This window comes from Synechococcus sp. 'PEA 65AY6A-5F PE A', from assembly GCF_047462575.1.
Taxonomy (GTDB): domain Bacteria; phylum Cyanobacteriota; class Cyanobacteriia; order Thermostichales; family Thermostichaceae; genus Thermostichus.
The window spans coordinates 1-54,944 of sequence record NZ_JAOALE010000019.1 but is presented as its reverse complement, the minus strand read 5'-3'; the positions used below and the strand labels follow the sequence as shown (position 1 = coordinate 54,944).

Annotated in this window: 47 protein-coding genes and 1 tRNA gene; 19 read left to right on the top strand and 29 right to left on the bottom strand. The window is 62.2% G+C overall.

Going from position 1 to position 54,944, the window contains the following annotated elements:
* Nucleotides 1-352: 352 nt before the first annotated feature.
* From GG26_RS08055 to GG26_RS08045, 3 genes are all read left to right on the top strand, one after another.
* Nucleotides 353-568 carry a DUF2949 domain-containing protein gene (locus GG26_RS08055; protein WP_041438447.1) on the top strand — a complete coding sequence of 72 codons (216 nt, stop codon included), beginning with the start codon at nt 353-355 and terminating at the stop codon, nt 566-568.
* Entirely contained in the window at nt 549-1,643 is a 1,095-nt protein-coding gene (gene mazG, locus GG26_RS08050) for a nucleoside triphosphate pyrophosphohydrolase (RefSeq protein ID WP_414389853.1), read from the top strand. Before GG26_RS08055 ends, mazG begins: the two co-directional genes overlap by 20 nt.
* Nucleotides 1,644-1,801: 158 nt before the next feature.
* Entirely contained in the window at nt 1,802-2,971 is a 1,170-nt protein-coding gene (locus tag GG26_RS08045; protein WP_414389850.1) for an RNA-guided endonuclease InsQ/TnpB family protein, read from the top strand.
* A 41-nt stretch (nt 2,972-3,012) separates the two neighbouring features.
* Here GG26_RS08045 and GG26_RS08040 read toward each other — a convergent pair whose 3' ends face one another.
* The 4 genes from GG26_RS08040 to GG26_RS08025 all read right to left on the bottom strand — a co-directional run bounded on the left by GG26_RS08040 (nt 3,013) and on the right by GG26_RS08025 (nt 6,969).
* A complete protein-coding gene (locus GG26_RS08040) occupies nt 3,013-3,432 on the bottom strand; it encodes a hypothetical protein (protein WP_011430825.1) in 420 nt (139 codons plus the stop codon).
* 551 nt (nt 3,433-3,983) lie between these two features.
* Entirely contained in the window at nt 3,984-4,802 is an 819-nt protein-coding gene (locus GG26_RS08035) for a tetratricopeptide repeat protein (protein WP_011430823.1), read from the bottom strand.
* Nucleotides 4,803-4,862: 60 nt separating this feature from the next.
* A complete protein-coding gene (locus GG26_RS08030; RefSeq protein ID WP_011430822.1) occupies nt 4,863-5,840 on the bottom strand; it encodes a PspA/IM30 family protein in 978 nt (325 codons plus the stop codon).
* A 310-nt stretch (nt 5,841-6,150) separates the two neighbouring features.
* On the bottom strand, nt 6,151-6,969 hold the full coding sequence (locus tag GG26_RS08025) for a hypothetical protein (RefSeq protein WP_011430821.1): 819 nt from the start codon (nt 6,967-6,969) through the stop codon (nt 6,151-6,153).
* Nucleotides 6,970-7,072: 103 nt separating this feature from the next.
* Between GG26_RS08025 and GG26_RS08020 the strand changes: the two genes are divergently transcribed.
* Together GG26_RS08020 and GG26_RS08015 are read left to right on the top strand one after the other, a co-directional pair.
* Entirely contained in the window at nt 7,073-8,335 is a 1,263-nt protein-coding gene (locus tag GG26_RS08020) for a class I SAM-dependent methyltransferase (protein WP_011430820.1), read from the top strand.
* A gap of 134 nt (nt 8,336-8,469) precedes the next feature.
* Complete coding sequence (locus tag GG26_RS08015) at nt 8,470-9,960, top strand: Ig-like domain-containing protein (RefSeq protein WP_414389846.1); 1,491 nt, start codon at nt 8,470-8,472, stop codon at nt 9,958-9,960.
* Nucleotides 9,961-10,027: 67 nt separating this feature from the next.
* Here GG26_RS08015 and GG26_RS08010 read toward each other — a convergent pair whose 3' ends face one another.
* The 7 genes from GG26_RS08010 to GG26_RS07980 all read right to left on the bottom strand — a co-directional run bounded on the left by GG26_RS08010 (nt 10,028) and on the right by GG26_RS07980 (nt 13,732).
* The gene (locus tag GG26_RS08010) at nt 10,028-10,288 is read right to left on the bottom strand and encodes a SemiSWEET family sugar transporter (protein WP_041438445.1); all 261 of its coding nucleotides are present in this window, start codon (nt 10,286-10,288) and stop codon (nt 10,028-10,030) included.
* On the bottom strand, nt 10,285-11,460 hold the full coding sequence (locus GG26_RS08005) for a class I SAM-dependent methyltransferase (protein ID WP_414389843.1): 1,176 nt from the start codon (nt 11,458-11,460) through the stop codon (nt 10,285-10,287). The genes GG26_RS08010 and GG26_RS08005 overlap by 4 nt, the downstream gene beginning before the upstream one ends.
* Nucleotides 11,461-11,522: 62 nt before the next feature.
* Entirely contained in the window at nt 11,523-11,696 is a 174-nt protein-coding gene (locus GG26_RS08000; protein ID WP_011430814.1) for a hypothetical protein, read from the bottom strand.
* Between the two features lie 47 nt (nt 11,697-11,743).
* The gene (locus tag GG26_RS07995) at nt 11,744-12,289 is read right to left on the bottom strand and encodes an NAD(P)H-quinone oxidoreductase subunit J (RefSeq protein ID WP_011430813.1); all 546 of its coding nucleotides are present in this window, start codon (nt 12,287-12,289) and stop codon (nt 11,744-11,746) included.
* Nucleotide 12,290: 1 nt separating this feature from the next.
* Nucleotides 12,291-13,031 carry an NADH dehydrogenase subunit K gene (locus GG26_RS07990; RefSeq protein ID WP_414389839.1) on the bottom strand — a complete coding sequence of 247 codons (741 nt, stop codon included), beginning with the start codon at nt 13,029-13,031 and terminating at the stop codon, nt 12,291-12,293.
* Nucleotides 13,022-13,384, bottom strand: coding sequence for a photosynthetic/respiratory NAD(P)H-quinone oxidoreductase subunit C (ndhC, locus tag GG26_RS07985; protein ID WP_011430811.1), 363 nt, complete (start codon nt 13,382-13,384; stop codon nt 13,022-13,024). Before ndhC ends, GG26_RS07990 begins: the two co-directional genes overlap by 10 nt.
* 84 nt (nt 13,385-13,468) lie before the next feature.
* Nucleotides 13,469-13,732 (bottom strand): hypothetical protein, encoded by a 264-nt coding sequence (locus GG26_RS07980; protein WP_041438440.1) that lies wholly within the window; start codon nt 13,730-13,732, stop codon nt 13,469-13,471.
* 159 nt (nt 13,733-13,891) lie between these two features.
* Here GG26_RS07980 and GG26_RS07975 point away from each other — a divergent pair, with 159 nt between their 5' ends.
* The 3 genes from GG26_RS07975 to GG26_RS07965 all read left to right on the top strand — a co-directional run bounded on the left by GG26_RS07975 (nt 13,892) and on the right by GG26_RS07965 (nt 16,116).
* Entirely contained in the window at nt 13,892-14,548 is a 657-nt protein-coding gene (locus tag GG26_RS07975) for an XRE family transcriptional regulator (protein WP_011430809.1), read from the top strand.
* Nucleotides 14,549-14,699: 151 nt separating this feature from the next.
* On the top strand, nt 14,700-15,512 hold the full coding sequence (locus GG26_RS07970) for an OmpA family protein (protein ID WP_228375265.1): 813 nt from the start codon (nt 14,700-14,702) through the stop codon (nt 15,510-15,512).
* Between the two features lie 118 nt (nt 15,513-15,630).
* Nucleotides 15,631-16,116: an ATP-binding protein gene (locus tag GG26_RS07965; RefSeq protein ID WP_011430807.1), complete on the top strand. Its 486-nt coding sequence runs from the start codon at nt 15,631-15,633 to the stop codon at nt 16,114-16,116.
* On the opposite strand, the gene GG26_RS07960 is transcribed toward GG26_RS07965, so the two are convergent.
* Nucleotides 16,113-17,243 (bottom strand): geranylgeranyl reductase family protein, encoded by a 1,131-nt coding sequence (locus GG26_RS07960; protein ID WP_011430806.1) that lies wholly within the window; start codon nt 17,241-17,243, stop codon nt 16,113-16,115. The two genes, GG26_RS07965 and GG26_RS07960, sit on opposite strands and share 4 nt — an antisense overlap.
* Before the next feature lie 121 nt (nt 17,244-17,364).
* Nucleotides 17,365-18,717, bottom strand: a complete 1,353-nt coding sequence (murA, locus tag GG26_RS07955) for a UDP-N-acetylglucosamine 1-carboxyvinyltransferase (RefSeq protein ID WP_414389859.1) — start codon at nt 18,715-18,717, stop codon at nt 17,365-17,367.
* Between the two features lie 436 nt (nt 18,718-19,153).
* Between murA and GG26_RS07950 the strand changes: the two genes are divergently transcribed.
* From GG26_RS07950 to GG26_RS07935, 4 genes are all read left to right on the top strand, one after another.
* The gene (locus GG26_RS07950) at nt 19,154-19,807 is read left to right on the top strand and encodes a DUF3386 domain-containing protein (protein WP_011430804.1); all 654 of its coding nucleotides are present in this window, start codon (nt 19,154-19,156) and stop codon (nt 19,805-19,807) included.
* A 119-nt stretch (nt 19,808-19,926) separates the two neighbouring features.
* Nucleotides 19,927-21,189 carry an N-acetyltransferase family protein gene (locus GG26_RS07945; protein WP_414389833.1) on the top strand — a complete coding sequence of 421 codons (1,263 nt, stop codon included), beginning with the start codon at nt 19,927-19,929 and terminating at the stop codon, nt 21,187-21,189.
* A 27-nt stretch (nt 21,190-21,216) separates the two neighbouring features.
* On the top strand, nt 21,217-21,834 hold the full coding sequence (locus tag GG26_RS07940; RefSeq protein ID WP_414389830.1) for an Npun_F5749 family FMN-dependent PPOX-type flavoprotein: 618 nt from the start codon (nt 21,217-21,219) through the stop codon (nt 21,832-21,834).
* A gap of 231 nt (nt 21,835-22,065) precedes the next feature.
* Nucleotides 22,066-22,629: a hypothetical protein gene (locus GG26_RS07935; protein ID WP_099813029.1), complete on the top strand. Its 564-nt coding sequence runs from the start codon at nt 22,066-22,068 to the stop codon at nt 22,627-22,629.
* Nucleotides 22,630-22,843: 214 nt separating this feature from the next.
* On the opposite strand, the gene mraY is transcribed toward GG26_RS07935, so the two are convergent.
* From mraY to GG26_RS07910, 5 genes are all read right to left on the bottom strand, one after another.
* On the bottom strand, nt 22,844-23,866 hold the full coding sequence (mraY, locus tag GG26_RS07930) for a phospho-N-acetylmuramoyl-pentapeptide-transferase (RefSeq protein ID WP_414389857.1): 1,023 nt from the start codon (nt 23,864-23,866) through the stop codon (nt 22,844-22,846).
* Between the two features lie 171 nt (nt 23,867-24,037).
* The gene (locus GG26_RS07925) at nt 24,038-26,413 is read right to left on the bottom strand and encodes a phosphoketolase (RefSeq protein ID WP_011430799.1); all 2,376 of its coding nucleotides are present in this window, start codon (nt 26,411-26,413) and stop codon (nt 24,038-24,040) included.
* Between the two features lie 99 nt (nt 26,414-26,512).
* Nucleotides 26,513-27,628 carry a pentapeptide repeat-containing protein gene (locus tag GG26_RS07920; RefSeq protein WP_414389826.1) on the bottom strand — a complete coding sequence of 372 codons (1,116 nt, stop codon included), beginning with the start codon at nt 27,626-27,628 and terminating at the stop codon, nt 26,513-26,515.
* A gap of 22 nt (nt 27,629-27,650) precedes the next feature.
* Nucleotides 27,651-28,025, bottom strand: a complete 375-nt coding sequence (locus GG26_RS07915) for a DUF1257 domain-containing protein (protein ID WP_011430797.1) — start codon at nt 28,023-28,025, stop codon at nt 27,651-27,653.
* A gap of 119 nt (nt 28,026-28,144) precedes the next feature.
* A complete protein-coding gene (locus GG26_RS07910; protein ID WP_099887391.1) occupies nt 28,145-29,281 on the bottom strand; it encodes an AI-2E family transporter in 1,137 nt (378 codons plus the stop codon).
* Nucleotides 29,282-29,357: 76 nt separating this feature from the next.
* On the opposite strand from GG26_RS07910, the gene xseA reads away from it, so the two are divergent.
* From xseA to GG26_RS07890, 4 genes are all read left to right on the top strand, one after another.
* The gene (gene xseA / locus GG26_RS07905) at nt 29,358-30,644 is read left to right on the top strand and encodes an exodeoxyribonuclease VII large subunit (RefSeq protein WP_346426057.1); all 1,287 of its coding nucleotides are present in this window, start codon (nt 29,358-29,360) and stop codon (nt 30,642-30,644) included.
* The gene (xseB, locus tag GG26_RS07900) at nt 30,625-30,861 is read left to right on the top strand and encodes an exodeoxyribonuclease VII small subunit (RefSeq protein ID WP_011430793.1); all 237 of its coding nucleotides are present in this window, start codon (nt 30,625-30,627) and stop codon (nt 30,859-30,861) included. The genes xseA and xseB overlap by 20 nt, the downstream gene beginning before the upstream one ends.
* Before the next feature lie 101 nt (nt 30,862-30,962).
* The gene (gene folD, locus GG26_RS07895; RefSeq protein ID WP_011430792.1) at nt 30,963-31,832 is read left to right on the top strand and encodes a bifunctional methylenetetrahydrofolate dehydrogenase/methenyltetrahydrofolate cyclohydrolase FolD; all 870 of its coding nucleotides are present in this window, start codon (nt 30,963-30,965) and stop codon (nt 31,830-31,832) included.
* Between the two features lie 330 nt (nt 31,833-32,162).
* On the top strand, nt 32,163-34,763 hold the full coding sequence (locus GG26_RS07890) for a DUF3536 domain-containing protein (protein WP_414389820.1): 2,601 nt from the start codon (nt 32,163-32,165) through the stop codon (nt 34,761-34,763).
* Nucleotides 34,764-34,862: 99 nt separating this feature from the next.
* On the opposite strand, the gene GG26_RS07885 is transcribed toward GG26_RS07890, so the two are convergent.
* Nucleotides 34,863-34,936 (bottom strand) — tRNA-Pro (locus GG26_RS07885).
* Nucleotides 34,937-35,051: 115 nt separating this feature from the next.
* On the opposite strand from GG26_RS07885, the gene GG26_RS07880 reads away from it, so the two are divergent.
* Nucleotides 35,052-35,513, top strand: a complete 462-nt coding sequence (locus GG26_RS07880) for an HHL1-like protein (protein WP_414389817.1) — start codon at nt 35,052-35,054, stop codon at nt 35,511-35,513.
* Here GG26_RS07880 and GG26_RS07875 read toward each other — a convergent pair.
* The 7 genes from GG26_RS07875 to GG26_RS07845 form a co-directional block, all read right to left on the bottom strand.
* A complete protein-coding gene (locus GG26_RS07875) occupies nt 35,510-36,421 on the bottom strand; it encodes an alpha/beta fold hydrolase (protein ID WP_011430789.1) in 912 nt (303 codons plus the stop codon). The two genes, GG26_RS07880 and GG26_RS07875, sit on opposite strands and share 4 nt — an antisense overlap.
* 136 nt (nt 36,422-36,557) lie before the next feature.
* Nucleotides 36,558-38,189 (bottom strand): alpha-D-glucose phosphate-specific phosphoglucomutase, encoded by a 1,632-nt coding sequence (locus GG26_RS07870; RefSeq protein ID WP_099883769.1) that lies wholly within the window; start codon nt 38,187-38,189, stop codon nt 36,558-36,560.
* Between the two features lie 77 nt (nt 38,190-38,266).
* A complete protein-coding gene (locus GG26_RS07865; protein WP_414389812.1) occupies nt 38,267-43,000 on the bottom strand; it encodes an alpha-2-macroglobulin family protein in 4,734 nt (1,577 codons plus the stop codon).
* 51 nt (nt 43,001-43,051) lie between these two features.
* On the bottom strand, nt 43,052-44,278 hold the full coding sequence (locus GG26_RS07860; RefSeq protein WP_414389809.1) for a type II secretion system F family protein: 1,227 nt from the start codon (nt 44,276-44,278) through the stop codon (nt 43,052-43,054).
* A gap of 160 nt (nt 44,279-44,438) precedes the next feature.
* Complete coding sequence (locus GG26_RS07855) at nt 44,439-45,581, bottom strand: type IV pilus twitching motility protein PilT (RefSeq protein WP_099834829.1); 1,143 nt, start codon at nt 45,579-45,581, stop codon at nt 44,439-44,441.
* A gap of 160 nt (nt 45,582-45,741) precedes the next feature.
* Entirely contained in the window at nt 45,742-47,823 is a 2,082-nt protein-coding gene (locus GG26_RS07850; RefSeq protein WP_414389806.1) for a GspE/PulE family protein, read from the bottom strand.
* 156 nt (nt 47,824-47,979) lie between these two features.
* Nucleotides 47,980-49,617, bottom strand: coding sequence for an acetolactate synthase large subunit (locus GG26_RS07845; protein WP_011430783.1), 1,638 nt, complete (start codon nt 49,615-49,617; stop codon nt 47,980-47,982).
* A gap of 178 nt (nt 49,618-49,795) precedes the next feature.
* Here GG26_RS07845 and GG26_RS07840 point away from each other — a divergent pair, with 178 nt between their 5' ends.
* Nucleotides 49,796-50,848 (top strand): dipeptide epimerase, encoded by a 1,053-nt coding sequence (locus GG26_RS07840; RefSeq protein ID WP_414389804.1) that lies wholly within the window; start codon nt 49,796-49,798, stop codon nt 50,846-50,848.
* Nucleotides 50,848-51,909: a DUF1611 domain-containing protein gene (locus GG26_RS07835; RefSeq protein WP_414389801.1), complete on the top strand. Its 1,062-nt coding sequence runs from the start codon at nt 50,848-50,850 to the stop codon at nt 51,907-51,909. The genes GG26_RS07840 and GG26_RS07835 overlap by 1 nt, the downstream gene beginning before the upstream one ends.
* 2 nt (nt 51,910-51,911) lie before the next feature.
* Here the strand turns inward: GG26_RS07835 and lpxB are convergent, their stop codons facing one another.
* From lpxB to fabZ, 3 genes are all read right to left on the bottom strand, one after another.
* A complete protein-coding gene (gene lpxB, locus GG26_RS07830) occupies nt 51,912-53,102 on the bottom strand; it encodes a lipid-A-disaccharide synthase (protein WP_099813040.1) in 1,191 nt (396 codons plus the stop codon).
* Nucleotides 53,099-54,010, bottom strand: coding sequence for an acyl-ACP--UDP-N-acetylglucosamine O-acyltransferase (lpxA, locus tag GG26_RS07825; protein WP_414348434.1), 912 nt, complete (start codon nt 54,008-54,010; stop codon nt 53,099-53,101). Before lpxA ends, lpxB begins: the two co-directional genes overlap by 4 nt.
* A gap of 273 nt (nt 54,011-54,283) precedes the next feature.
* Nucleotides 54,284-54,784: a 3-hydroxyacyl-ACP dehydratase FabZ gene (gene fabZ, locus GG26_RS07820; protein WP_011430776.1), complete on the bottom strand. Its 501-nt coding sequence runs from the start codon at nt 54,782-54,784 to the stop codon at nt 54,284-54,286.
* Between the last annotated feature and the right edge of the window lie 160 nt (nt 54,785-54,944).

The window sequence follows — 54,944 nt, the reverse complement described above, 5'->3', positions numbered from 1 at the left end:
TTCTCTCCTTCCTCTTGAATACCTGTACCCTATTTTAAATTAAAAGGCTGTACTTTTCGTCGGGGAAAGAGAATCGGCTCATCAGGGCACTGTCAATCGGCAGCGAGCTTGCTATTATACATTGACCTCACTGAATCCATTTTTTGTGCTCTTGGATACAGAGATCCCATCTGTCCCGGTAACGGGAGGGATCGCCTGGCGGAGCTGCGCTCGGCAAACCTGGCTTACTGCCTCTTGGCTTAGTTGCCGGCCAGATCTTTGCGGAAGCTCTGTAAGAGTGTTAAGAATGATTACACTAGTCTGTCATCCTCTCAGTTTTCCCACTTGTCCTTCTCAGCGCTGTGAAACGACTATGCTAGATCCCATTCCCCCTCCTGTCCTTGAAGAATACCTGTTGGAAGCGGGCATCATTGACCGCTCGCAGCTGAGCTTGGCCAAAAAGCTGCAGCATCGCCAGCAGGGGCCGCTGCTGATGATCCTTTTGGAGCTGAGTTTCATCGATCTCGAGCAGCTCAGGCGCCTTCTGGATTTGGGCCGCACCTACGACCATGCTCCAAACGCTGGATAGCCTTGAGCCCGATTGGCAACAGCATCTGGCCCGCTGGTCTGCGGCTGGGCAGGGATCCCTGCTGCTGAAAAGTTGCGGGAAGAAGGATCCGGCGGAGCTGCGTCGTTTTTTACAGCAGGTCTGCGCCCCTGTCCAAGCGTTGACCTTGCTCACAGAAGACTTGCAGATAGTGGGCGGCCCCCTGACGCTGCAAAGCTGGGATCCGCAGGCCACAGGCTCTTTTGCCCATCTTTATCTGGAGCGCTCTGCGTCTGCACAGCACCTCAGCCGCTTGGCGGCAATTGTGGCTCAGTTGCGCGCCCCCGACGGCTGTCCTTGGGATCGCGCCCAAACGCCTGAGTCGCTCACTCCCTATATCCTCGAAGAAGCCTACGAGACGGTGGCGGCCATTCGGGCCGAGGATCCGGCAGCGATTGCCGAAGAGCTGGGGGATCTGTTGCTGCAGGTGGTGTTGCAATCCCAGATCTTTGCCGAGCGAAACCACTTCGACCTGGAAACTGTAGCCGCGCGGATTGCCGATAAGCTGATCCGCCGTCACCCCCATGTATTTGGGGAGGCTCCGCAGTCAGATAGTTCCAGCCTTTCTGAGTTGCACCGCTCCTGGGAAGACATCAAGCAGAAGGAACAGCCGCAGCAAACCCTCGGCCAGAAACTGCTCCACTACGCCGAAAGTTTGCCCCCCCTGATGGCCGCCCTGAAGATCTCCCAAAAGGTGGTGGGAGCAGGATTTGAGTGGCCGACGGTGGAGGGGATCTGGGCCAAGGTGCGCGAGGAAGAGGCCGAACTGTGCCGAGAGCTGGAACGGGATCCCCCTGACCCGGCGCGACAAGAAGCCGAGTTGGGGGATCTGCTGTTTGCTCTGGTCAATTTGGGCCGTTGGTATGGGCTGGATGCCGCACAGGCCTTGACCCAAACCAACCTGCGCTTTGCCCGCCGCTTTTTGCGCCTGGAAGAGCTGGCGCGGCAACCAGCAGAAGCGGCATTGCCTAGCAGCGGCCAAGCCTCCCCTCTCCAAAGACTCACCCTCGCGGAGTTAGAGGCCCTCTGGCAACAGGCAAAGCAGGAGCACCCCTAATCCCTTCATCTAGAAACCGCAGGAGACCCGCCCTGTACCCCCCTATATCCCCCCGCCCAGCCCCCCTATACCCCCTCCGTATACGGGGGGAGTGGGGGGCCGGGGGCCGGGCCGGTCAGGGCTGGGAGGAATGCGTTCCCATAAGGTACAGTAACAGTATGACCCAAACCCTGACTATCTCCTGCAAGCTCAAGGTGTCTGAGGCGCAGGCCGCCAAGTTGGATGCGACTCTGGACGCCTTTGCGCAGGCACTGAACTGGGTCAACCAAAGCACACCAGAGAAAGTCGTTAACGCAGTCAAACTCCATTCCCTTTGCTATTACGAGATACGCGCTCGCTTTGGGTTATCCAGTAATCTGGCGGGGCAGGTATGCAGGCGGGTGGCGGGGTCGCGCAAGGTTGCCAAGCAAAAGAACCGTCCAGTCAAGGCGTTCAAGGCGGGCTTCGTCACCTACGATGCCCGCATCTTCTCGTTCCGCGAAAAAGACTGGACGGTATCGCTAACTACGGTTGAGGGGCAGGAACGGTTTGAGCTGGCCATGGGTAACTACCAACGGGGCATGCTGGCCGGCACCCACCCAAAAGCGGCCACCCTGGTCAAACGGCAGGACGGTTCCTACTACATCCAGATTTGCGTCGAGCATGACCTGCCGGAGCCCCAGAACACCCCCAAGGCGATTGGAGTGGACTTGGGCAGAACAGATATTGCACACACCTCAGAGGGGGATAACTGGAGTGGACAGCAGTTGAGCCGGGTCAGAGACCACTACTCCCGGTTGAGAGCGGTTCTCCAACGCAAGGCCAGTAAGGGCACAAGGTCTAGTCGGCGGCGGTGCCGGCAGCTCTTGCAACGGTTGTCTGGCCGGGAGAGACGCTTCCAAACCTGGGTTAATCACTGCATCTCCAAAGCGATTGTGTCGAGGGTGCAGGCAACCCACAGCTTTATTGCCTTGGAAGACCTGACCGGGATCCGGGAGCGTGTCAACCAACAGCCGCGTAGCAAGACGGAGCGCCGGCGGTCGAATAGTTGGGCGTTCTACCAGTTGCGGCAGTTTGTGCAGTACAAGGCAGCAAGAGCAGGGATCCGGGTTGTGTTGGTGCCGCCTGCCTACAGCTCACAGACCTGCCACCAGTGCCTGTGGATTGGGCAACGGGAAAGGAAGCGCTTCCGTTGTGTCAACCCGGCTTGTGGTTGGGAAGGGGACGCAGACTACAACGGGGCAAATGTAATTGCGCTTTTGGGGGCTGCTGTAAACCAGCCCCCCTCAATCCCCCCGCCCCCCTGCCCCCCGTATACGGGGGGCAGGGGGGCGGTCGGAGCCGGGTAGTTTACTTATGTCTGAACCGGGAGACCTGCCCGCGGGATCCCTCAGCGATTGTTAGGCAAATTCTGGATGGGAACGACCAGCTCTTGCACAGGCAGAGCCAGCGGTTGGGCGGTGTCGCCGATCAAGGAGCTGGATGGCACAGGAGGAGAAGAGGCTGGAACCTCGCCGACGGGGCGCAGTTGCCAGCGGATGATCTGCTCGCCGCGGTAAAAGGTCACCAGCAACTGATCCCCTTGCGGTTGGATCTGCCAGGTGCCGTCGCCGCTGGTAACCGAAATCTGCCCGCCGGAAAAGGGCGCATCCAACGCCGGCCCCGACTGCGTCCAAATGCGTCCGCCACCGGTTTCCAGAACCAGTTGCACCGTGGCCCCTTGCCCCTGACCGCTCAAGATCTGGCCAGTGCCACTCCAAACTTGGGTCTCTGTCTGAGCCACGGCGGGCTGCCCAAGCTGTAGAGCCATGAGCAACAGCCCTGCCCAGCTCCCCTGAGCTCGTAGTGCCCTCCTCCAACCAGGAGAGAGGAAAGAATAGCGAGAGAAAAAGGCCATTGCACTCACGTCAGTACCACACGCCGCGATAGAACTGAAACACAGCAGAGCGGGAGGAAGCTCGAGGAAGCAATTTTTTACACTGTCCCTCTCACAGTCTATCGAAACCGTCGGGATCCCTTCGCGTTCTCTTGGGCTTGGGTTGAGCTGGCTGCCGGGATCCTCAGTTGTCCTGATCCCAATTTAGGCAATCCCCGCCCCCCCAGACAGGCTGCAACCTGAGCCTCTGGCTGCGGGGATCACTAGCAACCGCTTCGCCAATGCGCAGAGCCAAGTCCGAAACCATAACTCAAAGATGGCAATGTTGTTATTTCGATTTAGACTGAGGCACTGCGCCCGCCCCGTTTCCTCTTTTGAGGGAGTCGTGGGGGCTTTTCCTTTCTAGGATCGATGTCTCCTCTCAATTGAGATGAGATTAAGAATTGCTGCGATCCAGAGTTGCAGGGGAGTCTGCTGACAGCTCTTCAACGCAGAGAAAGGAAGCGCTCCAGGGCTGCCACCATCGCCGGTGGCCAACGACGGACGGTTTTCACCCACTCCAGGTCGGCATAGCGGGGATCCAGCCCTTGCACAGCCACCCATTGGCTTTCTGCTTCTCCCTGCCGGCCTTGCACCCAAAGAACAGCGCTGAGGGCAGCCCGCATATCCGGGAACTTCGGGTACTTGCGCACCAAAGCCCGCATCAGGCGCAAGGCAGCTTCCGTTTCTCCCACCTGATAAAGGCAGAGGGCGTAGTTGGCCTGGGCAAAGGCGTAGTCAGGAGCCAGCTCCGTGGCGCGACGGTAATCGGCCAGGGCCTGCTGCCACTCTCCCAGCGCTGCCTCGGCATTGCCCCGGTTGTTGTAGGCTGCCGCATCGTTGGGATCCAACTGCAACACCCGCTCGTAATCGGCAATGGCCTCCTGCCAGCGCCCTAGCCCCTCCAAAGCCGTCCCCCGATTTAGATAGGGATCTGGTGCGTTGGGAGCCAGGCGAATGGCCTCAGCATAGTCCTCCAAAGCCTCCTGCAAGCGGTTCTGGCTGACGCGGGCGTTGCCTCGGTTGCTCCACAGGGCCGGGTTGTCGGGCTGGCGCTGCAACAATTGGCTCCAAAAGGCCTCTGCCCGGGCAAAATCTCCCCGGTTGGTGGCAGCAAAGGCTTCCTCAAACAGCCGGTCAATCTCAGGATCGATCTTGGCACTCGCCGCCGCTGCCCCATTCGCTGACTCAGATCCAAGGGGGATCCCAAGCCAAAGCAGCACCAACAGCAGGGCAGCTAAAAGAGGGGATACTCTTGCCTTCATCGCCATTGCCAGTTGGCTCACTAGGTAGATGCTCCCCCATCTTAAGCCGCCGCCCCAGGCTTAGTTGTTCATCTCCCGTTCCAGCTTGGCCAGCGCGATCTGGCTTTCCAGGCGAGAAATGCCTTCGCGGAGGGTTGCCGCCTGCGCTTCAACTTCATCCAAAGATTTGCGAACCGCCTCTGCAGCACTCATGTGTTGGTTCCGCTGCACCAAAGCCTGGCGCGCCAGCTCGTCCTGGTCATGTTGGCTGGCCTTTTGGGCTCTGACAAACCAATCCTCGGCCTTTTGCAGCAGTTGATCGTACTGCCGTTCCAGTTGCTTGCGGCTGGCCAGCGTTGTGGCCAGGCTGCGCTGCAGTTGTTTGAGATCCCGCTCCATCTGGCGGATGCTCACCCTCTGCCGGCTGGGCTTTCTCCACAGCAGCTTGCTCAAGCCCACCATCACCACCGCGGTGGCAATGCCCACGCCCGCAGCCGCTGCCGGGTTTTCCCGCAGGAAGGAGCCGTCCAAAACGTTGGATCCCGCAAAGGCTGAGGTTTGCGCGGCTGTCTCCCGAAACTCCCAGGGCATCACCGGATTGCGTTGCTGCCAAAAACCTCGTCGCGCCGCCTGGGCCAATTCTTGAGCTTCCAAGTAGCGCTCCCGGTTGGCCCCGTACAAAAAGCGCTCATAAACCACCGCCTGCCCCTGGCGCAACATCTCCAAATTCACCAAACCCTCGGCGTTGTACACCTGGGCAATGTGCAGCCCTTCTGGCGTGACGTAGAGAGTATCCACCTGCACCAGGGATCCCGGCGGCAGCAGGCTTTGCAAAGCTTCCTGCGAGAGCCGCCCCCAGCGCCCTTGCGTCAGCTCTGGGGCATCCACATAGGCAAGACGAAAACGGGTTGGCCTGCCGTTCAAGTCTGCCCAAAAGGTGTCCCCATCCACCACCGACCGTACTCGCGCTGTCCCAGAAGATTGGGCCGCTGCAGGGAGGACAAACCAACTGCCCGAAAGGACAGCCGCCATCATCAGGAGAGAAGTTCTTGAGGCCATGGGGATCACTCCTATTGTGCAGAACAACAAAAGTTAAGAAATAATAAGAAATGGGGAAGCTGCGGGAACTTACCGAAAGCCTGGAGCGTCTTCACGAACCGGAAGCAAGAACGATAGCCGCCCCTTCTTCGAGGAGAGGCAGCCGGAGCAACACTTCGCTTGCGCCAGAGAGAGCAGATTCTCTGACGCAGGGATCGGTCCTGTGAAGAAGACGGCTTCCAGGATGACAATTTGGGTTAGAGTTTAGCTCACCTCTTGGGGCAACGTCACAGCCCTAGAGCGCAATCTTTGCCCAGTTAGGGGATTGGAATTACAGGCGCAAGCGGTAGGGCTCTTCCTCGGGAAAATCGGGCAGAGGAGGTGGGAGAATCTCGATCTCGCCGGTGGGCAGCGTCCGCAGCACCGTCCCCAATTGGGTCAGTTGTTCCAGAACAAACTGGCGGGTATCCCGGTCGCTGGTGGCATTGAACACGCTCAGCCAGACATCGAAGCGGGAACGGCGGCTGAGGGGGCTGCGGGCGATGTTGTCCCCCAGTTGGCGAAAGTCGTCGCCGGGCAGGCCCACCTGTTCCCGCCAGGCGGCAGCTTGGTAGTAGTCGCGGCGGCCCGCTTCCGCATCCCCCAAAAACATGAAGTTGATCAAGGCGCGATCCACGTAGAGCCGCCAGGCGTCGGGATTGTTTTGGGGGTTAAACTGCTGCAGGCCGCGATCCAAAATCTCGACAGCTTTTTCCGGCTGGCCGGCCCGATAGGCCAACACCAAGCTAGACAGCCGGTAGCCCAAGAAAAAGTTGGGATCCAGTCGCAGCATGTGGTCGAAGTACTCGTAGGCGAGGCCGTAGCCGGTTTGGGCACGAGCAGGGGCGTCGCCGTAGTACTGGATCAGCTCCAGCCACAGCCAGGAGGCGCCCAGGTTGCGGTAGCCCAGCCAGCCCAGGGTGGTGGCCAGGGCGATGTTGCGGTTTTTGCGGGCCTCGGCATTTTCCAGGGCCTCTAGGTTGATCCGCTCCAGCATCGGCACCTGCAGCCGCACCACCAGGATCCCGCACAGCAGCGCCCCGCCCACGGCGGCCAGGGTGCCTGCCAGGGAGAAACGGGAGCGGCGACGGGGCAAAGCAGCAGCAGTCATAGCCAGTTCTGAGCGGATCCCTCAACGGCTACACTCAATCATAAATTCATCCTGCCTTTGCATCGACTGCTCTCTCGCTCTCTGTTGAGCTTTTCCTCTGCGTATGACCAGATCCGCCCTCTCGGCTGCAGACCGGGCCCTCAGCCTCTACGAGGCTCTGCCCTACCCCAACGTGCCCCTCTCGCAGTCGGCCCGCAATGCCCTGGGGGAGATGTTCAAGATGAGCTATACCACCGCCCAGTACCTACGCACCCACGCCCTCGTCCCGTCCGAGGGCAAGGTGATGCTCAACGCCGGCTGTGGCTCCGGCTGGGAGACGCTGATGATGGCGGAGGCCAATCCGGGCGCCCAGATCGTGGCCTGTGATCTGTCGCCGGCTTCGGTCAAGCTCACCGAGGAACGCCTGCGGCACCACGGCTTCACCGATGTCCAGTGCTACGTCCTCAACGTGCTGGAGCTGGATCGCCTGGGGATCCAGTTCGATTTCATCAGCCTGAACGATGTTTTGTATTTGTTGGCGGATCCCACTGAGGGCTTGCGGGCGATGAAAAAAGTCCTCAAGCCCGAGGGCATCATTCGCGCCAATCTCCACAGCCGCCGCCAACGCCAGGTGTTTCTCCGCCTGCAGGCAGCTTTGCAAAAGGTGGGGCAATTCGACGTCCCGCCGGCGGTGGGGGCGCAACATGTGCGGGAGTTCATGGGATCCCTGCAGGAAGAGGTGGCCAAGGCGGTGCTGTGGAACCCGGCCAGCTATACCGAAGATGCCGCCATCATGAACAACTATCTGCTCTCCAACGACAAGGGATTCACGATCCCCGAGGTGTTTGGCATGTTGCAGCAGGCGGGGTTGGGCTTTTTAAGCCTGGTGGATATGCCCGACTGGTCGCTGGAGTCTCTCTTTAAGCAAGTGCCGGAGTTTGTGCGGCAACGGCTGGAAACCCTCAGCGTCATGGAGCGGCTGCACCTCTACGAGCTGATCCGGCCTGCCCATCGCCTCATCGACTTTTGGGCCGAGCACGCCGGCTCTTCCCTGGTGCTACCTTGGACGGATGCAGATTGGTTGGCGGGATCCGTGCAATTCAACCCCCTGCTGATGGACAACGCTCGCTTCCACCAGGAGTACAACAAGGCCCTGCAAGAGAACTGCACCTACGAAATGCAGTGGACAGGGGCCACCCACGGGCGGATCCGCATCCCTGCCGAGAAGGTGAAATGGCTGGCCCCGCTGCTGCAGGGGCCAACTCCGGTGGCAAAGCTGATTCAGCGGGTCGTCGAGTTGGGATCCCTGACGGAAGAACAGGCAACTGACGAGGTGCTGACCTTCCTGACGGCGTTGGAAGACTTTCTATTCGTCATGCTGCAGTAGAGCCGTTTTCCCGTTCCCGACCAATCCCAACTCCCCTCTCCCTCTGGGAGAGGGGTTGGAGGTGAGGGCAGTGGCGCGGAGTGCCTGGGAAGTGTCTTAATCTGGTTTGAGAGGTCGAAAACTGTACGACTCGGATGTCTGCCTGGCCGGCACGTCGCTTCTATGCAGCTCTGCAGCGAGGGCTGACCCAGCCCCTGGATCGCTGGGTGGCCGGGATCACCCTCTGCAACTTGGCGGTTGGGGTGATCTTACTTTTGCTGGGCAACCACACGGCCCCCTATGTGCGGGACTTTAACTGGCAACAGCAGCGGGTGGGATCCCAGGAACTGCAGATGGTGCTGACCTTCAACCGCCCTATGGATGCGGACAGCGTTGCGGCCAACCTGGAGATCCAGCCGCCTCTGCCGGGCCGGATGCGCAAGCTGGGCCGCCGCTTTTTTTGGACGCTGACAGAGCCGGCCCCCTACGGCCAGACCTACCGGGTGCGCCTGCAGGCAGCCGTGGATGAGCGGGGCCAGCCCATGGCGCGGCCTTTTGAGGGCGAGTTTCGCACGCCGGATCGGCAGTTGTTGGGGATCGGCACGGAAGCAGACCAACGGGGGCGGCTGTTGCTCTTTAACCTGGAGACGGGATCCACCACTTTGCTGACGCCGGCGGGGCTGAAGGTTACCCAGATGCAGCCCAGCGCCGATGGCCGCTTCGTCTACTACTTTGCCACCGCCAGCACCATCCAGCAGCAGGATCTCTACCGCCTGGATCTGGAGGATCTGTCTTCCCGGTTGCTGCTGGACCACCAGGGCTACCAAAACCTGCGCTTCCAGGTCTCGCCGACGGGGGAGCTGGTGGTAGCGGAGCGGATCCCCCTGCAACGGGATCCCCTGGCTCCCGTCCAGACGGAACTGTGGATCCAGAAAAGGAGCCGGGATCCCTTTGAGCGGCTGGATCTGGATACGGCTTTGGGGGGAGACTTTTTCATCAGCCCTGATGAGAGCAGCCTGCTCATCTCCCAGGGGCAGGGGGTGGGGATTGTGCCCTTGCAGCCGCGGGCGGCAGCGGAGAGCTTTTTGGCCCAGTTCGGCCAAACCTTGGCCATCCGTCCCGATGGGGCTTTCGGGGCTTTGCTGCGCTTCAATCCCGACTACACCCGCAGCCTCTTTATCGTCAGCAATACCGGCACCAGCGAGGAGATTTGGGTTACCGAGGGATCCGTAACCAAAGGAGCTTTTTCGCCGAGGGCACCCGTCTTTTACGGCTTGGTCAGCGAGGCCGAGTTTGTTGGTGAGGGCGCGTTGGCATCTCTGGCCTACACCGAGTCCCCCCGCTTGCTGGCAGTGGTGTTCGGCAGCGGCGGCGCGGCCCCGGCGGGCAAGACCGTAGAGGTGGGGCGGGCCGACTATCCCTTTGAGCTGGACTTCAGCCTTTCCCCTGACGGCCGCCTGTTGGCCTACACGCTTTTGGAGCCCTTGCAAGAGGAGATCCCGGATCCCTGGGCCCCCTTTAGCCGCACTGGGCAAGCGATCCGCAGCGGGCAAGTGTGGCTGGTGGACTTGCAAGATGGGCTGCCGATCCCCAACAGCCGTCGCCGCCTGCCGCTGAGCAGCAGCGCACTGGCCTGGATCCCTTAGTCAGGAGGAGTTCTAGGCAAGCAAGGCCTAAAACCCAGGCCAGATGCAGAGCAACTCCCCTCTCCCCCTAGCGAGCCGAGGTTCTCAGTTTGGTTAGGATAATCACTCCCACCAGCGCCAGGGTTACCGTGTTGGCAAGCAGGATGACCGCATCTTGGCGCAACAGGCCGTACAGATCCCACATCAGGATCCCTGCCCCAAACAGCAGCAGGTAGCTCCAAGAAAAATCGTCCGCCTTTTGGCTATGCCAAGTTTTCCAGGCTTGCGGGAAGAAACTGGCAGTGGTCAGAGCAGCAGCCGATAGGCCCACCCAAAACGTGAGGTTCATAAGTGTAGCTCCGGCTCGACAAAGCCCTGCAGCGGCTGGGCCGCTTCCGCCTCGCTCAAGCCCTTGGCCTGCAGCAACACCCCAAAGCTCCCCAACCCCAGCGGATCCAGCAGAGCGTGAAGGGCATGTCGCCGTTGCAACACCTGGCCCAGATCCCCCCCCTCGTCGCCAACTTGGCCGAGGGCGGCCAGCCTTTCCGCCAATCCCAGGTTCACCAAAAAGCAGCTCTGCTGGGTGAAGCCCAGGCACTTGAGCCCCAGAGACTCCCCCACCTGCTGCAAGGTGGTAAAGTCCACGTGGGCAGTGAGATCTTGGGATCCCACCCAGACATAGGGATCCGCGTAGGTGCCGTGTTGGCGGTAGGCCAGGAGCGTGCCCTGGAAGCGCTGGGGGCTGTAGTAGCGCTGGGCGGTGTGGCCGTAGTCAAGGGTGAGCACGTAGCCCCGCCGCAGCTTGCGGGCCAGAAGCTGGAGCCACTCTAGGGCCTTGAGGTTGACCTCCGTTTGGTAGCCGGAGGGATAGGTGGCAATCGGGATCCCCAGGCGGGCAAAGTACGCTTCCAGCGCGGGCGTAGAGAGATCCCCTAACACTTCTCGGAAGCCCTCCCCCTCCGCCCAATCCACGTAGATTTCTCGCAAGGCCCCCGCCTGCACCTGCACCCGATGGACTGGGAAGGCGTCCACCAGCTCGTTGGAAAAAAAACAGCCGGTTACCGAACCATCTGGGATCTCGTCCCACTCTAGCCAGCGCACCTTCTCGCCATAGCCGGCCAAGCGCTCCCGCTGTAGCCGCCGCAAAAAAGCAGAGCGCTCGAGGATCCCGTACTCCAGGGCTTGCCAGAAGTCGGGCCAATTGGAGCACACATAGGCCAGCCAATCTTCGGCCAGGCGCCCGCTGCCCGCCCCCATCTCAATCACCGCAAAATGGGGAGGGGATCCCAAAATGTGCCAGAACTGGAAGATCTGCTCAGCCAACAGTTGGGCAAAATCCGCCGCCAAGTGAGGAGAGGTGCGATAGTCCCAGCCGAGGGGGAGATGCTCCCGCTCGTAGTAACCCAGACCTGGCTCGTAGAGGGCCCACTCCATGAACTGGGCAAAGGTCACGGGTCCTCGGGCGCGAATGCGGCTGCCGATCAGCTCTGGCAACCTCCGGTCGGCCTGCGAGGGCGACAAGGGCAAATCCGGATTGCCCAAGCCTAAGTCTTGCCTAGAAGGGCTTACCAATGGGGATAGACTCACTTGTTCAAGGGACGACGCCAATTTTGGCGAAACTGGCGGTTGGTCAAGAGCAGCAGTGGCCAGAGGGCCGACACCGCCCACTTTCCAGAGCCTGAGTAGATGCGATCCGCCTTGCGGGCTGAGTACCAAACTCCCCCTGCGTAGATTGCCAAGAGCAAAAAAGGCCACATTTCTCTCACGTCCTGCGAACGCTGCTCAGCCGGTTAAGGGATCCCCCCTAGTAAGCGTCCTGCAACTCATAGAAGTCAGGCGTGATATAGTCCTTGCGCAGCGGCCACCCAATCCAGTCTTCCGGCATCAAGATCCGCTTCAAGTTGGGGTGTCCCTCAAAGATGATGCCGTACATGTCATAGGTCTCCCGCTCCTGCCAGTCCGCCGACTTCCAGATCCAGTACACCGAGGGCACCCGCGGATCTTGGCGGGGCAGCTTCACCTGAACCCGCACCTCCTGCGGCCGATCTGCCCCGTCCGCCAGTTTGATCAGGTGATAGAGGCTGACCAGGGGTTGCCCTGCCCCCAGGTCGTAGCCGCACTGGCACTCCAGGTAATTGAAGCCGTAGGCATAGAGGGCAGTACACACAGGCAAGAGAAAATCCCGCTCCACCTCCAGCAGCTCCACCCCGGCGGCATCTCTGCCCAGGTACTGATGGTCAAAGCCGTTATCGGCGAGGAACTGGGAAACCGGCCCCCGTTCCAGCGTCGCCAACGGCTCTGTCGGCTCGGCTGTCGAGGACGGCTTTTGCTGGGCTTTGTCCTCTGTCATCTCACATCCCTCCCCGCAAAGCTTTGAGCTGCTGTTCCGCCTGCTTGAAGTCGGCAGTCTGCAAGGCCGGAGGCACCGGCAGGCCAATAGCCGCCGCCAGTTCCGGTGGAGGAGCTTGGCGGGTCTCGCTCTCCAGATACTTGCCGGTGATGATCTCCGGCACCGGCTTGAGGTTGTGCTTGACCGTGTAGTAGCGGTGGGTTTGTTGCAGGCGGCCCCGCTCCCGCATGTCTTCGGCGGCGATCTTCTTGCGCAGCTTGACAATAGCATCCATGATCGCCTCCGGACGCGGCGGGCAGCCGGGAATGTACACGTCCACAGGGATCAGCTTGTCCACCCCTCGCACCGCCGTGTAGGAATCGGAGCTGAACATGCCGCCGCTGATGGTGCAAGCTCCCATGGCAATGACGTACTTGGGCTCGGGCATCTGTTGGTAGAGCTTAACCAGCGCCGGCGCCATCTTCATGGTTACCGTTCCCGCTGTGATGATCAAATCAGCCGTGCGCGGCGAAGAACGGGGCAACAGGCCAAAGCGGTCGAAATCGAAGCGGGAGCCCAGCATGGCTGCAAACTCGATGAAGCAGCAGGCAGTGCCGTAGAGGAGCGGCCAGAGGCTGGACATCTTCGCCCAGTTGTACAGGTCGTTAACCGTAGTGAGAACGACGTTGTTCGAGAGGTCTGTGGTAACTTGCGGGGCAGACGCCGGAAACAAGACTTCCGGCTCCTGAGAGGTCATGACCATTCCAGCGCTCCTTTTCTCCAAGCGTACACAAGGCCCACCACAAGGATGGCGATGAAAATCAGGGCCTCCACAAAGGCCAGCAGTCCCAAGCGATGAAAGGCCACCGCCCAGGGATAGAGGAACACGGTCTCCACGTCGAAGATCACGAAGACCAGGGCGAACATGTAGTAGCGGATGTTGAACTGGATCCAGGCCTGGCCAAACGGCTCCATCCCCGACTCATAGGTGCTGCGGCGCAGGGATCCCCGCCGCTTTGGGGCCAAGAGCGCAGAAGCTCCCAGAGCCAAGACCGGCAGCAGAGCGCAGACGATCAGAAAGACCAGCAAATACTCGTAGCCGGATAAGACAAACACGACGCCAGACCGCCTCAGGTGCTCAACATTTAGATACGTTTTCAGTATAGAGCCAGTCTGCCGCCTCCCGGCGCTGCCCGATCTTTAGTTCTGCTGATGGTCTCGATTGCGGGAGTGGCGTTTCTCCAGCCAACCCCACACCCCACTCAGCAGGGCTCCAGCCATCAGGATCCCCAGTGCCGGCTGGAACAAAGGCAACCACAGCCGCAGCCAAAGTTTGTAGCCCAGCGGGATCCCGATGAAAGCTCCCGTTACCGAGAAGACAAACCAGACAAACCCGGCAAACACCAGAAAGACCAGGGCAATGAGAAAATGATCCAGCCAGCGTTTCCAGTCTGAGACGGTCATAGGGAGCAAGCCAGAGCAGGTGAAGTCTCTCAGATCCTACTACTGGAAACCCTGCCCTCTTCCCTCCAACCCAGCATAAGCCCCTGCCCCTCACGAGGGTTGACTTGTCAACAGGTAGTGGTAGAAATTTAGTTGTACACAACCCGTAGCGTTAAGCCGATGTCCACCTCCTCTGATTCCTCCTTTGCCGACCGTTTGCGACAGGTGATCGGCGATGAGGCCATTTATGCGTTTGGGCGGCGGGCCGGCATTAGCGATACAGCCTTGCGCAGTTACCTCAAGGGATCCGTGCCCGGCATCGACAAGGCCGTGAAAATTGCCCAGGTGGGGGGGGTGAGTCTCAGTTGGCTGATTACGGGGGAGGGATCCCCGCGGCTGGAGGCTGGCGACGCCAAAACGGAGTATGTATACGTGCCTCTGGTGGATGTGGTCGCCTCGGCAGGGGCGGGGGCGCTGGTGCGGGAAGAGTCCATCGAGTCGGTGCTAGCTTTTGAGCGTAACTGGCTACGGGCCCATCTGAAGGGGAACCCGGATGGGCTCAGTTTGATTCGGGTGCAAGGGGACAGCATGTCTCCCACCTTGGAAGATGGCGACTGGATCTTTGTCGAACGGCAAAAAGAGCTGGGGGGTGAGGGCATCTACGTCTTTCAGAGGGATGGCGAGCTGTGGGTCAAACGGCTGCAACGCCTGTCAGGATCCCGAGTAAAAGTTATCAGCGACAACCCTCGCTTCCCGTCTTTTGTGGTCGATTGTGCGGATCCCGTCAACGGCCTGATCCTCATAGGACGCTATCGGGGCCGTCTCAGCTTCGACTAGGCTTTTGCCGAGGATGGCGGGAAGGGGTAGCCTGAGCAGCCCCTAATCCCCTTGGCAAGCTGCGGTCGCCGGATAGGATCGACTCTAGGCGTTGAGTTGAGCCCGGTTTTCGCTCCTCGCCTGCGCCCATCTAGCCAGAGGTTTGCCTGCGATGCCCCGCCCATCGGAACGTGCAACGGTCTTTCTCAATCTCTCGAGTGGGATCCTCCTGGTCGGCAGCGGCATCTGGGCGGGAATGGTGCTCCCGCAGCCGCTTCAGACCCAACCGCTGCCAGTTCCCCAGCCGCAGGCCAACACGCCGCCGCTCCTGCCCACCCTGTCTCCACCCCAGGCCAGTCTCCCAGCGGTGAGCCCAGATGCAGATTCACCAAAGGGGAATCCAAATCACGGCGGCTCCACGGATCTGGAAAGGGAGATTCGAGAACTCCGCCAGCAGGCCATCCAGCTTTTGATCCGCGTTGAAGAACTGGAGTCGCGGCTGCAACGGCTGTCTTCCCCAGCAGCGGCCCCTGAGCCGAGGCGAGAATCGGCCACCACTGCCGAGATCGCCCCGGAGGGAGCAAGCGTCCCTGCCCCCACCGCAACGCCGACCCCTACCTCTTTTCAGGTGGGAACCCGAACCATTAGCCTGCCGGGCGATCTGCTCTTCGACTTCGACAAGGCCGAGATTCGGCCTGAGGCGGCCTCCCTGTTAGCAGAAGTGGCCAAATCTTTGCGGGAAATGCCCGGCGCCCGCGTTCAAGTCAACGGCCACACCGACAACATCGGTTCCTTGAACTATAACCTCGACCTTTCCCTGCGCCGCGCCAACGCTGTGAAAGACTACTTAGCTAACCTGTTGCCGGAAGACCACCCCATCAGCTGGACAACCTCTGGCTTTGGCCCCACCCTGCCGGTGGCCGACAACGATACGGAGGAAGGGAGACAGCGAAACCGCCGCGTGGATCTCATCATCGCCCCCTAGTGGCCCCCCCAAAGTTGGGGGTTGGCAGGCTTGAACAGCGCCTTAGTCTAGAATCAACTGGTCCGATCCCTGGTGGGGGCGAGGGCCAAGGCAACAGTCTGAGCTTTGGGGTTCGATTTTGAACGCGGCAGGGATCCCGTCGGGGGAAAAGCAGACCTTTGCGCTGAGAGTAGACACAACCCTGGATGCTCTCAGCCAAGTTTTGACGTGGTTTGAGTCTTTCCGCGACGCCGGCATTCCGGGCCCCATCTGGTTGGAATGCCAGTTGGCCTTGGCGGAGGGCTTTACCAACGCCGTTCGCCATGCCCACCGCACTTTGTCTCCCAGTACACCCATCGATATCGAGCTGGTTCTGATGCCCCAGGAGCTGGAGCTGCGCATCTGGGATCAAGGGCAGGAGTTCAACTTGGAGGAATTCTTCCAGAACCGAGCAGCCAGCAGGCCCCCCGACGCCGAGGTCGAATCCGAGGGGGGACGGGGTATTCGGCTGATGAAGGCTCTCTCCACCCACCTGAGCTATACTCGCCAGGCAGATGGCCGCAACTGCCTGCTGATCAGCAGGCGCTTCGACGATCCCGCCCCCCTCTCCCAGCGGCCGGCCTAGGCCAACAGGCCAGCGCTCAACTGGCGAATGGCCGAGCTGGCCACATCGCTGTAGCGCAGCTCACCGGCCAAGATCTGGCCCATGCGCCGAGTGGCTCCCGGTCGCTTGACGCCTACCCTGTAGCCGACGCCCGGAAAGCGGTAGAACAGCGCCGCGATCCGCTTGGCCCAACGCATCTCTGAGCCCCACTCCTGCTGCACGCGGGCGGAGTAGTTCGCCAGGGCTTCGGTATCTCCCGCCAGGGCTTGGTCGATGGCCTGCGCTGCCAGCATGCCAGTGAGGAGGGAGGGGCGGATCCCTTCGGCGGTAAACGGATCGACGACACAGGCAGCATCTCCCACCAGGAGGGCATTTTGGCTGTGCAGGGGTTGATCCCCCTCCCAAAGACAGATGGGATGGCCAAACTGCCTGACCGATTTCAAGTCCACACCAAAGCTTTGGGCATACTCGGCGGCGATTTCCCGCAAGTTTTGTTTTTCGCCACCCCGAAAGGTGCCTGCCCCGATGGAGTAGCCATCGGCTTTGGGGAAGTTCCAAATGTAGCCGTTGCTCACGGCGCCAAAGTCGAAATGGGCGGCTGCGGTTTTTGGCTCTGAGACGGGCACTTCTGCTTCCAGGGCGGCAGCAAGGCGGCGCTGCCGGTTTTGAAAGCCGAGCCACTTGGCCATCGAGCCTTTGGCCCCATCGGCCCCGATCACATACCGACCCCAGACCGGGCCGGTGGCTGTCATCACTTGCCAGCGGTCGCTCTGCCACTCAATGCCGGAGACGGGACATTCCGTCTGGAGTGCTGCCCCCTGCTTTTGCGCCTGCTGGATCAAGTAATGGTCGAAGACCTCCCGCCGCACCATCCATACCGGCTCTTTCAGATCCAGGTCGGCCACGACCGGATCCCCGCCCCGCCAGGTGTAGCGAATTTGCCGGATCTTCAGCGAAATGGCGGGACTGAAATCGAAGTCAAACCAGGCCGCCACCATGGGAGAAACGCCGCCGCCACAGGGTTTGTAGCGGGGCAAAGGATCCTTCTCCAAGACCAGCACTGAGCGCCCCCGCTTGGCCAGGTGATAGGCGGCCGAGCCGCCGGCAGGGCCAGCGCCGACGATGACACAGTCGTACACTTGGGACATGGCTCTCGATCCCCAACCCCTTCTCCCTGAATTTGGGCTGTCGGCTCCTAGCCTACCGCATCCTTTTTCCCTCAAGAAAACAAGGGGGAGGGGGCCGGCGGATCCCCCCAACGGCGTAGGCTCAAGTGGGCCAATTCTGCAATGGGATCCCCTTTCCATCAGCTTGTTCAGGCTGAGGGGTGGCCGGGATCCCTGCCGGGTTGTTACAGCGATACACCTTGGCCCCAACGCTGCGCAGCTTTTCATCGATAGCTTCGTAGCCGCGGTCGATGTAGTGGAGCCCGTGGATAGTAGAGCAGCCCTCAGCCGCCAGGCCAGCCAACACCAGAGCTGCCCCCGCCCGCAAGTCCGTGGCCACCACCGGCGCTCCCGACAGCGACGGCACCCCCCGGACAATGGCCACCCGGTTCTTGAGACGAATATCCGCCCCCATGCGGTTGAGCTCGGGAATGTGGTGCATGCGGTTTTCAAACACCGTCTCCTCGATGGTGCAACTGCCCTCGCTCAGGGCAGCCAAGGCCATGATCGGCGCCTGCACATCGGTGGGAAAACCTGGATAGGGCAAGGTTTGGATATCGGTTGCCTGGCAAAGCCAGCCCGAACTGAGTTGAGCCGGGGCAATGCGCAGCCGGTTGGGGCCTTCTTCCTCCACCCGCAGCCCCATGTCGCGCAGCTTGGCAATCACCGCTCGCAGGTGATCCGGGATAACAGGGCCAACCGTGAGTTCGGAGCGGGTGATGGCCCCGGCAATGAGGTAGGTGCTGGCCTCGATGCGGTCGGGAATGACCGTGTACTCGGTGCCGTGCAGGCGCGGCACCCCTACCACCACAACCGTATTGGTGCCCACGCCACGGATGCGGGCTCCCATCGCCTGACAAAAACGGGCCAAGTCGGCCACCTCCGGCTCTTGGGCAGCATTTTCAATCACCGTTTCCCCTTCGGCCAGCGTAGCGGCCATCATCAGCGTCTCGGTGGCGCCGACGCTGGGATAGTCAAGGTAGATGCGGGTTCCCACCAGCTTGCGGGCATAGGCATGAACCACGCCGTGCTCGATTTGAACCGTTGCCCCCAACGCTTGCAGGCCCCGCACATGCAGATCCACCGGACGCGAGCCGATGGCACAGCCGCCGGGCAGAGGAACTCTGGCCACTCCCAGCCGCGCCAGCAGCGGCCCGATGATGAAGAAGCTGGCCCGCAACTGGCTGACCAACTCGTAGGGCGCCTGGGAAGTTTTGAGGGAGCTGGCGTCTAGGTCAAGGGTATTGCCCACATGGGACACCTTAACCCCCAGGGTGGCCAGGATCTGCCCCATGCGTTCGATGTCCAGCAGGCGCGGCACGTTGTGAATTCGACAAGCGGCAGGAGCCAAAAGGGATCCCGCCATGAGCGCCAAAGCTGAGTTTTTCGCGCCGCCGATGGGAATGTGGCCGCTCAAGGTCTGCTTGCCGACAATTTTCAGCACTGGCCCCATCATCTCCGGCGGGGCTGCCACTCTGGTCTGGGCCGGCGACAGGTTAGGCGCTAGGGATTCCGTCCTGCCGACGCGATTGTCAAAAAAATCTCTCAATCTTCCTCCTCACCCACCAAAAATAGAAAGGCTCTTTCCAGAGAATACTCCGGGGATCAAAGCAGCAACTAAACTTGCAGGCCAAAACTTAGGGTGACGAAGGAAGAGAAGCTCCAGTGGCTATGCCTCTATCCTACAGCAGCGGATGGGCAATTAGCTATGTCAGCTCTTTGTGGCGCGAAAACCCCTGGCTGATCGCTGTGGGGAAGCAGGCCCTGGGCGTAGAGAGTATGTCAACAAACGCAGGTTCCTGCCGCGGGCGGCTAGGGGGATAGCCTGGCAGCAAGGGGCAGTATGATGGATGGTCATGAGAAGCGCTTGCCAGTAAGACAGGAGACACTCGATGACCGCGACCCAAGTTTCTGCCGAAGAGTTGTTTCGGGCCGCCTACGAAAATCGCTACACCTGGGATCCCGACTTTCCGGGCTACAGCGCCGAGGTCACCTACTGGGATGGGGAGCGCACTTTTGTGGGCCAGGTGCGAGTGGGGGCAGACCTAAAAGCGACGGTTACGGGCGTGGAGGATGAGGAAGCCCGGAAAGCCATTCACAATCAACTTTGGGAGATTGCCGTTCACCGGGTGCGCCGCAGCTTCGCCGAGACCCACGGGAACAACACTTTTCGCTATGGCCAGATCCTACCCGATGGCACCGTGGAGATCCTGGTGGGCGGCAAAGCCGAAGGGGATCGCTACCACGTGCGCGACAACCAAGTTACCATGGTGCATCGGCATATTCACGGTATGGTGGTTACTATTCACACCTTCAGCAGCCACGACACGGGCGAAGGCTACCTCTCCCACCGCTACGACTCCGTCTATCACGACGCCAAGACTGGCGAGCAGAAGGGTGGGCGCAGCCAATTTGAAGATCTCTACACCAAAGTGGGCAAGTACTATATCCTCTCGGAGCGGCGCATTCAAACAGAGACGGAAACCGGCCCTGTGGAAAAGCGCTTTACCTTCCGCAACCTGGCGTTGCTGGATGCGGGGGCCTGATTGGCCAAAGGCCAACGGAAAGCCCGATAATCTCATTTGTGGCAGCAACGCCCCCCTTAGATAGAAGAAGTGGGGGATCCTGAGCTATGCTTTGAGTATTCTCCCGCCCACACTTTGGCATGGACAACCCTGCGGAAAAGCCCAACCCGGATTCCAAAGCTCCTAAGGAGGCTCCCGAACTGATTCTCCGCCCGGCTCAACTGGGTGATCTGGAGGCGGTGGAGGAGATTTTGGCTCAAGCTTTTGATGAAGAGTACAGCGGCCGCTCGGTGGACATTCGTCGCCAGGTGCGGCGGCTGCGCCGGTGGTATGGCCCCCTGAAAACTTTGAGCCTGTTTCCCAACCGTTTTCAGCACATGTTTACGGTGCATGTGGCGGAGCTGGAGGGCAAAATCCAGGGGGTCATTCAAGTTTCTCCCTTTAATCATTCCCGCAGCACCTGGCGGGTGGATCACATTGCTGTGGTGCCCTCCGCCCGGCGGCAGGGAATCGGCTCTAAGTTGCTCAGACACTGCATGGAGCACTTTCGCGAGGCCCGCACCTGGATCTTGGAGGTGAACATCCACAACAAGGGGGCGATGGCCCTCTACCGCCACAACGGCTTCCAACCGCTGGCCCAGATTACCTACTGGTCGATCCGGCCCGAGATTCTGGCCGCCCTCAGCCAGCACGAGCCCATGCTGCCCAACCTGGTGCCGGTGACCAACCGGGATGCCTACGCCATTTACCAACTGGATACGGGATCCATGCCGGCCACCGTGCGCCAGGTATACGACCGCGACGTGAGCGATTTTCGCACCAGCCCGCTGGATTGGCTCCTAGATCAGGCCAAATGCGTCATCAGCCAAACGGAACGGGTGGAGATGTGTGTCTATGAGCCGGAGCGGAAAACCGCTATCGGCTATTTCAACCTGAAGTTGGACCGTACCGGGCAGCAGCCGCATGTGGCCAAGCTTACGGTTCACCCCGCCTACACCTGGCTCTATCCTGAGCTCATGGCCAAGATGGCCCGGCTCACCCAAGCCTATCCGCCGCAGGCTTTGGCTTTGGCCTCCACCGATTACCAGCCGGAACGGGAGGAATTTTTGCTCAAGCTGGGAGCCCGGGACGTGGAGCGGACGCTGTTGATGTCGCGCTCGGTGTGGCACAAGGTGCGAGAAGCTCGCTCCCCATGGTACAGCGAGTATCTCGCTCTGGTGCTCCAGAAATTGCCGGTGAAACAGCCGGTGCCGGAACGCTTCGAGGGGCTGGCAGAGGGCTGTCTGGAGCATCCCTTTCATTCCCTTCACCCAACTGGTCTGGATTCCCATTCCGTTCGGCCGGAATCCTCACTAGGACAGGCCAGGGATCCGCAATCGGAAGCTCCTCCCCCTCCCGGCTAAAGTCTCGGCTGGCACCTGCGCACCCCTATGAACGAGTTGAAGGATAACCCGGCTGGGGATCCCTCTTGGCGGACGTTGCTGCAGGCGGCCTTGCACCGCAACCGCAGCGACGCGGGTGTGCGCTATTTGCAGTTGGCTACGGTGGATCCTTGGGGGCACCCGCGCAACCGCACGGTGGTCTTCCGGGGATTTTTGGGGGATACCGACCGCATTCAGTTGGCGGTGGACAGCCGCAGCGAGAAGATCTGCCAGATCGCCCACTGCCCACTGGCCCAGATCTGCTGGTACTTCTGTAAAACTCGCGAGCAATTTCGCATTGCCGGCACTCTCGAGGCCATCACCGCCGACCACCCGGATCCTCGGGCGCAGCAGCACCGACAACAGTTGTGGCAACAAATCTCGGAAAAAGGACGGCTGCTCTGGTTCTGGCCGCAACCTAAAGGCCCTCTTGCCCCACCCGAGGCTTTTGTTGAAGAGCTGCCCCCCGAAAAGGCATCTTTGCCACCGCCGACATTTGTCCTACTGCTGTTGGATCCAACGGAGGTGGATCACCTCCAGCTCAAGGGAGATGCGATCTATCCCCAGCGACGGACTCTGTATGAGCGCAGCCCGCAAGGGTGGAAATGCCGAGCGGTCAACCCCTAGAAGGATCCCAGCCGACTGCAGGTGGGAGGGGGGAGCGGTTTTCGCCTTCCGAGAGAAGGTTGAATGAATATTGAAGAACAGACAAGGATAGAGGTGTTAGCGTGGCTGAACAACCGTCCTATTCTGAGCGCGACGCCGCCTGCGGGCTGGATCTGCTCACCAATGGCGAGGTCACGGTCGCTCAGCTTCTTTCTCAATCCGGCATGTAGCACTCCTGGTTGCGGTAATCTGATGTCTGTTTCCATCCGCTCATTTCCTGCCTGTATCACCCAAGCTGTTGCCGCTCTTGTTGCCGGCGGGCCGCCGAAAGGGACCTTGCGGGGCAAGCTGCGCCAGAGATCCCTGGGGTTGGCTGCCGCTTTGGTTTGGGGTCTGGCTCTCGTTCGGGGGTTGGCAGCCCAGCCGATGTTAAAATCCCCACAAGGCTCCTTCGAGGGGAATGCAGCTCCTGTCCTGCCCTCAGAGTCTGCCTTCCCCACCTCCACCCGCACAGGAGCCTTTCGAGTCGGCAATCGCACCCCTCACCCGATTCGGCTGGTGATCTTGATGCGCAGCGGTGGACGGCTGCTCAACCCGGAAACGGCCCACTGGGACTTTGCGCCCGGAGAAGGGGGCAGCGAGGGGCTGGTGCTGAGTTTGGGCGAGGAGCCATTGCAGATCGGCCCCGGCGATATTGTGGTGGCTTTTACCCTGGATGGAACCGCTCGCTACTGGGGGCCGAACGTGGTGGGAGAGTCGCTGGCGCCCTTTTGGAATGAAGAGAGCGGCTTTTGGTCGATGATCCTGCAGCCTTAGAGGGCTCTGCGGGCGGCCTAGAAGCCCTTTTCAACCATTTTTGAAATTGCAGCCATTTGGGTTGGAGACAGGATGCTGTACCCATGGACAAATCTCTGCCCAGGGCAAGCCACAACCCTTAAGTCAGTTTAGACCTCCTCCCAACCCCGAAAGCAGCCCCAAGTCCGGCTTCGGCGCTTGGCCCCTGCCGTGGTACCCCTGGATCCTCTGCCTCTCAAGCGCCGGCCCAGTGCCACCAGGCCCAGCCCAGCCCCACCAATAGCGCCGTTAGCCCATAGAAGCACCCCACCACCTGCACCTCCGACCAGCCCCCCAGCTCCAGATGGTGGTGCAAGGGCGACATGCGCAGCAGCCGTTTGCCTTGTCCGGTTTTGCGTTTGGTGTATTGGAAGTAGCCCACCTGCAGGATCACCGACAGGGCCTCTGCCACCAGCACCGCGCCCATCCAGGCCAGGGCCCAGAGCTGATCCCCCAACAGCGCCAGCCCCGCCAGAGCGCCCCCCAACCCCAGGGATCCGGTATCGCCCATAAACAGGCGGGCCCGGTGGTGGTTGTGCACCAGAAAGCCCAGACAGGTGCCGCTCAAGGCAAAAGCCACGAGCGCCAAAACGGGATCCGCTGCCGTCAGCCCCAGCCCTGCCAGGACAAGGGCCACCATCCCTGCCGCCAGGCCGTCCATGCCGTCGGCGAGGTTGACGGCGTTGTTGGTGCCCACCAGCACAAACAAGGCCAAGGGCCAGAACAGCCAGCCCAGGGGGAGGGCGCCTATTCCCGGCAGGGTGAGAACGGTGGGGATCCCTTGCCAGGCCAGGTAGCCACAGAAAACCAGGCCGATCCCAACTTGGAGTAAAAGCTTCGATTTGGCAGACAACCCCTTGTTGGAGCGCTGCCGTATGACCAGCCAATCGTCCAGCCAGCCAACCACGGTGTAAGCCAGGGTCAGTAGGGCCACCGCCAGCCATTGGGGATCCCAGCCGCTCCCGATGCCGGCCACCAGCAGCCCTACGGGCAAAAAGCTAAGGCCACCCATGGTCGGCGTGCCCGCTTTTTTGTGGTGGGACTGGGGCCCCTCCTCGCGGATGACCTGGCCTGCCTTCCAGCGCCGCAAGACCGGGAGAAGCAGGGATCCCAGCAGGGCCGAGCCCAGCACGCTCAATCCAAAGGGGAGGGCCACCTGGGGCCGGATCCCGATGACCAGCGCTGAGAGGGCCAGGCCGAGAACTAAGGAGAGGGCCATCCCTCCCCAGTCCGCCTCTTCCAGCCGGGGAAGGGTATCCGCATCCACCCGTTCTGAACCCCTCACATTCTCAACCTCCAGCACAACCGCCCAGAACGCTCCGGCAGGAGAGCCCAAGAAAACTCTACCCTGCCGGCGGCTAGAGGTGAAAGTTGGGGGGAGGGGGATCCACTAGTAGGGCCACTTCCAGTTGCGCACCTCGGGCAGATCCTCGCCGTACTTGCAGATGTACTGCTTGTGCTCCACCAGCTTGTCCCGAATCAACTGCTGGACGTGATCCCGCCGGTATTTGAAGCGCTCCACCCGCTCCAACACGTCGTTGGCCAGGTTGAAGCGATCCACCTGGTTGAGGACGCACATGTCGAAGGGAGTGGTGGTGGTGCCTTCCTCCTTGTAGCCGCGCACGTGTAGGTTGTGGTGGTTGGGGCGGCGGTAGGTGAGGCGGTGAATGAGCCAAGGATAGCCATGGAAGGCAAACACGATGGGCTTGTCAGGGGTGAAGATGCTGACAAACTCCTTGTCGCTGATGCCGTGGGGGTGTTCGCTGGGCGGCTGCAACTTCATCAGGTTCACCACGTTCACCACCCGGATCTTGATGTCCGGCAGGTGCTGCCGCAAGAAGTCCGCCGCCGCCAGGGTTTCCATCGTCGGCACATCGCCGCAGCAGGCCATGACCACATCCGGCTCCGAGCCCTGGTCGTTGCTGGCCCACTCCCAGATCCCCAAGCCCTGGGTGCAGTGCTTGATGGCGGCATCCATGTCCAGGTACTGCAGGGCCGGCTGTTTCCCCGCCACGATGACATTGACGTAGTGGCGGCTGCGCAGGCAGTGATCCGCCACCGAGAGCAGGGTGTTGGCATCTGGGGGCAGGTAGACGCGGATAACATCGGCTTTCTTGTTGACCACGTGATCCAGAAAGCCGGGATCCTGGTGGCTGAAGCCGTTGTGATCCTGCCGCCACACGTGGGAGGTGAGCAGGTAGTTGAGAGAGGGGATGGGCCGCCGCCAGGGGATGTGGCGGGTGGTCTTCAGCCACTTGGCGTGCTGGTTGAACATGGAGTCCACCAGGTGGATGAAGGCTTCGTAGCAGGAGAAAAAGCCGTGGCGGCCTGTCAACAGGTAGCCCTCCAGCCAGCCCTGGCAGACGTGCTCGCTCAGGATCTCCATCACCCGCCCATCGGGGGAGAGGTGCTCGTCGTAGTCGTAGATAGGCGCCACCCAGGTGCGGTCACTGGCCTCAAACACGGCGTCCAGGCGATTGGATGCAGTTTCATCGGGGCCAAAGAGGCGGAAGTTGTGGGGGTTGAGCTTCATCACATCTCGCAAGAATTGCCCCAGCACCTTGGTGGCTTCGGCTTCGAGGGTGCCGGGGTGCGGCACGTCCACGGCGTAGCGGCGGAAATCCGGCATTTTCAGCTCCCGCGTCAGCAGGCCGCCGTTGGCATAGGGGGTGGCGCCCATGCGCTTTTCCCCTTTGGGGGCCAGCTCCTGCAGCTCGGGCCGCAGGCGGCCGTTTTCGTCGAAGAGCTCTTCCGGTCTGTAGCTGCGCATCCACTCTTCCAGGATCTTGAGGTGCTCTGGTTTCTTGGCCAGATCCGCCAGCGGCACCTGGTGGGAGCGCCAGAAATCCTCCACCTTTTTGCCGTCCACCTCTTTGGGGCCCGTCCAGCCTTTGGGGGTGCGCAGGATGATCATCGGCCACTGGGGACGGCTGGGATCCCCCTTGGTACGAGCATGCTGCTGGATTTCTTGGATCTCGTGGATTACCGTGTCCAAAGTGGCGGCCATCAACTGGTGCATCTGGGCCGGATCGGAGCCTTCTACGAAGTAAGGCTTGTAGCCATAGCCCACAAACAGGCTTTGCAGCTCTTCACGGCTGAGGCGGCCCAGGATGGTGGGGTTGGCGATCTTGTAGCCGTTGAGGTGGAGAATCGGCAGCACTGCCCCGTCGTGGATGGGGTTGAGGAACTTGTTGGAGTGCCAGGAAGCAGCCAGAGGGCCGGTTTCCGCCTCTCCATCCCCGACTACACAGGCCACCAACAGATCGGGGTTGTCGAAGGCCGCCCCAAAGGCGTGGGCCAGGGCATAGCCTAGCTCTCCCCCCTCATGGATGGAGCCAGGGGTTTCTGGGGCCACGTGGCTGGGCACGCCGCCGGGGAAGGAGAACTGTTTGAAGAGCTTGCGCATCCCGTCGGCATCTTGGCCGATGTTGGGGTACACCTCGCTGTAGGTGCCCTCCAGGTACGTGTTGGCCACCAGAGCGGGGCCGCCATGGCCGGGGCCGGTGATGTAGAGGACGTTGAGGTTTTCCCGCTTGATGATGCGGTTGAGATGCACGTAGATAAAATTCAGCCCCGGTGTGGTGCCCCAGTGCCCCAGCAGGCGCGGCTTCACATGCTCTAGCTTTAGAGGTTCCCGCAGCAGCGGGTTGTCCATCAGGTAAATCTGCCCCACCGACAGGTAGTTGGCGGCCCGCCAGTAGGCGTCCATTTTGCGCAGTTCGTCGTCGGTGAGCGGTTTGGTTGAGAGCTGTTCTGCCAAAACCATAGCCGTACCCCCTAGGTATCTCTACTCTCATGCTGCTCCAGGTTGGGGCGGGGGCTTGGGGATCTTGGGATTCCTTTGGATTTGGCAGCGGTGGTCAGCCTACCACCACCAGGGCTTGAGGGGGGTGCCGTCGGGGAAGATGAGGCCGGCAATCTGGGATCCGCTGTGTTTGAGGCCCTCGATCTGGGCGCCTTCCAGGTTGGCCTGAGTCAGGTTGGCGCGGCTGAGGTCAGCCCGGCGCAGGTTGGCCCCCTGCAACTGGGCCTGGCGCAGCTCGGCGCCGCTGAGATCGGCCCCCTCGAGGTCGGCATTTTGCAAGTTGGCCCCCCGCAGATCCGCCCGCTGCAGGTTGGCCCCCCGCAGGTCTGCTCCCTCCAGGTTGGATCCGCGCAGATCCACGCGCTTGAGGTTGGCCCCCCGCAGCCGGATCTGGCGCAGCCCCAGCCCTCTCAAGTCGGCCTTGCTCAGGTCTTGGCCGGAGAAATCTTGCCCTTGTCCCCCCCAGTTTTGCAACTGCCAGATGTGGCGCAGCCGCTCCTCCAGGCGGGTCTCTTCCGAAAGCCGGGATCCCCGCAGGCTGGTGCCGCTGACTTTCGCCCCCCTCAGATCGGCTCCCCGCAGATCCGCCCCCTGGAGGACGGCGCCACTGAGCTTGGCCCCTTGCAAGTTAGCTTGGCGCAGATCTGCCTGGTGCAGGTGGGCGCCGTTGAAGTTGCAAAGACCCAGGTTGGCCTTTCTCAAATTAGCTTCGTAGAAGTTGGCACCCCCCAGCCGCGCCTCTTGCAGATCCACTCCCTCCAAGTCGGCGTAGGCAAAGTTCCGCTCCCCGCGCCGATAGGCCACGATGACCCCCTGGGCACCCCCCACCGGGCGAAAGGGGCTGTAGGTTCGACAGGCTTCCTCTGCCTCCGGCTGCTCGAGCTGGGAGAGCAGCCGCCAGGCCTCTAGGCGCACCGCCCAGGAGGTGTTGCCAGCAAGTGCTTCGATCAGTTCGGCCAGGCCTGCCGGCCCGTACTGCAGCAGCTGGGGCAAGGTGGCCAGACGCACCGCCTCGTCGCCCTGGGTGAGCCGTCGCCGCGCCCCCTCAAGCCCCCCCAAAACTAAGGCGTGGGCCGGGGCACCGCCGGCTGCGGCTCGTCCTCCCAACACCAGATCCCAAGGGCGGGGCCGGGATCCCTCACCTGTGCCCACCAAGGGTCGGGAGTTGCTGAGCATGAGCGGATGCCAATGGGCCCGGCTACACCCAGCGCCCCACCACTACGCGGATGGTGCCATCCTCTAGATGCTCCTCCGCCTCGATGGCGAAGCCCTGTTGCCGGGCAGAGCGCAGCAAGCTCTTGTGGGCGTAGCGCTGCAAAATCGGCTCCAGAAAGGTCTGGGGATCGATGCCCGCCCCCCACAGATCCACCACAAGCTCATAGTGATCCCCGTTGCGGCGAAAGCCGATGTCGAAGCCGTTCTTTTGCCGGATCACCAGATCGGCGCGGGTGCGGTTCCAGAGGTAGCCGCGCAGGCTGGCGTTCCGCTCCACGGTGTAGCCCAATTCCTTCAGGGTCTCTTCCAGCAGGTCGGCATCCTTGATTTGCACTTGCAAGGTGGTGAAGTGGGACATGGCGGTTCCGATCCTTGGACGGATGGAGACGGGATCCTCACTATAGAAGCGCCTCTGCAGTTGTGGAAGAAATGTGAAGGAGGATTACGTTTCCCGCGGCTCCCGTAACTTCTCTACCCTCACGGCAGCAGGATGGCGTTCTCGTTCTCCGGCTGCAGAGGCTTCCGCTTCTCCTGGGAAGCCGGGATCCCATCTCCCTTGGCCAGGGGCAAGGGGCGGGCCCGGGATCCCTGCCAGGGATCCAACACATCCCGAATCAGCACCTCCTGGATCCACACCTGCAGGATGGCCGCCAGCGGCACAGCCAAAAACAAGCCCAGCACGCCGAAGAAAAAGGCCGAGGTAACTTGGGCCACCAAAGTTAGGGCGGGCAAAAGCGACACCTGCCGCGACATGACGATGGGGGTGAAGACGCTGCTTTCGAGCTGCTGGATAAGGATGTAGAGCCCCAGCACCGCCAGCGATTTCCAGGGGGCATCGGTGAGGGCCACCAGCATGGGGGCAACCACGCTCAGGGTGGGGCCGATGTTGGGGATGAAATTAAACAGTCCCGCCAGCACCGCGTTGGCCAGGCTCAGGGGCACACCTAAAATCCAGAGGCCAATGCCGCTTAGCAGCATCACCAAGCTGCTGGTGAACAGGATCCCCACCAGCCACCCTCGCAGCGCCAGCTCGCAGCGCTTGAGGATGTAGCGGACGCGGGGGCGGTAGAAGGCCGGGAAAACCGAGACAAAGGCGCGGCTATAAGCCTGGGGATCCACCAACAACAGGATGGTGAGGATGATCACAAACAACAGATTGAGCAGGGTGGCGAAAAAGGCGGTGAAGGACTCGGAGAAAAAGTCGCGCACCTGGCGCACCAACTCGGTGGCCTGGGGCACCAAGCTATTGGCCAACTCCCGCAGCGTCGGCAGCTCGATATCCGTCGGCAACGAGAGGATGAGGCTCTCGAACAGCCGCTGCGCCTGCACGATCCCGGCGGGCACCCCATCGGTAAACAGCCGCCGCAACTGATCCGCCAAGGGAGGCACCACGATCAGCCCCACCAGAATCGCCCCCACCAGAACCGTCAAACCGGTGATGAGGAGCGAGGGGCCGCGGCGAAAGCCGTAGCGCTGCGGGATCTGGGCTAAGGTATCCAAAGCTACTGCCAAGACGATGGCCGCAAACACCAACAGCAGGATCTGCCGGATCTGCCAGAGCAGAACCAGCAAACCCAGCAATGCTGCCAGCCCCAGCCACTGGGCGAAGGTCACCGCAGCTCGCCTCCTCTCTCGCCCTGTCGTCGCCTATTCTAGATGGGATCCCGAGCATTTCCATGGGGGAGCCCGTATGCGCGATCTGGATCCGCAAGCAATGGCTCTGGCCTTTGATGGCCTCGACTGCGGGACAGAATCCTTTCTTGCCGAGGAAGTCCCCCTGCTCTCGGTGGGGGGAGTGTCCGGCTACTTGAAATCGCTGCTGGCCGGGGATCCCTACCTGGCCAGGCTGTGGGTGGTGGGAGAAGTCTCCAGTTGCCAGCGCAGCCGCAACGGCCACCTGTTCCTGACCCTGGTGGATCCGGAAAGCGGCGACCTCCTCAAGGGGGTTGTGTGGCAAAGTCAGACTGCCCGGCTCAGCTTCTGGCCAGAAGTGGGGCAACGGGTGCTGGCCCTGGGTCAACTTGGCATCTACAGCGGCGGCAGCTACTACCGCCTGGTTATCTGGCAACTGCTGCCGGCGGGCGAGGGGCTGTTGGCGTGGCGGTTTCAGCAGCTTAAGGCCCGCCTTGCCGCCGAAGGCCTGTTCGACAACCAGCGGCCCCTGCCCACCCACCCTCAGTGTATTGCCGTCGTCAGCTCTCCCGACGCCGCTGGCTGGGGCGATATCCGCCGCACCCTCAACCAGCGCTACCCCGGGCTGCGGGTGCTGTTTGCGCCAGCCCAGGTGCAGGGGGAGGCGGCCCCGGAGTCGATTGTGCGGGCCATTCGCCGGGTGGAGCGGGACGGGCGGGCGGAAGTGCTGATCGTGGCCCGGGGGGGCGGATCCGGCGAGGACTTGGCCTGCTTTAACGACGAGCGGGTGGTGCGGGCCATTGCCGAGTGCTCCATTCCGGTGGTGACCGGGATCGGCCACCAGCGGGATGAGACCTTAGCTGACTACGCTGCTGACTATGCGGCGCACACCCCCACAGCGGCCGCCGAGCGAGTTGTGCCCGATCTGCGGGAACTGCAGCGCCAGGCATTCCAGTTGCGCCAGCAGCTTGTCGAGCGCACCCTGCATGCTCTGGAAAAAGCTGAACAGCGTTGGCACCACGCCCAGCGCCGCCTAGCCCAGGTGCATCCGGAGCGGCTGCTGCAGCAGGCCCAGGAGCGCCTAGCCCAACAGCAGCAGCGCCTGGTCCAGGCCGTGCGCCACCGTCTCCAGCAGCAGCAACAGCGCCACCAAGCTCTCCAGCAGCACCTGCAAGCCCTCGATCCTGCCGCCGTTCTCAGGCGGGGCTATGCCCTGGTGCGCGACGAGCGGGGATCCCTGGTCCGCAGCCACCGCCTGCCGCCCCAGACCCGGCTGAGGATACAACTGGCCTCGGGCAGCCTCTGGGCCCGAGTGGAGGAGAGCCATGAGCCGCCGCAAACGTGAGGATCCCTGGCGCTACGAAGCAGCCATCGCCGAAGTGGAAAGTCTGATTGCCCAGATCGAATCGGGAGAGCTGGATCTGGCGGAGGTGGTGGAGCGCTTCCAACAGGCCGCCCAGACCCTGAAGCGCTGCGCCGAGTTTTTGGAGGAAAAGCGGCAGCAGGTGGAGATCCTCATCGAGGAATTGAACCAAGACGACGAAGACTGGCAAGCATTCTAGGGATCCCGCTCTGCCGTCGCCTCTTTGCTGCGCCGAGGCTTGACGGACAATGCTCGACCCGTAACAATCGTCAAGTTGTCAAGATGTCTTCTGGGGCCCCCATGTCTGCCAAGATCCTGGATGGCAAAGCCTTGGCTGGCCGGCTGCAAGCCGAGATGGCCGCTCAGGTGCAAGCTTGGCTGCCGCGGGTGGGGCGTCCGCCGGGATTGGCGGTGCTGCGGGTGGGGGAGGATCCCGCCAGTGCTGCCTATGTGCGCGGCAAAGAGCGGGCCTGTGAGCGAGTGGGCATTGCCTCCTTTGGCCGCCATTTTTCCGCCCAAGACTCCCCCGCCCATCTGCTCGACGCCATCGCCCAACTCAACCAGGACGAGCGCGTCGACGGCATCCTCGTGCAACTGCCTCTGCCCCCCGGCTGGGATCCCATCCCGCCCCTTCTGGCCATCGACCCCGCCAAAGACGTGGACGGTCTCCACCCCCTCAACCTGGGCCGGCTAGTGCGCGGCGAGCCCGGCCTGCGCAGTTGTACGCCTCTAGGTGTGATGCGCCTGTTGCAAGCGGAAGGGATCCCCATTGCCGGACGAAAAGCGGTGGTGGTCGGCCGCAGCCTCCTGGTGGGCAAGCCCCTGAGCCTGATGTTGTTGGCCGCCGACGCAACGGTTACCGTGGCCCACTCCCGTACACCCAACCTGGCCGAAGTAACCCGCAGTGCCGACATTGTGGTCATGGCTGTAGGGCGTCCTCGCTTGCTCACGGCAGACATGGTGAAGCCGGGCGCCGTGGTTGTCGATGTAGGCATTAACCGTATCCAAGACCCTGACGGATCTGAGCAGTTGGTGGGAGATGTGGACTACGAAGCGGTCAAAGAGCGGGCCGCTGCCATCACGCCTGTACCAGGCGGCGTGGGGCCGATGACGGTGACGATGCTGCTGGCCAACACCCTGGAAAGCTACAAGCTTCGCAGCCACCTGTAGCCTGGAAGCTGTCCTCAAAATCCATGAACAACTGCCAATGGCCGGCCACCAGGAGGGAGCCTTGGAGACATCAGTGAGGCTTTTTGTATAGCTTGTTACTCCGAGTGGCAGTGAGATCGGGTCATCTTCGGGCTTGCTCAAGAGTCTTCGCTGGGGGAACGCAAGAAGATTGCTAAGCAATAGTTATTCGCCGTCAAATTTTTGTCCAAGTCCTTTACGTTGACAGTCGCAGATCGGGGATCGCTGTAACGTATGGATATGAACTTAGGTTAACTAGCAGCCCGTCTCCCCAGAACTGAAGCTCCGAGGGCGGGCAAGGAGTAGGGTCTCATGCTGCCGAGTGGCTCCAAAAACGCCTCTATGCCGGCGGCCGAATCAGGGCAAGGGGATCCGGCTCCCTTTTTAGCTGATGCTAGCTCTCCGCCTCCGCGAGCTACAACCACCGCTCCCTACGTGGTGCTGCACGGTCATTTCTACCAGCCGCCGCGGGAGGATCCCTGGCTAAGCCGCATTGAGCGCCAGCCCAGCGCTGCCCCCTTCCACGACTGGAACGAGCGCATTCTGGCGGAGTGTTATCGTCCCAACGCCTTTGCCCGCATCCTGGACGAGCAGGGGCGGGTGGTGCGCATTGTCAATAACTACGAATTCTTGAGTTTTAACTTTGGCCCCACTCTCCTCTCCTGGTTGGAGGAGCACGATGTTGAAGTGTACCAACGCATCTTGACTGCCGACCGCCTCAGCGCCGAGCGGCTGGAGGGGTATGGCAATGCCATCGCCCAGGTCTACAACCACGTCATCCTGCCCTTGGCCAACGAGCGGGACAAGTACACCCAGATCCGCTGGGGGATTGCCGATTTCCAGCATCGCTTTGGCCGCTTTCCCGAAGGCATGTGGCTGGCGGAAACCGCTATCGATGCAGCAACGGTTAAGGCCTTAGTCGACTGCGGGATCCGCTTTGTCATCTTGGCACCCAGCCAGGCGCAGCGCATTCGTCCTTTGGGGCAAACGGAATGGATCGATGTCAGCCAGGGCCAGATCGATCCCAGCCGGCCCTATCGCTGCTTTACCCCCGACCGAGGCGGCTACCTAGATGTTTTTTTCTTTGACGGCCCCATCTCCCGCGACCTTGGCTTTGGCGATATTGCCTACAGCACCCAGGCGCTGGCGGAGCGGCTCCAGTTGGCTATTCGCCCTGGCCGAGAAGTCCAACTCGTCAACTGTGCCACGGATGGCGAGACCTTTGGCCACCACAAACGCGGAACCGAGCGTACCCTGGCCTATGCCTTCTGCGAGGAGTTTCCCCGCCGAGGCTGGCAAGTGGGCAACTACGCCCATTTCCTCAGCCACCACCCTCCCACCTGGGAGGTGCAACTAAAGCCAGTTACTGCCTGGAGCTGTGCCCATGGGGTGGGGCGGTGGTCACGGGACTGTGGCTGTGGGGCAGTGCCTGGCTGGCACCAACGCTGGCGGCAACCGCTGCGGGAGGCCCTCAACTGGCTGCGGGATCAGTTGGCCGAGATCTACGAGACGGAGGCTAAGGCCTACCTGCGGGATCCCTGGCTGGCTCGGGATCGCTACATCGAGGTGATCTTGGATCGGGAGCGCTGCGAGGCATTTTTGCAGGAGCACCAAAGCCACCGCCTCACTGCCGAAGACCGGGTGCAGGTGCTGCGCCTGTTGGAGATGCAGCGCTACAGCCAACTGATGTTCACCAGTTGCGGCTGGTTCTTTGAAGAACTCGCTCGCCCTGAGGGGGTGCAAATCCTGCGCTATGCGGCGCGGGCCATTGAGTTGGCAGCGGCTGCCACCAAGGTGGATCTGGAGGAGGAGTTTCTGCTTCGCCTAAGCAAGGCCCCCAGCAACCTCGAACTCTACAAAGACGGCCGAGGAGTTTACCAAGCTTTGGTGCGCCCCCGCCGGGTTAGCCCGCAGCGGCTCGTGGCCCAGCACGCCATGCTTTCCCTGGTCAACGGCATGCCCCGAGCCCCCGGATATATGCTGGAGCCGGTGGATCAGGAGCGCCTAGCTATAGGGGGATCCACGCTGCTGGTTGGGCGGGTGAAGCTCTCTTTTCCCACCACCTCTGAAGAGCACGACCTCATCTACGCTCTACTCCACCTGGGCGGCTGGGACTTTCAATGTGGCGTCAAGCCGTTTACAGGGCGGCGCAGCTACGAGCAGTTGAAAGCCACCCTGCTATCTGGATCCCGCAGCCGCATCCAGCTCGTCCTAACCCTGCAAGAGCTGCTGGGACCGGAAACCTTCGACCTCAACGCCCTGATTGAGGAAGACCGGCAGCAGATGCTGCGCTGGCTTACCCAGGACACGTTGGAGCGCTTGGCCCAGCTCTATCGCCAAACCTACCTGGAGAATTACGGGGTTTTGATGGCTTTTCGGGCCGATGGCCTGCCGATCCCGGAAGAGCTGTTGGCCGCCGCCCAGATTACCCTCAACCAGCGCCTATTGAGCAGCTTACGGGCCATGGAAATAGAAGAGGGCAAGCGGGATCACCTGCTGGAGTTGCGGGCAATCGCCCGCGAGGCGGAGCAGTTGGGGTGTCAGTTGCGGCGGGAGGAGGCGGCCCGGGTTTTGGATCGGCTCTTGCAGCGGGGGATGTGGCACCTTGCCCACGATTTTGAGCCGGAGAGCTTTGGCGAACAGCTCCACAACCTGGAGGAGTGGCTAAAACTAGCTGACGATCTGCGCCTGCCCATCAACCTGGATCGCCTCCAGGAGCTCTACCTGCTGGGTCTGGAACGGCAGAGAGAACTTCAACTGCATCTGGCTGAAGGGAGCGCGAGCGGCCCAACCCACCTTCGAGAAGAAGGCCAGGAGATCCCTGGCGAAACCTTGCGCCGCCTCTTCCAGCTTGGGCAGCGGCTCCGCGTTAACGTCAACGCCTGGCTGCGTCACCTACAACCCCACCAGTGATCTGAGTGCCGCAGGCTGCGCTTTTGCCCCTCTGCTGCCCAAGGGGAAGAGGGCCTTAGGCTCGAAGGATGGCCGTTGCCCCGCATTTTCCTGAATCTATCGGGATGACAGGATTCGAACCTGCGACCCCTTCGTCCCGAACGAAGTGCGCTACCAAGCTGCGCTACATCCCGAGGAGCAATCCAAATCCAAGGCTTTGTAAGTATAGCATGCCATGCATGGCATCTTCCCGCGGGCGGGAGTCGTTCTGCGCTAAGCTATGGGGATCCACCGTTGCCCTACTGGAGTATGAGTCAGCCCAAGGGTTTCAGCCAATCCAAGCCAGAGAAGAAACTGGCCAAGGCCAACACGGCCAAGCGCAAGGAAGCCGCCAAACGCTACGACGAGCTGAAAGCCAAGGGGATGCCGGAGTTCGCCATTTTTGCCCGGCGCCGCCAAGCTGAGCCCGGCAAACCCAACCCCTGGCTGCCCGTGGGATCCCTGGCGGTCAGTCGCTCCAGCGCCATCCACCAGGCCATCTTCCAAAACGAGGAAGAGCTCAAAAAAGCAGCCGTCCGCCTCTTTCCCCGTCTTAGCAAAGTCAAAGACGAGCTGGAGTTTGGCTTTCGCCTTAAGGACAAAGAGTTTCAAGACGAGCCCATTCAGGTGGCAGTTCGGCCCCAGCCTTCGCCCCTTCAGAGCTGGATAGACAGGGTGCGCAAGTGGCTGGGCCTGGGCAAAAGAACTACCCAAGCCTCCAAGAAAGGCTAAGCCGTGGCAAAGGCTTTGGGTAGCCAGCTCAAAATCAAGGGGTTGACAATCTCTGGGCGCTCGTCGTGGGGGCAATGGCCCGTATCGGGAAGAGGGAAAAATTGGTAGTCGATCCCCTGCACATGGTTTTGAAAGCCGCGACCCCGCTGAATAGGCGTCCAGGGATCCCGTTCCCCCCAAATCACCAGCAGCGGACAGCGCACCTGGGGCAGCAACGCTTCCGGCGTAGGGCCAGGGGGAGCCGTGAGAACAGCGGCAAACACCTGCTGCGCTCCCGGCTCACAGGAAGGGGCGTAGAGGATCTCCACCAGCTCGTCAGTGATGGCGGCAGGGTTGCAGTACACCTGTTTCAGAGTGGCGCGGATCCGCTGCCGCTGCCGCACCCAATCAAACAGAAGGGGCCCCGTGACCGGCGAGGCCACCAGAGCAGTGAAGGTGGCCATGAAAAGGCGGGCCAGCGGGCTGAGCTCGTGGGAGCGGTGGTTGAGACCGCCGGCACAGTTGAGCAGCACGGCTCCAGCAACAAGCTGGGGATAGCGGGCAGCCATGAGCAAGCTGAGCAAGGCGCCGATAGAGTTGCCGATGAACACCGCCGGCTGCCGCACATGCTGCCGCCAAAAATCCGCCAGCAGCTCGGCCCACAGCTCCAGACTGTAGGCAAGGGCCGGCTTGGCCGAGCCGCCAAACCCCAGCAAATCCAAAGCATAGACCCGGTATCCCGCCGCCGCTAGCACAGGGATGTTGTGCCGCCAGTGGCCAATGGAGGCCCCAAAGCCATGCACCAAAATCAGTGGGGAGCCAGATCCCTGGACGACGTAGCGAATGGCGTGACCCCGCCAGCTCCAGGTTTGGGGAGCAAAAGGGGCAATGGGATCGGCTGCCAAACTCGCAGGAGGAGCAGTGAACACAGACAGAAAAAAGATGTGGAGGCGTTGTGGAAGGGTCCCCACCTCCTCATCCTACCGCCACTCTCGAGCGTCTTTCTCTGCCGGCCATTGCCCCCAATCCCTCCCCCCAGAGAGATCTAGCTTCTCGGCAGAACTCTCAGGTGATCACATCCGGCTGCTGCCGACCGGTGCGGGCGCGGATCTGGGCGAAGTGATCCGCCAGTTGGATCAGCTCGGCCAGGGCCACCTGGGGATCCAGGCCGTGCCGGCTGGGATCCGGCTCAAACCGCTCCAAGTACACCCGCAGGGTGGCCCCGTGGGTGCCGGTGCCGGAAAGGCGGTAGACGATGCGGGAGCCGTCCTCAAAGCCGATGCGGATCCCCTGGTTGCGGCTGGTGCTGCCGTCCACGGGATCGGTGTAGCTGAAGTCATCGGCATAGGCTACTGTTTGGGAGCCAAAGCGCTGCCCCACCCAGCTTGCCACGGAGCGCCGCAAGTGCTCCATCAGCTCCTCGGCCACCTCCACCGGTAGCCCCTCGTAGTCGTGGCGGGAGTAGAAGTTGCGCCCGTAGGTGCGCCAGTGGTCTTCCACAATCTGCCGCACCGACTGGCGCCGCACGGCGAGGATGTTGAGCCAAAAGAGGACAGCCCAGAGGCCGTCTTTTTCCCGGATGTGGTGGGAGCCGGTGCCGAAGCTCTCCTCGCCGCAGAGGGTAACTTTGCCGGCATCCAGGAGGTTGCCAAAAAACTTCCAGCCGGTAGGCGTCTCGTAGCAAGGGATCCCCAGCTTGGCCGCCACTCGGTCTGCCGCCTGGCTGGTGGGCATGGAGCGGGCGATCCCGGCCAGCCCCTCCCGGTAGCCGGGCACCCGGTGGGCGTTGGCGGCCAACACCGCCAGGCTGTCGCTGGGGGTCACGTAGAAGCGGCGGCCCAGGATCATGTTGCGATCCCCATCCCCGTCGGAGGCGGCGCCGAAATCCGGCCCATCTTCTCGAAACAGCAGCTCCACCAGGGCGCGGGCATGCACCAGGTTGGGATCCGGGCGGCCGCCGCCAAAGTCCGGCAGCGGCTGGCCGTTGAGGACGCTGCCCTGGGGCGCCCCTAGAGCTCCCTCCAGGATGGCGTGGGCATAGGGGCCGGTGACGGCGTGCATGGCGTCGAAAGCGATGCGAACCCCGGAGGCCAGGTAGTCGCGGATGGCGTCGAAATCAAACAGGCGCTGCATTAGGCCTAGATAGTCGGCCACCGGGTCGATGACGGAAACCGTCAGGGATCCCAGCCGCTGCTCCCCCAGGCGATCCAGGTCCACATCCGGGGCTTGCAGGATGCGGTACTCCCGGATCTGCTGGGTGCGGGCGTAGATGGCCTCGGTCACCTTCTCCGGGGCAGGGCCGCCGTTGCCGATGTTGTACTTGATACCGAAGTCTCCCTGGGGGCCGCCGGGGTTGTGGCTGGCGGAGAGGATGATGCCGCCGTAGGCCCCGTATTTGCGAATTAAGCAGGAAACCGCTGGCGTGGAGAGGATCCCCCCCCGGCCCAGCAGTACTCGCCCGATGCCGTTGGCTGCTGCCATCTTGAGCAGGATCTGGATGGCTTCCCGGTTGTAGTAGCGGCCGTCTCCGCCCACCACCAGGGTTTGGCCGGCGGATCCCTCGAGGACGTCAAAGGTGGATTGGATGAAGTTCTCCAGGTAGTGGGGCTGCTGGAACACCTGCACCGGCTTGCGCAGGCCGGAGGTGCCCGGCTTTTGGTCGGGAAAAGGGATGGTGGCCACGGTGCGCAGGATCATAGGCTGCCCAACTCTGCTCGCCCCTCTACTATCTCATCGTTGGGGCCTCTAGGGAGGATCCCTGGGCAGCTTCAAGCTCAGGGCAGGACTTTGAGCGCCTGGCCAGCGCTGCGGCCATAGCGGCTGGGATCGTACATCTCCTCGACAAGGGCAGGGGCCACCTGGAATTGGCCAGGGATCTCGGGACGGAAGAGGTAGACGAACTCGTGGCGGCCCCGCTTGAGCTCGGTGCTGAAGAAGGCCACCCGGTCGTCCCGGTTCTCTTGATGGGCCCAAAACCAGTCCCACCAGTAGTCGGCGGCAAGCCCTCGCGGATCCCGGGAGGTGATCTCGGCGCCGCTGGGCAAGGGATCCTCGATCACCACGTAGTGGCTATCCCGCTCAGCTTCCACCGTCAGCCGGGCCAGGAGCACCTCGCCCGCCCGCACCGCCTCGCCGGGGCGCAGGAGCTGTTCCCGGTAGCGGATCTCGCCATTGGCTTGGGGCTGGGGCTGTAGGCGGAAGTAGCGGCGGCTCACCGTGAAGCCCTGGCTGTCGGGGGGCGGCAGCTCCGGCAGAAAGGCCTCTCCCCGCAGGCTGTAGTAGAGGGGGCCGGGGCCGGATTTTTCCAGGCGCAGGCGGCGCAGGTTACTCACTTCGGCGTCGTCCCAGTCCAGCACCTGGCGAGGATCCTGAGGACCGGCCTGCCACTGGGCCAGTTGCGCCCCGCTTACCCCATCTTGCACCCGCACCTGGCGGGGGCCAGGCTGTTGCTGTTGCTGGGCTTGGTAGTGGGCCACCAGGCCCAGGAGGGCGTCGGCGGTGGCTTTGGTGGTGCGCCAGCGGTTGTCCTGCCGTTGCTGGAGAAGGGCGGTGGCGATCTCCCCGGCGCGGCCATCCTGGAGGCGCACGGCCAGTTGCAGGAGGGGCCCGGCCACCTCCAGGTCGTCGTAGGTGGGGCGTTCCCCGGCTGGCGGAGCGGAGGCGGCAGGAATAAACCAGCGGCCCTGGGGATCCCTTTGTCGCCGTTGCAGACCTTCCTCCAGAGCCGCCTGGGCGAGATCCCGCTGGCCCCGTTGCAGGGCGGCCAGGCCGCGGTAGGCCAGGCCAAAGGTGGAAAGCTGCGGCGGCGGCGGCAGCTCGGCAGTCACCAGCGCCGGATCCCAGAGGGCCAGGCTGTAGGCCACAAAGGCCCGCAGATCGGGGGAGAGGCGTTGGAACGGCTGCCCAGCCAGATACTCCAAAGCCCGCCGCACCCGCCACTCCTTGAGGGCGTAGCCGGCGGCCTGGGCGAGATGATAGCCCTGCAGGATGTAGGCGGTCAGATAGGGGTTGCTGGTGTCGTAGGCCCACCAGCCCCAGCCGCCGTCGTAGTTCTGGGATTCCTCCAGCCGCTGCAGGCCGGCCCGAACCACCCGCGGCAGCCGCTCCAGGGTGGGCAAGCGCAAGCTGAGGCCCAACTGCTCGCCGGCCTGGGCCACCGCCAAGGCGGGCAAAAAGCGGCTCAAAGTCTGCTCGGTGCAACCGTAGGGGAACTGCACCAGGTAGTCCAAGGGCCCCAACAGCTCCGCTGCGGGGCTGGCGGCCAGTTCCAGATGCAGGTGTCGGGATCCCGGCACCCAGGTGGCCGGCCAATCCAAAGGCAGCTCAAGGCCATCCTCCTGCAGCCGCCCCGTTTGGAAGAAGCGGTGCACTGCCCCTAAGGGCTGACTGGGGATCCGCAGTTGCAGCGCATCCTGCAGCCCCTCCCCTTGTGCCCAAACCCGCAGGGGGGTCTCGCCGGCCCCCAGCACCCGCAGGGGCCATTCCACCCGCTCCGCCCTCTGGGCCGGCACGGTAAGGCGTTGTCGATCCGGGCCTTGCAACGCCAAGTTGGCGGGCACTTCCAGCCCCACCTCCACCGCCTGGGCTTTTGTGGTGCGATTTTGCACAACAGCGGCCAAGGTGAGTTGATCCCCCACCTGGAAAAAGCGAGGGGTGGCCAGGCGCACCAAGAGGTCTTTGCTGACGGCGACGCTGGCCAGGGCGGATCCCACCTGGGTGTCGGCGGTGGCGGCGCGGGCAGTCAAGCGCCAGGTGGTCAGGTTATCCGGCCAGCGCACCTCTACCTGGGCCAGGCCATCGGCGTCGGTAACCAGATCCGGGAACCAGGCAGCCGTGTCGCGAAAGTCTTCCCGCACCTGGCCGGCCAGCTTGTCGGCGCCGCCGGGATATTGTTGCGGGAAAGAGGTGGTGGTGGTGACTTGGTTGTCCTGGCGCCCGTAGAAGAAGCGGCGGATATCGGGGGTAAAGTCGGGCCGGAGCAGGTAGAGGGCATTGTCCACGATCCCCAGCCCCACCTCGGCGCTGACCGGCTGCCCTTGGGCATTGCGGGTGCGGATTTGAATTCGGGCCGTCTCCCCCGGCTGGTAGGTGGGCTTATCCGTCTGCAGCTCCACCTGCAAAAAGCGATCCAGCGGCGAGACCCGCAGCAGCGCCTCGTTCTGGTACAGCCGCCGCTCTGGGCCAACGACAGTGGCGGTGACGTAGAGGTTGGGGCGATACTCCTCCCGGATGGGCAGGCGCAGGGTGGCCGTATGCCCCTGCAGGCGCAGCAGTTGTACCTGGTGCAGCCGGGATCCCTCCAGGCCCACCAGCACCGGCAGATCCGGCAGCGGCGAGGCGATCAGGATCTGGGCCTCTTCCCCCACTTCGTAGATCTGGCGATCCGCCACCACCTCCAGGCTGGGCAGGGATCCCCACCTTTGCAGGGGGCTGCCCGGCTCCACCACCCAGAGATAGTCCACCTCCTGCACCCGTTCGCGCCAGCGGTGCGGAGCACTTTGACGGCGGGGATCCCATGCCGTCAACCGCACCCGGTAGTCTCCCGGCTCCAGGTCGGCGGGCAGGTGGAGGTCGAGGCTGCCTTCCCCGTTGACAATCTGAAAAGGCTGCCGCAGCAGGGTACCTTGCCGTTGGTAGGTGCTGCTCTTGGGATCCCAGCGCCAGCGCTCCAGGCTCAGCTCTCCGGTGGCGCTGACGGGGCGGCCATCGTAATCGCGGGCTTGCAGCCGGTAGGTGAGGGTATCCCCCGGAGCGGGCAGGTGGCGGTTCACTTCCGCAAACAGAGCAAATTCGCCAGCCGTGACCCAGGCCCGCGCCGATCCTGTTACCGTCCGGCGGCTGATATCGGTCACCTCCACCTCGATGCGCAGTTGCTGCACCTCTTGGGGGCCCCAGTAGCTGTCTTCTTGCCAGTTGAGATCCTGCAGCAGGCGATCCAGGCGAAACTCCGCCCGCCCTTGGGCATCCGTCACCCCTTCCCCTTCCGCCACCAACTGGCCGTAGCCGCCGTAGTAGGCCGGTTCCTCTCCCAGGTCATTGGCAAAATAGTCTTCTGCCGCAGAACGGGGCAACAGCCCGTAGCGCAGGCTCCAGTCGGGGCTGCTGTAAACCCGATAGCGCAACTGGGCCTGGGCCACCGGCGCGCCGAAAAGATACTCGGCCTCCACCTGAGCCTTCAGGGATCCCCCCCGCACCAGCCAAGGCCGGTCGGGCACCACCGTCACCTCAAACTCCGGTTTGCGGTAGGCTGCCACCCCAAAGTCGGTGGACTCGCGGCTGGATCCCTGGAACTGCCACTCTAGGCTGTAGCTGCCCAGGGGGGTTTCTTCCGGCAATTGAAACTGCCCGTGGACGCTGCCGAAAGCGTTGGTGGCCAGGGTCTGCTCCTCCAGCACATCGCCGTTGGGAGCGGCGAGGGTTACTTGCAGCGGCTGGCCTGCCGGGGGCGGGGTGAGGCGGCCTTGCTCCCGCACCAGGGCGCGAAAATAGACCGTCTGGCCGGGGCGGTAGAGGGGGCGGTCTGGGTAGGCGTAGATGCGGTACGGCTGGTTCCAGCCGTAGGTGTAGCTGCGGGACAAAACCTGCAACGTGTTGTCGGCGCTGCGGCCATAGACCACCAACGAGGATCTCTCCCCCGCCGGCAAGCTAAACTGGGCCAGCCCCTCCTCGTCGGTGGTGGCCGTCAAGGGATCCCCCCACTCCCCAAAAACTTGGATCTGGATCCCCGGCAGAGGACGCAATTCCTGCAAATGCACCGCCTGCACCACCAACTGGCTGGCATCCTGTTTCTGGATTAGGCCCAGGTCGCTTACCAAAAGCCACTCCTCAGAACGGGGCAAAGGTGCACTCGGGTTCAGCGGCTCCTGTCCTTCCGCCTCCAGCCAGTAGGCCCCCGGCGGCAGGATCCCCAGATCCAAGGTGCGGGTCACCTCTTCTCCCCCCAGCGGCTGCTGCCAACGGCGCAGCAGCTCTCCTCGCAGGGTGGAATACAAATCCGGATCCAGGGATCCGTAGCCGAGGGCCAAATTCCGCAAGCGAGGGGATCCCTCCAGATCGGCCAGGGAAAAGCGGTAAACGGCAAACTGCACCGCCCTCAAGCCACTGGCCCTCCACTCCAGCCGCGCCGGCTCGGCGGTCGTGAACACCTGGCTGGTGCTGTAGAGGTAGAGGCTGGGGGGCAGAAGCTGCGGGCGCAGGAGAGGAGCAGAAGCTACTGACCCTTCCCGCACCTGCACAGGCCTCTCGCTGAAGACGGTTTCCAGGCCGGATCCCCGCACCGTCACCCGGTATTCCCCAACGGGCAATTGATCCAAGCGATACTCGCCCTCCGCAGACGGGCTGACGCTGCGGCTCACCGGGCCGGCGGCAATCACCTGGACGTTCCCCGGCGCCACCCCTGCCGGCAGCTCCACCCGCCCCGTCAGGGATCCCGTCGGCGGCTCCGACAGCAAAACCGCCAGCCCCACGGCCAAGAACACCCCCAGGGCCACCAACCAGCGCCGCAGCATGGGATCCCTTCCTCCTCCCTATGTGTCCTGGTTGCCCTGGGGACGGGGTCGCTACTTCACCAGCTCGAACACGTTGAACATCGGCAGGTACATGGCCACGATGATGCAGCCCACCATCCCCCCCAAGATCACGATCATCAGCGGCTCCAGCAGGCTGGTGAGGGCGCGCACCGCCTCCTCCACCTCCAGCTCGTAGAAGTCCGCCGTCTTCATCAGCATGGCATCCAGCTCCCCCGTCTCTTCGCCCACGCTGATCATCTGGATGGCCATGATCGGGAAGACCTTGGCCTTATCCAGGGCCGGGGCGATCTGGCCCCCTTCCGAGATGGATTGGCGGGCGGCGTCGATGGCGTTGGCCACCACCTGGTTGCCGGAAGTGTCGCGCACAATTTCCAACGAAGTCAGCACCGGCACCCCAGAGCGGGTCAAGGCCCCAAAGGTGCGGCAAAAACGGGCCACCGCCGACTTCTGGATCAGATCCCCGAAAATGGGCAGCTTGAGGGCCAGCGCGTCGATGGTCTCCTTGCCGGCGGGGGTGCGATAAAAGCGGCGGAAGGCAAAGAAGACCGCCACCAGAAAGCCCACCAGGCCCAAGCTGTACTGGGGTGTGCGCAGGAACTTGCTGACGTTGATGAAAAACTGGGTAAAGCCGGGCAGCTCCCCCCCCAAGTCGTTGTAGATGCTCTCAAACGTGGGCAAGATGAAGAGCACCATGCCCAAGAAAATCAAGACAGCCAAGATCGTCACCACCACCGGGTAGGTCATGGCTGACTTGATCTGCTTCTGCAGGCGATCCATGTCCTCCAGCAGCTTGGCCAGGCGGTTGAGCACTTCGTCCAGCACGCCGCCCACTTCCCCTGCCTGCACCATGCTGCAGTAGAGGCTGTCGAAAGCATCTGGATAGGGGCGGATGGAGTCGGAGAGGTTTTTCCCCGCCTCCACCTCTGCACGGATGGCCCTCAGGTATTTTTTGAGCTTGCGGTTGCCAGTCTGCTCCTCCATGATGGTGAGAGAGCGCACCATCGACACGCCGGCGTTGATCAGGGCAGCAAATTGCCGCGAGAACACCGCCTTGTCCCGAATGTCGATGGATCCCAGCATCGAGAAATCAAAAGAGGTCTCCAGCGAGAAAAAGGGCTTTTCTTCCTGAATGTCCTCTGGCTTGGCAAAAACGCCCTCTCGGCGCAGCCGTGCACGCGCCTCGGTCAAGTTGTTGGCCACCACCGTCAGGCGTACCGGCTGACCGGCCTTTAACCCCCGAACCTTGTAGCGCGGCATAGCTTACCCCCGATTCAAACTCATGATGAGAGGGTTCGAGTTGTGGGATCCAGCCCCCGAACTTTGGGCAACTAACTTTCTCAGCTAGAGCTTAGCCACAAATTGAGGCGGCGGCCAGAGATCGGCAAGAAGACCTCACCCCGGGACGCGGCGCTGCGGCTCAACGACGGACGGCAACCCCCGCTGGACGCTGGTGTTGAGCTGCCGCGGCTGGCGAGGGCCCGGCAACGTTGCCCAACAGCCGCTGCAACTCCTCAGGGCGAGAGGTCTTGGACATGGCCGTCTCGAAGTCGATCTTGCCCTGCAGGTAGAGGTTGGCCAGATCCTGCTCCAGGGTCTTCATGCCCTGCTTGCCGCCCGTCTGGATGGCCGAGTAGATCTGGGCGGTCTTGCCCTCCCGAATCAGGTTGGCAATGGCCGGCGTCACCACCATGATCTCTTGCACCAGCACCCGCCCGGGCTCTCCCGGCTTGGGGTTGAGGCGGCGGGCCAAAGTTTGCGAGAAGACGGCCTTGAGGGAGTTGGAGAGCTGCACGCGGATCTGCTGCTGCTGCTCCGGCGGGAACACGTCCACCAGGCGATCCACCGTCTGGGCGGCAGAGCTGGTGTGGACCGTGGCAAAGCAGAGGTGGCCGGTCTCGGCGGCGGTGATGGCCAACTGGATGGTTTCCAGATCCCGCATCTCCCCGATCAGGATCACATCCGGATCTTCCCGCATCGCCGCCCGCAGGGCATTGGCAAAGCTCTTGGTGTCTTCGCCCAACTGCCGCTGGTGGATGATGCTGCGGATGGGAGTGTAGATGTACTCGATGGGATCCTCGATGGTGAGGATGTGCTCGGCCCGCTCGCGGTTGATGAAGTCGATGATAGCGGCCAAAGTGGTGGACTTGCCGGATCCCGTCGGGCCGGTCACCAACACCAGGCCCCGAGGCAGACGGGCCATCTCCTTACACACATCCGGCAGGCCCAGCTTGTCGATGTTGGGGATCTCAGAGGCCAGCGCCCGCATGGCGCAGGCGTAGGTGCCGCGATCCCGGTAGACGTTGACGCGGAAGCGCCCGATCCCGCGCACGCCGTAGGAGCAGTCCAACTCCCAGTTCTGCTCCAGGTGTTTGCGCTGGGTGTTGTTCAACATGCTGAAAATGAGCCGCTGCACCTCCTCAGGGGTGAGGGGCTCGTGCTCGGTTGGCTGGAGTTCGCCATTGATGCGGAAATAGGGGGGCAAACCGGCTGAGATGTGGATGTCAGAACCGCCCCTGCGGACGATTTCTTCCATCAGGTCTTCGATCATGAGTTGTGGCATAGGGCTGGTGTCTCCAATCGGTAAGCTGAGTCAGGCTGGGTTCGACCTAGGAGTTGTCGATGAAAAACCCTTCTAAAGCCGGGCTAGAGGCAACCCTCCAGGACTCGTATAGGACTGTTATAATCAGCACCTTGGCGGCGTCAAGAGCCAGGCGCCTTGCCTAAAACTTCGGCGTCAGGCAGTAGGGGCAATCCATCCAGTCTACCTGCAGGGCGGCGCCACAGTTGCGGCAGGTGCTAAGGGCCTTGGCACGGGCCTTCAGCTCCGTTTCCAAACCCTTGTCGGTGAGGATAACCCGATCTACCTCCTCCAGCGTGGTCAGGCCCTGCTTTACCAGCATCAAGCTGTAGGCGAGCAGGGTTTTCATGCCGCTTTCGACAGCGGCTTCCTTGATGACCTCCGTGGGAGCCCCCTTGTTGATCAACTCGGCCAGGCGGTCGTTCATGCGCATGAACTCGTACACCCCCACGCGGCCTTTGTAGCCCACGCCCCCACATTTCTCGCAGATGGGCTTGCCGGTGGCTTTGCGCTGCTCGATCTCTTTGGGGGAGAGCTTGTTGGCTTTGTAGAAGGTGAGCTGTTCGCCGTCGCCGCTGAGGCTGAGGCCATAGCGGGCCAACTCCTCGGATGTGGGGTGGTACGGGATCCGACACTCGGTACATACCCGACGCATCAAGCGCTGGGCCAGCACCCCCAACAGCGAGCTGGAGATCATGAACGGCTCGATCCCCATCTCCGTCAGACGGGCGATGGCACCGGGGGCATCGTTGGTGTGCAGGGTGGTCAACACCAGGTGGCCGGTGAGGGAGGCTTCGATGGCGGTTTTGGCCGTCTCGTGGTCGCGGGTTTCCCCCACCAGGATCACATCCGGGTCTTGCCGCAAGAAAGCGCGCAGGATCATGGCAAAGTCCATGCCCTTTTCGCGGATCACCTGCACCTGGGTGATCCCCGGCAGGGAGTATTCGATGGGATCCTCGGCGGTGCTGATGTTGATGCCGGGATCGTTCACTTCTGCCAGCGCCGAGTAGAGGGTGGTGGTTTTCCCGGATCCGGTGGGCCCGGTTACCAAGATCAGGCCAAAGGGTCGCCTGACAACCTCCTTGAAGCTGGCCAGGGTCTCTGGGTCGGTGATCAGCTTGTCCAGGCCGAGCTGGGTGGCGGAGTTGTCCAGAATCCGCAGCACGATCTTCTCCCCGTAGCGGGAGGGCAGGGTGCTGACGCGGAAATCCACCTTGCGCCCCTTGAAGACCCGCCGGATCCGCCCATCCTGGGGCATGCGCCGCTCGGCAATGTTCAAATTGGACATGATTTTGAAGCGAGCGGTAAGGGCAGGGACGATCTTCTTGGGAAAGTTTTCAAAAGCCTGCCGCAACACCCCATCTTTGCGGAAGCGGATGCGCAGGTATTCTTCTTGTGGCTCGATGTGGATGTCGGACGCCCCGTCCTGCAGGGCCTTGACCAGGATCTGGTTGGACAGTTTAATAATCGGGGCATCGTCTGCCGATTTGAGCTGCTGCTCCAGGGATCCCTCGCCGGCCTCATCGGCAGCCACATCCTCAATAGCATCCAGATCGATTTCGGCAGTGTTGACCACCACCTCTTCTTCCTGTTGGGCAGCAGCCGCCTGTTGAGCAGCAGCCGCGTCGTTGATCCCCTTGATGGCCAGCAGCTCCGCCTGCACATCCATGTAGCGGTTGATCAGGGCGTCGAAATCCCGCTGGGTGAAGACCCGCCGCTGCAGCTTCAGCCCCTGGATGCGGAAGCGCCGCTGGATGTCGTCCAGCGCCTGCAGGTTGTCCGGCCTGACCATCGCCACCAGCACTTGGTTGTCTTGGCGGCGGATGGGCAAGAACTTGTAGCGGTTGCAGATGTCGAGAGGCAAGAGCGAGTCGATGAGCCCGATCATCTCCGAGATCTCCACCGGCTCCAAATCGATGTCGAGGGGGGGGATCCCGTAGATGATTTTCAGCTCAAAGAGCTGCTGCCGCTTGTAGGCCCGCTCCAGGTCAGGGGTGATCTCTTTGCCGACAATCTCTTTGACCACCAGGGCTAGGGCCTTGCTGCCCCCTTCGCGATCGGCTTTGAGGGCGTTTTGGATGTCCTGGATTTGCTTATCGTCGGCAAAGCCCAGCTCTTTGAGCTTGCGGCCGAAAGGAGTGATGCTGACGTTGGCAATGGCCAGGGCTTTGCTGGCAGCGCCGGCGCGGCGCGAGGTAAAGGGAGGGGAAGGAAGATCGCTCATGCTGGCGGGTCACCCACAATGCCTCTATTTCACTGCACTTGGCTGCTAAGGGTCAACGGTAAAGATACATAAGTCTGGACTGCCCAGAGGCCGCCAACCCTGGGCTTACTATGCCCCAACTCGGCTCAAATCTCGCATTCACATCCATCTCGTCCCCTAAGTCTCGCAGACCAGCGCTTGCGACCGCTGGGTCAAGTAAAGATTTTCGCCGTAATCGACAGGGCAGTCGATGAGGGTGGGCACCGGCTGCTCGAGGGCCTGCTTCAGGATGGGGATCAGGTCGGCAGCCTTTTCGACGCGGTAGCCCTTGAGGCCCATGCTCTCCGCCAGCTTAACGAAGTCTGGATTGCCGAACTTGACGAAAGCAGCCTCGCCATACTGGTTGTGTTGCTTCCACTCGATCAGCCCATAGCCGCCATCGTTGAAGATGAGGGTGACAAAGGGGGTGCCCACCCTGAGGGCAGTTTCCAGCTCTTGGCAGTTCATCATGAACCCCCCATCTCCGGTCACGGCCACAACGCGCCGGTCAGGATGCACCAGTTTGGCGGCCAAGGCCCCCGGAATGGCGATGCCCATGGCGGCAAAGCCGTTGGAGATGAGACAGGTGTTGGGTTTGTCACAGTGGTAGAGGCGGGCCATCCACATTTTGTGGGCGCCGACATCGGAGATGACGATGTCTTCGGGTTCCAGGACTTGGCGCAGGTCGTAGATCAGCTTTTGGGGCTTGATCGGGTAGCTCTGATCCTGGGCATAGCAGGTGTACTCGCGGACGATGTTCTGCCGCAGGCTGATGCCATAGGGATCCGGCTTGCCCGTGCGATCGCAGCGGCGCAGGATCTCCATCAGGGAGTCGGAAATGTCTCCCACCACCTCTACTTGCGGGATGTAGCTGCTGTCGATTTCAGCCGGCAGGGCGGCGATGTGAACGATGGGGATGGTGCCGTCGGGGTTCCATTTCTTGGGGGAGTATTCGATGAGGTCGTAGCCGACGGCGATCAGCAGATCGGTGCGGTCGAAGCCACAACTGATCAGATCCCGCTGCTGTAGGCCAACGGCCCACAAGGACAAGGGGTGGGTGTAGGGGATCACTCCTTTGCCCATGAAGGTGTTGACCACGGGGATGTTCAAGCGGGTGGCAAATTCCGTGAGGGCGCTGCTGGCTTGGGCGCGAATGGCTCCATTGCCGGCCAAAATCAAGGGGTTGCGGGCGCGGGAGATCAGGGAGGCCGCTTCGTTCAGGCTTTGATAGGAAGCGTAGGTTTTGTCCAGGCGATCTCTCCTCAAGGGAGTGCCGCTGGCTTCCATGGCGGCAATGTTTTCCGGCAAGTCGATGTGGACGGCTCCCGGCTTCTCGGTTTGGGCCAATTTGAAAGCCTTGCGCACGATCTCCGGGGTGATGCTGGGGCGCACGATCTGGGCATTCCACTTGGTGACGGGGGCAAACATGGCCACCAAATCCAGGTATTGATGGGATTCGATGTGCATGCGGTCGGTGCCGACTTGGCCGGTGATGGCCACTAGGGGTGCTCCGTCCAGGTTGGCATCGGCAACTCCGGTCATCAGGTTGGTGGCGCCCGGCCCCAAGGTGGAGAGACACACCCCCGCTCTGCCCGTCAGCCGGCCATAGACATCGGCCATGAAGGCGGCCCCCTGTTCGTGGCGGGTGGTGATAAAGCGAATTGAGGAGCGGCGCAGGGCTTGCAGGACTTCCAGGTTTTCTTCGCCAGGAACGCCGAAGATGTACTGCACCCCCTCATTTTCCAGGCAGCGAACCAGCAGTTCGGCGGTATTCATGGTGGCAAGGGTATGGAGAACGGTGGATCTGGATCCCACCATAGACGGCGGACGGGGCAAGGGATAACTTGTTTTCTGGGCTTGGGGACGGGGGCAGGCTGGGCTGGGAACCAAGCTAAGCTCAAAGGGACGGCCCAGGCCCAATTGCCCCTCCAAGCTTCTTCTTCTGGAGATGCCCATGCGGCTCTACGTCGAACCTTTCACCGTTCACAAGCGCTACGCCTTGACCATCAGCCGAGGTACCCACAGCGATACAACCTTGGCTTGGGTGCGAATTGAGGAGGAGGGAATTGAAGGGTGGGGAGAGGCTTGCCCTTTTTCGGTGAGCGACGATTGCCACCAGTCTCTGGACGACATCCTGATGGGCTTGGACGTGGCCAAAGGGATCCTGCGCCGCCATTCCCCCTGGGAGCGCCAGCCAATCGAGGCAGAACTGCTGCGGGCCGGGATCCCTTCGGCAGCGCGGGCAGCGGTGGATATGGCCCTGCACGATTGGATGGGCAAACGGCTGGGGAGGCCCCTGTGGCAGTTGTGGGGGCTGGATCGCTCCCGCATTCCGCCCACGACGATGACGATCGGCATCTCCACCCCGCAGGCGGCCCGCCAGCGCGCCTTGGCCTGGATGGAACAGACCCAAGCGCGGGCCTTTAAGATCAAGCTGGGCAGCGACTCGGGGCTGATGGCGGATCAGAACATGCTGATTGCTGTACAAGAGGTGATCCCGCTGGGATCCCTGATTACGGTAGATGCCAACGGCGCTTGGACGGTGGAGCAAACCCTGAGCATGAGCAACTGGCTGGCGGGGCAAGGGGTGAGCTACCTGGAGCAGCCTTTGGAGAGGGGGCAGGAAGCAAAGCTGATCACCCTCTGGCACGAGTCGAAGCTGCCCATTTTTGTGGATGAGAGCTGTATGGACAGCCGCGATATCCCCCCTCTGGTGGATCGCGTCCACGGGATCAACATTAAGCTGATGAAGTGCGGAGGCCTCAGCGAAGCCTGGCGCATGATCCACACCGCCAAAGCCCACGGCCTACAGGTGATGTTGGGCTGCTACAGCAACACAGCTCTGGGGAATACGGCGGCAGCCCACTTGGCTCCCCTGGTGGATTACCTGGACTTGGATAGCCACCTCAACCTCACCGACGATCCCTTCGCCGGGGCCATCCTGCAGGAGGGCTGCCTGCTCCCCACCGACCGACCGGGCTTGGGGGTAGAGCTGCGGGAGGAATAATGGGAAGGCCGGAATCCCTGTCCAGCGAAAGTCGCGTGGCCATCCTGCTCCACGGGGGATTGCTGGGGGAGCATGGGAAAACGGGGCTGGGGCTGCTGCGCTACGGCTCCTTCCCGGTGGTGGCGGTGATCGACCGGGAGCAGGCGGGGGGATCCCTGGCCCATCTGACCGGAATTGCCAAAGACATTCCCATCGTGGCCTCGGTGGAGGAGGCGCTGGCCCACCGGCCTGAAATTCTGGTGATTGGGATCGCTCCTTCCGGCGGCCAGCTGCCCCCGGAGTGGCGGGAGGAGCTGTGCCAAGCCCTGCAAGCCGGCTTGTCTTTGGTGAACGGTCTGCACACCCCCCTAGCGGAAGATGCCCAGTTGCGGCAGTGGCTGCAGCCGGGAGCCTGGATCTGGGACATTCGCCGCGAACCCCCCAACCTGTCGGTGGGGAAAGCCCTGGCCCGCACCCTGCCCTGTAAACGGGTGTTGACGGTGGGCACCGACATGAGCGTGGGCAAAATGTCCACCAGCCTAGAGCTGCACCGGGCCAGCCTGAGGCGGGGCCTGCGCTCCCGCTTTTTGGCCACCGGACAAACCGGGATCCTCATCAGCGGCGATGGGATACCCCTGGATGCGGTGCGGGTGGACTACGCCAGCGGCGCTGTGGAGCAACTGGTGTTGCGCTATGGATTTGACCACGACATCCTGCACATCGAAGGCCAGGGATCCCTGCTCAACCCCGCCTCTACAGCAACCCTGCCCCTGTTGCGGGGATCCCAGCCCACCCACTTGATCTTGGTCCACCGAGCTGGGCAAACCCACATCAAAGGGATGGACTACGTACCCATCCCTCCCCTGCGTAAGGTCATCGAGCTGTACGAACAGGTGGCCAGAGCTGCCGGCGCCTTTGCCCCCGTGCCGGTGGTGGGGGTGGCCCTCAATACCTTCGGTTGGGAGGAGGAAGCCGCCCTGGCCCAGATCCGCCAGGTGGAAGTGGAGACCGGGCGGCCCTGTACCGACGTGGTGCGCTTTGGGGCGGATCCCCTCTTGGATGCCATTCTCTCGACAGGCTAGCCTCAGGGATCTCCCTTAGGGCGAGTTTCGCTGTCGAGCACTTCCAGGATGGCCTTGGCGGCGCGGGCCAAAACTCCCGGCTCCCCCAGCGCTGCCCGCATAGCAGCATAGTCGGCCTGCAGTTGGGTGCGGCGCTCGGGCCGAGTCAGCAGCTCCAAGGCCAGTTGGGCGACTCGCTCTGGCTGGGCCTCCTCCTGGAGGAGTTCCGGCACAATGGGGCGCATCAGCACCAAGTTGGGGGGAGACATAAAGGGCACCGACACCTTCAGCCAATGGCGGGCCAGCCAAAAGGTAATTGGGTTGAGGCGGTAGATCACCACCTGCGGGATCCCCAAAATGGCCGCCTCCAGGTTGACAGTTCCCGACTTGGCCAGCACCAGGTCGGCGGCCGCCAACAGCAGGTGATGCGCCTTCGGAGGCGAAGGGCGAGGCAAGAGAAGGGTGAGATCCTCCAGCCCATAGCGGCGGGCGGCTTGGGCAATCGGGGCGGCAAAGCGGGGCGAGGCCAGCGGCGCCCAAAACCGCACCTGGGGCAGGCGAGCCCGCAACAGCCGCGCTGCCTGGAGCAAGATGGGCAAAACCGAGCGCAGCTCCTGGCGGCGGGAGGCCGGCAGCAGCGCCACCACCATCGCTTCCTCAGGGATCCCTAACTCAGCCCTGGCCTGAGCGCGACCGGGTACACTCGCCAAAATATCCAGCAGGGGGTGGCCCACATAGCAAACCTGGGCACCTGCTGCGGCGTAGTAGCGGGCTTCTTCAGGGAAAATCGCCACCATCAGTCGCATCTGCTGGGCTAGCCGGTAAGTGAGGCGGCTGTTGGGCGACCACACCCATTCTTGGGGGGCAATGTAGTAAACGGCAGGGATGCGTCGCCGCTGCAACAGGCGGGCGATGCGGCTATTGATGCCGATGTAATCCACCAGGATGGCCAAATCAGGCGGGTCTTGCGCCAGGAAGCGGCGGATCTTCCACTCCGTCCATAGGGCAGGGCCGACGAAGGGGAGAGCCTCCAGAATGCCGATAGAGCTGATCTCCGTGGTGCGGTGCAACAGATTGGCCCCCGCAGCGGCCATCTCCTCTCCCCCAACTGCCGTGATGCGTAGGTGCGGGCGTTGGCGCAGCAACTCGCGGATGAGATGGCCGGCCTGCAGATCCCCGGAGACTTCTCCGGTGCAGATAAACAGATGGCTCACAGGTCGTCCTCTTCTCTGCTGCGGCGCAAGGCCGGCAGAGGGCCGCGCCGTTGGGGTTGGGAAAGGGAATCTTCCAAAAATTGCAGCAGATGGAGCAGGGATCCCGTCTCGTCCACCAGCTCTTTCCCCTGTAGGGAGAAGATGCTAGAGCCCCCCTCGCTTCGCAGACTCTCCCGCAGCGTTTGCAGCGCTTTTTCCAGGGGCAAACCGGAACGGTAGAGGAGCCGGTAGGCCTGCCGCAAGGCCGCCAGGGATCCCTCCATCCCCTTGGCTCGCCGCAACCCCACCAAGTTAAGGCCCCGGATGCGGGCCGGGTGCCCCTCCACCAACATGTAAGGCGGCACGTCGCGATCCACCCGGCTCATGGCCCCCACCATAGCCAGGCGCCCCACACGGGTAAACTGGTGGATCCCGACCATGCCGCCGATGCGCGCCTGCGACTCAATGTGAATGTGGCCAGCCAGGGAGACAGCGTTGGTGATCACCACCTGATTTTCGATGACGCAGTTGTGGGCGACGTGGACGTAGGCCATCAGCAGGTTGTGATCGCCGACCACCGTCGCTTCCCCTTCATTGGTGGCTCGGTTGATGGTGACGAACTCGCGGATGCGGTTGCCCTTGCCGATCACCACCTGAGAGGGCGCGCCGCTGTACTTCAGATCCTGAGGCTCCGTGCCCAGCACCGCCCCCGGAAAAATCTGGTTGTCCTCGCCAATATCTGTCCAACCATCGATCACCACGTGGGCCCCCACCACCGTACGGGCGCCAATGCGCACATGCTCGCCGATAACCGCATAGGGGCCAACTTGTACCGTCTCGTGCAACTCAGCCTTCGGATGGATCACCGCTGTGGGATGAATCCGAACAGAGGAGTTGGGAGTGGATCCCGCTGAAGCCAACGAACTCATTTCTAACCTAGCCAGCAAATGTAGCTACGCTCCCAACCCTGCGATTAGGGCTTGCTTGGGGAGGGCACAATCCTCCACCGCTCTGCTGTGAAACTCCGACCGGGAGGTGAAAGCAGCACTTGACATGCCCCTATCCCAACACTTTAGCAGGGTCTTTCCACGCCAAGTTGCCTCCGCTGGGCTCCTCCTCGATGGGGAAAACAGATGGCCACCCCCCACTTGCCCCGCGGTTGCGGAGCGCCAAAGGCCCCGCTGCTGGCCGCTGTTGGCCCATCAATCCACCAGGGAGAACATCAGCTCCCCTTCGGTCACCAACTGTCCCCCCACCTGGGCCCGACAAAACATCTTGCCGATGCGTTTTTGCCGGATGGTGAGCAAATTGGCTGACAGCAGCAACTGATCCCCCGGCAGCACGGGGCGGCGGAAGCGAACGCCATCGATGCCGGCAAAGAGAGCCAACCGCCCAGCCACATCCGGCAACTTGGTCAACACGATCCCCCCCAACTGCGCCATGGCCTCGACGATCAGAACGCCGGGCATGATCGGTCGGTTGGGGAAGTGCCCCTGGAAAAAGGGCTCGTTGAAGGTGACGTTTTTCAGGCCCACCGCCCGTTGCCCTGGTTGATACTCCACCACGCGATCCACCAGCAAAAAAGGGTAGCGATGGGGCAGGATCTCCAGGATTTGATCCGTGGTGAAGACGGGGGGAGCGGTTGCCAACTGGGCAGCTGCTTCAGCCGAGAGAAGAGGTGGAGGAGAGACATCAGAGGACATAGTAACCCACAGAGCCAGAAGACAAACCGTGAAACCGTGACGTACTCCCGCACTCATGCTGACGCATAGAGTGCAGGCTTCATGGCTTACGCCACGCTTCGCCAACAGTGACTCCTGCCCAATGGCAGGACATTTCCTGAGCTTGAAGAACGGGACGCCC

Coding starts and splice junctions, on each gene's coding strand:
- GG26_RS08055 (WP_041438447.1), top strand. CDS start 353: ATGCTAGATCCCATTCCCCCTCCTGTCCTTGAAGAATACCTGTTGGAA.
- mazG (WP_414389853.1), top strand. CDS start 549: ATGCTCCAAACGCTGGATAGCCTTGAGCCCGATTGGCAACAGCATCTG.
- GG26_RS08045 (WP_414389850.1), top strand. CDS start 1,802: ATGACCCAAACCCTGACTATCTCCTGCAAGCTCAAGGTGTCTGAGGCG.
- GG26_RS08040 (WP_011430825.1), bottom strand. CDS start 3,432: ATGGCTCTACAGCTTGGGCAGCCCGCCGTGGCTCAGACAGAGACCCAA.
- GG26_RS08035 (WP_011430823.1), bottom strand. CDS start 4,802: ATGAAGGCAAGAGTATCCCCTCTTTTAGCTGCCCTGCTGTTGGTGCTG.
- GG26_RS08030 (WP_011430822.1), bottom strand. CDS start 5,840: ATGGCCTCAAGAACTTCTCTCCTGATGATGGCGGCTGTCCTTTCGGGC.
- GG26_RS08025 (WP_011430821.1), bottom strand. CDS start 6,969: ATGACTGCTGCTGCTTTGCCCCGTCGCCGCTCCCGTTTCTCCCTGGCA.
- GG26_RS08020 (WP_011430820.1), top strand. CDS start 7,073: ATGACCAGATCCGCCCTCTCGGCTGCAGACCGGGCCCTCAGCCTCTAC.
- GG26_RS08015 (WP_414389846.1), top strand. CDS start 8,470: ATGTCTGCCTGGCCGGCACGTCGCTTCTATGCAGCTCTGCAGCGAGGG.
- GG26_RS08010 (WP_041438445.1), bottom strand. CDS start 10,288: ATGAACCTCACGTTTTGGGTGGGCCTATCGGCTGCTGCTCTGACCACT.
- GG26_RS08000 (WP_011430814.1), bottom strand. CDS start 11,696: ATGTGGCCTTTTTTGCTCTTGGCAATCTACGCAGGGGGAGTTTGGTAC.
- GG26_RS07995 (WP_011430813.1), bottom strand. CDS start 12,289: ATGACAGAGGACAAAGCCCAGCAAAAGCCGTCCTCGACAGCCGAGCCG.
- GG26_RS07990 (WP_414389839.1), bottom strand. CDS start 13,031: ATGGTCATGACCTCTCAGGAGCCGGAAGTCTTGTTTCCGGCGTCTGCC.
- GG26_RS07980 (WP_041438440.1), bottom strand. CDS start 13,732: ATGACCGTCTCAGACTGGAAACGCTGGCTGGATCATTTTCTCATTGCC.
- GG26_RS07975 (WP_011430809.1), top strand. CDS start 13,892: ATGTCCACCTCCTCTGATTCCTCCTTTGCCGACCGTTTGCGACAGGTG.
- GG26_RS07970 (WP_228375265.1), top strand. CDS start 14,700: ATGCCCCGCCCATCGGAACGTGCAACGGTCTTTCTCAATCTCTCGAGT.
- GG26_RS07960 (WP_011430806.1), bottom strand. CDS start 17,243: ATGTCCCAAGTGTACGACTGTGTCATCGTCGGCGCTGGCCCTGCCGGC.
- murA (WP_414389859.1), bottom strand. CDS start 18,717: ATGATGGGGCCAGTGCTGAAAATTGTCGGCAAGCAGACCTTGAGCGGC.
- GG26_RS07950 (WP_011430804.1), top strand. CDS start 19,154: ATGACCGCGACCCAAGTTTCTGCCGAAGAGTTGTTTCGGGCCGCCTAC.
- GG26_RS07945 (WP_414389833.1), top strand. CDS start 19,927: ATGGACAACCCTGCGGAAAAGCCCAACCCGGATTCCAAAGCTCCTAAG.
- GG26_RS07940 (WP_414389830.1), top strand. CDS start 21,217: ATGAACGAGTTGAAGGATAACCCGGCTGGGGATCCCTCTTGGCGGACG.
- GG26_RS07935 (WP_099813029.1), top strand. CDS start 22,066: ATGTCTGTTTCCATCCGCTCATTTCCTGCCTGTATCACCCAAGCTGTT.
- mraY (WP_414389857.1), bottom strand. CDS start 23,866: ATGGCCCTCTCCTTAGTTCTCGGCCTGGCCCTCTCAGCGCTGGTCATC.
- GG26_RS07925 (WP_011430799.1), bottom strand. CDS start 26,413: ATGGTTTTGGCAGAACAGCTCTCAACCAAACCGCTCACCGACGACGAA.
- GG26_RS07920 (WP_414389826.1), bottom strand. CDS start 27,628: ATGCTCAGCAACTCCCGACCCTTGGTGGGCACAGGTGAGGGATCCCGG.
- GG26_RS07915 (WP_011430797.1), bottom strand. CDS start 28,025: ATGTCCCACTTCACCACCTTGCAAGTGCAAATCAAGGATGCCGACCTG.
- xseA (WP_346426057.1), top strand. CDS start 29,358: ATGCGCGATCTGGATCCGCAAGCAATGGCTCTGGCCTTTGATGGCCTC.
- xseB (WP_011430793.1), top strand. CDS start 30,625: ATGAGCCGCCGCAAACGTGAGGATCCCTGGCGCTACGAAGCAGCCATC.
- folD (WP_011430792.1), top strand. CDS start 30,963: ATGTCTGCCAAGATCCTGGATGGCAAAGCCTTGGCTGGCCGGCTGCAA.
- GG26_RS07890 (WP_414389820.1), top strand. CDS start 32,163: ATGCTGCCGAGTGGCTCCAAAAACGCCTCTATGCCGGCGGCCGAATCA.
- GG26_RS07880 (WP_414389817.1), top strand. CDS start 35,052: ATGAGTCAGCCCAAGGGTTTCAGCCAATCCAAGCCAGAGAAGAAACTG.
- GG26_RS07870 (WP_099883769.1), bottom strand. CDS start 38,189: ATGATCCTGCGCACCGTGGCCACCATCCCTTTTCCCGACCAAAAGCCG.
- GG26_RS07865 (WP_414389812.1), bottom strand. CDS start 43,000: ATGCTGCGGCGCTGGTTGGTGGCCCTGGGGGTGTTCTTGGCCGTGGGG.
- GG26_RS07860 (WP_414389809.1), bottom strand. CDS start 44,278: ATGCCGCGCTACAAGGTTCGGGGGTTAAAGGCCGGTCAGCCGGTACGC.
- GG26_RS07855 (WP_099834829.1), bottom strand. CDS start 45,581: ATGCCACAACTCATGATCGAAGACCTGATGGAAGAAATCGTCCGCAGG.
- GG26_RS07850 (WP_414389806.1), bottom strand. CDS start 47,823: ATGAGCGATCTTCCTTCCCCTCCCTTTACCTCGCGCCGCGCCGGCGCT.
- GG26_RS07845 (WP_011430783.1), bottom strand. CDS start 49,617: ATGAATACCGCCGAACTGCTGGTTCGCTGCCTGGAAAATGAGGGGGTG.
- GG26_RS07840 (WP_414389804.1), top strand. CDS start 49,796: ATGCGGCTCTACGTCGAACCTTTCACCGTTCACAAGCGCTACGCCTTG.
- GG26_RS07835 (WP_414389801.1), top strand. CDS start 50,848: ATGGGAAGGCCGGAATCCCTGTCCAGCGAAAGTCGCGTGGCCATCCTG.
- lpxA (WP_414348434.1), bottom strand. CDS start 54,010: ATGAGTTCGTTGGCTTCAGCGGGATCCACTCCCAACTCCTCTGTTCGG.
- fabZ (WP_011430776.1), bottom strand. CDS start 54,784: ATGTCCTCTGATGTCTCTCCTCCACCTCTTCTCTCGGCTGAAGCAGCT.